This window comes from Agrobacterium leguminum, assembly GCF_015704895.1.
GTDB classification, from domain to species: Bacteria; Pseudomonadota; Alphaproteobacteria; order Rhizobiales; family Rhizobiaceae; genus Agrobacterium; species Agrobacterium leguminum.
In genome coordinates this window covers 281,846-336,654 of sequence record NZ_JADQWB010000001.1, presented here as the reverse complement: position 1 = coordinate 336,654, position 54,809 = coordinate 281,846, and the positions used below count along the sequence as shown (strand labels likewise).

Annotated in this window: 58 protein-coding genes and 1 riboswitch (2 of these 59 running past the window's edge); of the genes, 20 read left to right on the top strand and 38 right to left on the bottom strand. The window is 59.8% G+C overall.

What is annotated here, in order from left to right; genetic code table 11:
• Together I3J13_RS01695 and I3J13_RS01690 are read right to left on the bottom strand one after the other, a co-directional pair.
• Nucleotides 1-622: the 5' portion of a branched-chain amino acid ABC transporter permease gene (locus I3J13_RS01695; RefSeq protein WP_035217353.1), read on the bottom strand. 251 nt of this gene lie to the left of the window's left edge; the window shows 622 of its 873 coding nt (coding positions 1-622); its start codon is at nt 620-622; its stop codon lies beyond the left edge, outside the window.
• Between the two features lie 21 nt (nt 623-643).
• Nucleotides 644-1,834, bottom strand: a complete 1,191-nt coding sequence (locus I3J13_RS01690) for an ABC transporter substrate-binding protein (protein WP_196377808.1) — start codon at nt 1,832-1,834, stop codon at nt 644-646.
• A 298-nt stretch (nt 1,835-2,132) separates the two neighbouring features.
• Here I3J13_RS01690 and I3J13_RS01685 point away from each other — a divergent pair, with 298 nt between their 5' ends.
• Nucleotides 2,133-2,273: a DUF1127 domain-containing protein gene (locus I3J13_RS01685; RefSeq protein WP_080853169.1), complete on the top strand. Its 141-nt coding sequence runs from the start codon at nt 2,133-2,135 to the stop codon at nt 2,271-2,273.
• Nucleotides 2,274-2,421: 148 nt separating this feature from the next.
• A complete protein-coding gene (locus I3J13_RS01680) occupies nt 2,422-2,859 on the top strand; it encodes a GNAT family N-acetyltransferase (protein ID WP_196377807.1) in 438 nt (145 codons plus the stop codon).
• 41 nt (nt 2,860-2,900) lie between these two features.
• Here the strand turns inward: I3J13_RS01680 and I3J13_RS01675 are convergent, their stop codons facing one another.
• Together I3J13_RS01675 and I3J13_RS01670 are read right to left on the bottom strand one after the other, a co-directional pair.
• Nucleotides 2,901-3,551, bottom strand: coding sequence for a glutathione S-transferase family protein (locus tag I3J13_RS01675; RefSeq protein WP_196377806.1), 651 nt, complete (start codon nt 3,549-3,551; stop codon nt 2,901-2,903).
• Nucleotides 3,552-3,657: 106 nt separating this feature from the next.
• Nucleotides 3,658-4,869 (bottom strand): MFS transporter, encoded by a 1,212-nt coding sequence (locus tag I3J13_RS01670; protein WP_196377805.1) that lies wholly within the window; start codon nt 4,867-4,869, stop codon nt 3,658-3,660.
• 245 nt (nt 4,870-5,114) lie between these two features.
• Here I3J13_RS01670 and I3J13_RS01665 point away from each other — a divergent pair, with 245 nt between their 5' ends.
• Nucleotides 5,115-5,771, top strand: coding sequence for a peroxiredoxin (locus I3J13_RS01665; RefSeq protein WP_035217366.1), 657 nt, complete (start codon nt 5,115-5,117; stop codon nt 5,769-5,771).
• 66 nt (nt 5,772-5,837) lie between these two features.
• Here the strand turns inward: I3J13_RS01665 and I3J13_RS01660 are convergent, their stop codons facing one another.
• Together I3J13_RS01660 and I3J13_RS01655 are read right to left on the bottom strand one after the other, a co-directional pair.
• Nucleotides 5,838-6,641, bottom strand: coding sequence for a hypothetical protein (locus I3J13_RS01660; RefSeq protein WP_196377804.1), 804 nt, complete (start codon nt 6,639-6,641; stop codon nt 5,838-5,840).
• 31 nt (nt 6,642-6,672) lie between these two features.
• The gene (locus I3J13_RS01655; protein WP_196377803.1) at nt 6,673-7,125 is read right to left on the bottom strand and encodes a DUF5680 domain-containing protein; all 453 of its coding nucleotides are present in this window, start codon (nt 7,123-7,125) and stop codon (nt 6,673-6,675) included.
• Between the two features lie 166 nt (nt 7,126-7,291).
• Between I3J13_RS01655 and I3J13_RS01650 the strand changes: the two genes are divergently transcribed.
• From I3J13_RS01650 to fghA, 3 genes are read left to right on the top strand one after another with little or no spacing between them, the layout of a single operon-like run.
• Nucleotides 7,292-7,747 (top strand): YaiI/YqxD family protein, encoded by a 456-nt coding sequence (locus tag I3J13_RS01650; protein ID WP_003502698.1) that lies wholly within the window; start codon nt 7,292-7,294, stop codon nt 7,745-7,747.
• Between the two features lie 25 nt (nt 7,748-7,772).
• Entirely contained in the window at nt 7,773-8,432 is a 660-nt protein-coding gene (locus tag I3J13_RS01645; RefSeq protein WP_035264055.1) for a DUF1345 domain-containing protein, read from the top strand.
• 28 nt (nt 8,433-8,460) lie between these two features.
• Nucleotides 8,461-9,294: an S-formylglutathione hydrolase gene (gene fghA / locus I3J13_RS01640; RefSeq protein WP_196377802.1), complete on the top strand. Its 834-nt coding sequence runs from the start codon at nt 8,461-8,463 to the stop codon at nt 9,292-9,294.
• 60 nt (nt 9,295-9,354) lie between these two features.
• Here the strand turns inward: fghA and I3J13_RS01635 are convergent, their stop codons facing one another.
• The 6 genes from I3J13_RS01635 to crcB form a co-directional block, all read right to left on the bottom strand.
• The gene (locus I3J13_RS01635) at nt 9,355-9,744 is read right to left on the bottom strand and encodes a RidA family protein (protein ID WP_080852082.1); all 390 of its coding nucleotides are present in this window, start codon (nt 9,742-9,744) and stop codon (nt 9,355-9,357) included.
• 247 nt (nt 9,745-9,991) lie between these two features.
• Nucleotides 9,992-10,480 carry a hypothetical protein gene (locus I3J13_RS01630; protein WP_059752910.1) on the bottom strand — a complete coding sequence of 163 codons (489 nt, stop codon included), beginning with the start codon at nt 10,478-10,480 and terminating at the stop codon, nt 9,992-9,994.
• A gap of 60 nt (nt 10,481-10,540) precedes the next feature.
• Nucleotides 10,541-11,335 (bottom strand): ATP12 family chaperone protein, encoded by a 795-nt coding sequence (locus I3J13_RS01625; protein ID WP_196377801.1) that lies wholly within the window; start codon nt 11,333-11,335, stop codon nt 10,541-10,543.
• Nucleotides 11,336-11,364: 29 nt separating this feature from the next.
• Nucleotides 11,365-12,033, bottom strand: coding sequence for an HAD family hydrolase (locus I3J13_RS01620; RefSeq protein ID WP_196377800.1), 669 nt, complete (start codon nt 12,031-12,033; stop codon nt 11,365-11,367).
• Nucleotides 12,034-12,039: 6 nt separating this feature from the next.
• Nucleotides 12,040-13,029 carry an RluA family pseudouridine synthase gene (locus I3J13_RS01615; protein ID WP_035264040.1) on the bottom strand — a complete coding sequence of 330 codons (990 nt, stop codon included), beginning with the start codon at nt 13,027-13,029 and terminating at the stop codon, nt 12,040-12,042.
• A gap of 66 nt (nt 13,030-13,095) precedes the next feature.
• Nucleotides 13,096-13,473, bottom strand: coding sequence for a fluoride efflux transporter CrcB (gene crcB, locus I3J13_RS01610; protein ID WP_003523608.1), 378 nt, complete (start codon nt 13,471-13,473; stop codon nt 13,096-13,098).
• 204 nt (nt 13,474-13,677) lie between these two features.
• Between crcB and I3J13_RS01605 the strand changes: the two genes are divergently transcribed.
• On the top strand, nt 13,678-13,980 hold the full coding sequence (locus tag I3J13_RS01605) for a hypothetical protein (RefSeq protein WP_035239747.1): 303 nt from the start codon (nt 13,678-13,680) through the stop codon (nt 13,978-13,980).
• A gap of 239 nt (nt 13,981-14,219) precedes the next feature.
• Here I3J13_RS01605 and I3J13_RS01600 read toward each other — a convergent pair whose 3' ends face one another.
• Together I3J13_RS01600 and I3J13_RS01595 are read right to left on the bottom strand one after the other, a co-directional pair.
• The gene (locus I3J13_RS01600; RefSeq protein ID WP_196377799.1) at nt 14,220-15,191 is read right to left on the bottom strand and encodes a copper chaperone PCu(A)C domain-containing protein; all 972 of its coding nucleotides are present in this window, start codon (nt 15,189-15,191) and stop codon (nt 14,220-14,222) included.
• An 87-nt stretch (nt 15,192-15,278) separates the two neighbouring features.
• Nucleotides 15,279-15,659, bottom strand: coding sequence for a hypothetical protein (locus tag I3J13_RS01595; protein WP_236000793.1), 381 nt, complete (start codon nt 15,657-15,659; stop codon nt 15,279-15,281).
• Between the two features lie 173 nt (nt 15,660-15,832).
• Between I3J13_RS01595 and I3J13_RS01590 the strand changes: the two genes are divergently transcribed.
• The 5 genes from I3J13_RS01590 (at nt 15,833) to I3J13_RS01570 (ending at nt 21,739) form a co-directional block, all read left to right on the top strand.
• Nucleotides 15,833-16,018, top strand: a complete 186-nt coding sequence (locus I3J13_RS01590; RefSeq protein WP_080852088.1) for a DUF3008 family protein — start codon at nt 15,833-15,835, stop codon at nt 16,016-16,018.
• A gap of 124 nt (nt 16,019-16,142) precedes the next feature.
• A riboswitch (glycine riboswitch) is annotated at nt 16,143-16,230 on the top strand.
• A gap of 153 nt (nt 16,231-16,383) precedes the next feature.
• Nucleotides 16,384-17,523: a glycine cleavage system aminomethyltransferase GcvT gene (gcvT, locus tag I3J13_RS01585; RefSeq protein ID WP_196377797.1), complete on the top strand. Its 1,140-nt coding sequence runs from the start codon at nt 16,384-16,386 to the stop codon at nt 17,521-17,523.
• 28 nt (nt 17,524-17,551) lie between these two features.
• Nucleotides 17,552-17,914 (top strand): glycine cleavage system protein GcvH, encoded by a 363-nt coding sequence (gcvH, locus tag I3J13_RS01580; RefSeq protein ID WP_003502678.1) that lies wholly within the window; start codon nt 17,552-17,554, stop codon nt 17,912-17,914.
• The gene (gcvP, locus tag I3J13_RS01575; RefSeq protein WP_196377796.1) at nt 17,914-20,778 is read left to right on the top strand and encodes an aminomethyl-transferring glycine dehydrogenase; all 2,865 of its coding nucleotides are present in this window, start codon (nt 17,914-17,916) and stop codon (nt 20,776-20,778) included. Before gcvH ends, gcvP begins: the two co-directional genes overlap by 1 nt.
• Nucleotides 20,779-20,935: 157 nt before the next feature.
• Nucleotides 20,936-21,739, top strand: coding sequence for an endonuclease/exonuclease/phosphatase family protein (locus tag I3J13_RS01570; RefSeq protein ID WP_196377795.1), 804 nt, complete (start codon nt 20,936-20,938; stop codon nt 21,737-21,739).
• Between the two features lie 37 nt (nt 21,740-21,776).
• On the opposite strand, the gene I3J13_RS01565 is transcribed toward I3J13_RS01570, so the two are convergent.
• Entirely contained in the window at nt 21,777-22,280 is a 504-nt protein-coding gene (locus tag I3J13_RS01565; protein ID WP_196377794.1) for a hypothetical protein, read from the bottom strand.
• Between the two features lie 196 nt (nt 22,281-22,476).
• Between I3J13_RS01565 and I3J13_RS01560 the strand changes: the two genes are divergently transcribed.
• Nucleotides 22,477-23,730 carry an MFS transporter gene (locus tag I3J13_RS01560; protein ID WP_236000792.1) on the top strand — a complete coding sequence of 418 codons (1,254 nt, stop codon included), beginning with the start codon at nt 22,477-22,479 and terminating at the stop codon, nt 23,728-23,730.
• 58 nt (nt 23,731-23,788) lie between these two features.
• Here the strand turns inward: I3J13_RS01560 and I3J13_RS01555 are convergent, their stop codons facing one another.
• From I3J13_RS01555 to cysG, 5 genes are all read right to left on the bottom strand, one after another.
• Nucleotides 23,789-24,601 carry a ferredoxin--NADP reductase gene (locus I3J13_RS01555; RefSeq protein ID WP_035264028.1) on the bottom strand — a complete coding sequence of 271 codons (813 nt, stop codon included), beginning with the start codon at nt 24,599-24,601 and terminating at the stop codon, nt 23,789-23,791.
• A 146-nt stretch (nt 24,602-24,747) separates the two neighbouring features.
• Nucleotides 24,748-25,254 carry a DUF934 domain-containing protein gene (locus I3J13_RS01550; protein ID WP_059752880.1) on the bottom strand — a complete coding sequence of 169 codons (507 nt, stop codon included), beginning with the start codon at nt 25,252-25,254 and terminating at the stop codon, nt 24,748-24,750.
• Between the two features lie 10 nt (nt 25,255-25,264).
• Entirely contained in the window at nt 25,265-26,935 is a 1,671-nt protein-coding gene (locus I3J13_RS01545) for a nitrite/sulfite reductase (RefSeq protein ID WP_003521340.1), read from the bottom strand.
• Nucleotides 26,936-26,943: 8 nt separating this feature from the next.
• A complete protein-coding gene (locus tag I3J13_RS01540) occupies nt 26,944-27,258 on the bottom strand; it encodes a DUF2849 domain-containing protein (RefSeq protein ID WP_003521341.1) in 315 nt (104 codons plus the stop codon).
• Nucleotides 27,251-28,714, bottom strand: a complete 1,464-nt coding sequence (gene cysG, locus I3J13_RS01535; RefSeq protein WP_196377793.1) for a siroheme synthase CysG — start codon at nt 28,712-28,714, stop codon at nt 27,251-27,253. Before cysG ends, I3J13_RS01540 begins: the two co-directional genes overlap by 8 nt.
• A gap of 218 nt (nt 28,715-28,932) precedes the next feature.
• On the opposite strand from cysG, the gene I3J13_RS01530 reads away from it, so the two are divergent.
• Together I3J13_RS01530 and mazG are read left to right on the top strand one after the other, a co-directional pair.
• Nucleotides 28,933-29,565, top strand: a complete 633-nt coding sequence (locus I3J13_RS01530) for a deaminase (RefSeq protein WP_206696062.1) — start codon at nt 28,933-28,935, stop codon at nt 29,563-29,565.
• A 77-nt stretch (nt 29,566-29,642) separates the two neighbouring features.
• On the top strand, nt 29,643-30,488 hold the full coding sequence (gene mazG, locus I3J13_RS01525) for a nucleoside triphosphate pyrophosphohydrolase (protein WP_196377791.1): 846 nt from the start codon (nt 29,643-29,645) through the stop codon (nt 30,486-30,488).
• A gap of 218 nt (nt 30,489-30,706) precedes the next feature.
• Here the strand turns inward: mazG and hflX are convergent, their stop codons facing one another.
• From hflX to dusB, 8 genes are all read right to left on the bottom strand, one after another.
• Nucleotides 30,707-32,143: a GTPase HflX gene (hflX, locus tag I3J13_RS01520; RefSeq protein ID WP_196377790.1), complete on the bottom strand. Its 1,437-nt coding sequence runs from the start codon at nt 32,141-32,143 to the stop codon at nt 30,707-30,709.
• Between the two features lie 92 nt (nt 32,144-32,235).
• Nucleotides 32,236-32,478 carry an RNA chaperone Hfq gene (gene hfq / locus I3J13_RS01515; RefSeq protein WP_003496145.1) on the bottom strand — a complete coding sequence of 81 codons (243 nt, stop codon included), beginning with the start codon at nt 32,476-32,478 and terminating at the stop codon, nt 32,236-32,238.
• A 184-nt stretch (nt 32,479-32,662) separates the two neighbouring features.
• Complete coding sequence (trkA, locus tag I3J13_RS01510) at nt 32,663-34,039, bottom strand: Trk system potassium transporter TrkA (RefSeq protein WP_196377789.1); 1,377 nt, start codon at nt 34,037-34,039, stop codon at nt 32,663-32,665.
• A gap of 48 nt (nt 34,040-34,087) precedes the next feature.
• Nucleotides 34,088-35,452, bottom strand: a complete 1,365-nt coding sequence (gene ntrX, locus I3J13_RS01505; protein ID WP_003521348.1) for a nitrogen assimilation response regulator NtrX — start codon at nt 35,450-35,452, stop codon at nt 34,088-34,090.
• A complete protein-coding gene (locus tag I3J13_RS01500) occupies nt 35,442-37,703 on the bottom strand; it encodes a sensor histidine kinase NtrY-like (RefSeq protein ID WP_196377788.1) in 2,262 nt (753 codons plus the stop codon). The genes ntrX and I3J13_RS01500 overlap by 11 nt, the downstream gene beginning before the upstream one ends.
• A gap of 150 nt (nt 37,704-37,853) precedes the next feature.
• A complete protein-coding gene (ntrC, locus tag I3J13_RS01495; protein WP_003521350.1) occupies nt 37,854-39,305 on the bottom strand; it encodes a nitrogen regulation protein NR(I) in 1,452 nt (483 codons plus the stop codon).
• Nucleotides 39,302-40,450, bottom strand: coding sequence for a two-component system sensor histidine kinase NtrB (locus I3J13_RS01490; protein ID WP_127756073.1), 1,149 nt, complete (start codon nt 40,448-40,450; stop codon nt 39,302-39,304). The genes ntrC and I3J13_RS01490 overlap by 4 nt, the downstream gene beginning before the upstream one ends.
• The gene (gene dusB / locus I3J13_RS01485) at nt 40,447-41,463 is read right to left on the bottom strand and encodes a tRNA dihydrouridine synthase DusB (protein ID WP_196377787.1); all 1,017 of its coding nucleotides are present in this window, start codon (nt 41,461-41,463) and stop codon (nt 40,447-40,449) included. The genes I3J13_RS01490 and dusB overlap by 4 nt, the downstream gene beginning before the upstream one ends.
• Before the next feature lie 276 nt (nt 41,464-41,739).
• Between dusB and I3J13_RS01480 the strand changes: the two genes are divergently transcribed.
• Both I3J13_RS01480 and I3J13_RS01475 read left to right on the top strand, forming a co-directional pair.
• Nucleotides 41,740-42,927, top strand: a complete 1,188-nt coding sequence (locus I3J13_RS01480) for a bifunctional 2-C-methyl-D-erythritol 4-phosphate cytidylyltransferase/2-C-methyl-D-erythritol 2,4-cyclodiphosphate synthase (protein ID WP_196377786.1) — start codon at nt 41,740-41,742, stop codon at nt 42,925-42,927.
• Entirely contained in the window at nt 42,924-43,433 is a 510-nt protein-coding gene (locus tag I3J13_RS01475) for a CinA family protein (protein WP_196377785.1), read from the top strand. Before I3J13_RS01480 ends, I3J13_RS01475 begins: the two co-directional genes overlap by 4 nt.
• On the opposite strand, the gene I3J13_RS01470 is transcribed toward I3J13_RS01475, so the two are convergent.
• Nucleotides 43,415-43,870 carry a type II toxin-antitoxin system RatA family toxin gene (locus I3J13_RS01470; RefSeq protein WP_196377784.1) on the bottom strand — a complete coding sequence of 152 codons (456 nt, stop codon included), beginning with the start codon at nt 43,868-43,870 and terminating at the stop codon, nt 43,415-43,417. The genes I3J13_RS01475 and I3J13_RS01470 overlap by 19 nt on opposite strands.
• A gap of 9 nt (nt 43,871-43,879) precedes the next feature.
• Nucleotides 43,880-44,449: a P-loop NTPase family protein gene (locus I3J13_RS01465; protein ID WP_196377783.1), complete on the bottom strand. Its 570-nt coding sequence runs from the start codon at nt 44,447-44,449 to the stop codon at nt 43,880-43,882.
• Nucleotides 44,450-44,688: 239 nt separating this feature from the next.
• On the opposite strand from I3J13_RS01465, the gene I3J13_RS01460 reads away from it, so the two are divergent.
• From I3J13_RS01460 to I3J13_RS01450, 3 genes are all read left to right on the top strand, one after another.
• On the top strand, nt 44,689-44,865 hold the full coding sequence (locus I3J13_RS01460; protein ID WP_003496171.1) for a hypothetical protein: 177 nt from the start codon (nt 44,689-44,691) through the stop codon (nt 44,863-44,865).
• Nucleotides 44,866-44,992: 127 nt separating this feature from the next.
• Nucleotides 44,993-45,727, top strand: a complete 735-nt coding sequence (locus I3J13_RS01455) for a helix-turn-helix transcriptional regulator (RefSeq protein WP_196377782.1) — start codon at nt 44,993-44,995, stop codon at nt 45,725-45,727.
• Nucleotides 45,728-45,820: 93 nt separating this feature from the next.
• Nucleotides 45,821-46,750, top strand: coding sequence for a DMT family transporter (locus I3J13_RS01450; RefSeq protein WP_196377781.1), 930 nt, complete (start codon nt 45,821-45,823; stop codon nt 46,748-46,750).
• 202 nt (nt 46,751-46,952) lie between these two features.
• On the opposite strand, the gene lipA is transcribed toward I3J13_RS01450, so the two are convergent.
• From lipA to I3J13_RS01410, 8 genes are all read right to left on the bottom strand, one after another.
• On the bottom strand, nt 46,953-47,924 hold the full coding sequence (gene lipA / locus I3J13_RS01445; RefSeq protein ID WP_035217452.1) for a lipoyl synthase: 972 nt from the start codon (nt 47,922-47,924) through the stop codon (nt 46,953-46,955).
• Nucleotides 47,925-48,027: 103 nt separating this feature from the next.
• Complete coding sequence (locus I3J13_RS01440; RefSeq protein WP_003521362.1) at nt 48,028-48,276, bottom strand: GlsB/YeaQ/YmgE family stress response membrane protein; 249 nt, start codon at nt 48,274-48,276, stop codon at nt 48,028-48,030.
• A 99-nt stretch (nt 48,277-48,375) separates the two neighbouring features.
• Nucleotides 48,376-49,821 (bottom strand): dihydrolipoyl dehydrogenase, encoded by a 1,446-nt coding sequence (gene lpdA, locus I3J13_RS01435; RefSeq protein ID WP_196377780.1) that lies wholly within the window; start codon nt 49,819-49,821, stop codon nt 48,376-48,378.
• Nucleotides 49,822-49,881: 60 nt separating this feature from the next.
• Nucleotides 49,882-50,526 (bottom strand): SGNH/GDSL hydrolase family protein, encoded by a 645-nt coding sequence (locus I3J13_RS01430; RefSeq protein WP_196377779.1) that lies wholly within the window; start codon nt 50,524-50,526, stop codon nt 49,882-49,884.
• A 12-nt stretch (nt 50,527-50,538) separates the two neighbouring features.
• Nucleotides 50,539-51,897 (bottom strand): pyruvate dehydrogenase complex dihydrolipoamide acetyltransferase, encoded by a 1,359-nt coding sequence (locus I3J13_RS01425; RefSeq protein ID WP_196377778.1) that lies wholly within the window; start codon nt 51,895-51,897, stop codon nt 50,539-50,541.
• 14 nt (nt 51,898-51,911) lie between these two features.
• Entirely contained in the window at nt 51,912-53,333 is a 1,422-nt protein-coding gene (locus tag I3J13_RS01420) for a pyruvate dehydrogenase complex E1 component subunit beta (RefSeq protein ID WP_035217464.1), read from the bottom strand.
• A gap of 17 nt (nt 53,334-53,350) precedes the next feature.
• Entirely contained in the window at nt 53,351-54,394 is a 1,044-nt protein-coding gene (gene pdhA, locus I3J13_RS01415; RefSeq protein WP_003521366.1) for a pyruvate dehydrogenase (acetyl-transferring) E1 component subunit alpha, read from the bottom strand.
• Nucleotides 54,395-54,547: 153 nt separating this feature from the next.
• Nucleotides 54,548-54,809, bottom strand: the 3' portion of a protein-coding gene (locus I3J13_RS01410; RefSeq protein WP_003502598.1) for an FtsB family cell division protein. 56 nt of this gene lie beyond the right edge of the window; the window shows 262 of its 318 coding nt (coding positions 57-318); its start codon lies beyond the right edge, outside the window; it ends in the stop codon at nt 54,548-54,550.

Sequence of the window (54,809 nt, the reverse complement as noted above, 5' to 3'; positions counted from 1 at the left end):
CTGTCAGCACGCCCGAAAGTGCTGCAAGCGCGGCGCCCAGGATGAAGGTGCGCAATACGACCTGCGAGACATCGATGCCGACCACGCCGCAGCATTCGACATTTTGCGAGACCGCCCGCATCGCCATGCCGAGACGGCTATAGGTCACCATCAGCTCCAGACCGACGAAGACGATCAGACACACGACCAGAATGAGCACGCGCTGCTGCGCCAACGTGAAGCCGAGGATGGAAATCGGCTCGATATAACCGCCGGCGAAAAACTTGTAGCCGCCGCCGAAGACGAAAATGATCGTGTTCTGCAGGATCAGCGCGATGCCGAGGGTGGCGAGAACGCCGGACTCGGCCGGCGCTCCCACCATTCTGCGCATCACGAGCTGGCCGACCACATAGGCCACGACCACGGTGGAAAGAACGCCGACGACGATCGAAGCCTCATAGGAAAGGCCGAGATAATCGATGGCGAACCACGCCCCGAAGGTTCCGAGCATGTAATATTCGCCATGAGCGAAGTTGATGGCTCTCAGCACCCCGAAAATCATGGTCATGCCGACGGCGACGATCGCGTAGACGGAACCGGTGACGATCCCGTTTACGACTTGCTCGAGAATTGTCGAGAACATGGCTGTACCCCTCCCGGTCTGTCAGTTCGCAGGGTACTGGATTTCCGCCGTATAAGCGCCCTTTATGCTCGGCTTGCCGTTCTCGATCTGCAGAAGGATCATCGGAAGGCGCGCCTGATTGTGATCGTCGAAGGTCACTTCGCCGACCGGGCTCTTGTACTTGATCTTGGAGAGCGCTTCGCGGACCGCATTGCGATCAGCGCTTCCGGCTTCCTTGATCGCCTGGGCGAGCAGGTTGACGGTATCCCAATGCACATAGGCGTGATTGTTCGGCGCTTCCTTGTAGGTGGCGGTGAATTTCTCGACGAAGGCCTTGCTGGCCGGACTATCGAACTGCGGCAGCCAGGCTGCGGCCTCAACTGCGCCTTCCATGGCTTTCGGTGCGGATTTGATCGTCTTTTCGGTGTTGAATTCACCGTTGCCGATCAGTGTAACCTTGCCAGCAAGTCCGAGTTCCAGCATCTGACGGGCGACAATCGGCGTCGTGTCGGCGAGACCATACATGATGATTGCCTGCGCGCCGTTATCGCGGATCTTCGCCAGCACGCTGCGGAAATCGACCTCCCCTTCCTTGTAATAATCCTCGCTGAGGATCTCGCCCTTGAAGTCCGGCAGGTATTTCTTAGTGAAGGTGATGGCGGAGCGGCCGTAGTCGCTATCGACCGACAGGACGGCGAATTTGGTGAAACCACGCTGTTCGGCGGCGTATTTCGCCACGACGAAGGCACGGTTCTCATCCGTCGGATAGTTGCGGAATGTCCATTTGAAACCGCCGACGCCCGCCTGATAGGTGATCTTCGGGTTGGAGGACGCGGCGTTCAGCAGCAGAACCTCGGCATCCTCGGCGACGGGCTGCATGGCGAGCGTCACGGAGCTGGAGACGTCGCCGATGACGAAATCCACTTCGTCCTGATCGATCAGGCGGCGGGTGGCCGAAACACCTTCGACCGGCGTGCCCTGGCTGTCGGCATTGAAGAGTTCGATCTGCTGGCCGTTGATGCCGCCGGCCGCGTTGATATCCTTTACCGCGAGTTCCGCGCCATGCATGGAGAAAGCGCCGTAGCGCGCATTCGGGCCGCTCATCGGCGCGACGAGGCCGAGCCTTATCGTGTCGGCCGCATAAGCGGCGGCGGAGAGCGCCGGCGACAGGCTCAGGATCGGAGCGACCGCTGCGGAAACCAGTAGAAGTCTGCGAGTAATACCGTTTTTCATGTTCCCACTCCTTTTCGGATTTATCTGTTCCGGCTTTGGCCGGGCGAGCTTTTGCCGCTTTTGCGGTTCTTGTCGATTAACGTCATGCTAATCTTTCAGGCAGAGTAGGTTCATCGCCGGATATTTTGCCAACACAAGTCCTTTCTGCCGCTATAGCGTTTCCTTATGCCGGCAGTCGTTTCCCCCTATCCAGACGTCGTGTGTCGATTTTTGCATGTCTTCCATGCAGGCAAATGCCTGTATTTTTCGCGTCAGAATGGGCATATTTTATGCAATCTCATCACTGGAAACCATGAAAATGAAACTTCACGAAACCGTTCGAAACTATTTCCGCAACCGTCGCGCCGTGGCCGAACTGAGCGCGCTCGATGACAGAAGCCTTTCCGACATCGGCGTCAGCCGCTCGCATATCCGTTCCGCCGTGGAAGGCCGCCGCTAACAGGCCGAAACGGACGCCTTCATGGGCGTCCGCGCGCAGCACGATCTTCAGGCGCTGAAAATTGCGCCTCAGAATCGGTAAAGCTCCTGTAGAAATCCTCTCCAAATATTGGGCGGCGCTTTCAGAGCGCGGCCGAGAGGAGAGTCGAATGAACCAACCCGATTATTCCCCCGATTATTCCATCATCGCGAGAACCCCATCTGTCGAGGACTATCTGCGCCTTCGCGCCGTGGCCGGGCTAAGCCCCTTTTCACGGGAGGCGGCAGAGAAGGGGTTGCAGGGCACGGTCTTCTCCGTGCTGGTTCTGCATGCGGGTTCCGCCATCGGCATGGGCCGGCTGATCGGCGATGGCGGCTGCTTTTTTCAGATCGTGGACATTGCCGTCGATCCCGCCCATCAGGGTCGGGGCTTGGGCAAGGCGGTCATGGAGGCGCTGATGAGCCATGTGAAGAGCGAGCTTCCCGCTTCGGCCTATGTCAGCCTGATCGCCGATGTGCCGGCAAACAGGCTATACGAAAAATTCGGTTTCAAGGAGACCGCGCCGAGGTCGCTCGGAATGGCCTATCGCGTCAGCACCTTGGCTTGATCGCAGGCAGTCCGCAGTGAGGGGCCTCCCGTCGATGCGGTTCAGCCGTTCGATGCAGCTTTGAAAATCGCCAACTGATCGGCAAAGGCGCGTTTATAGGCGGGACGCGCCTCGCCGCGAGCGACATAGGCTGCGAGATTTGCGTATTCATCGAGAATGCCCGAACTCTTTATCCGTTGCAGCACCGATATCATCAACAGATCGCCGGCGCTGAATGCGCCGTCAAGCCACTCGGCCTTCCCCAGTCGGCTGGACAATTCGCCGAGCCGCTTGCGAATACGTTCATCGACGATCTGCAGGCGCTCGCCGTGCCAGCTTTTGTCCCTTTCGAGAAAGCCGGTGACAAAATGCTCGACAATGGGCGGCTCCATGGTGCTGAGCGCGGCGAACATCCACATGATCGCCCGCGCCCGCGCATCCGCATCCTGTGGCAACAGGCCGGCATGGCGTTCGGCTATATGGAATATGATCGCACCGGATTCGAACAGGACGAGATCGCCCTCCTCATAGGTCGGGATCTGCCCGAAGGGCTGAAGCGCCAGATGCGCCGGTTCCCGCATCGCCTTGAAGGAAAGAAGGCGAACGTCATAGGGCTGGCCTACTTCTTCGAGTGCCCAGCGGACGCGCATGTCGCGGGCGAGACCCTTGCCGCCATCGGGCGAACGTTCAAAAGCGGTAATGGTGACTGTCATTGCTGTTCTCCATCAATCCCCACCCCCGGAATGCTGTCGCCTGACGTTGCGTCACACTATGCGCTGGGATGAGCGAAAACAACGTCGTCGTGTTTTCGGCACAGGCTCAGGCGGCGGCGCGCTTTCGACGGGATACCCAGATCAACACCGGCAATGCGGTAAAAGACAGTGCTGCGCCCGCCAGGAAGGTGCCGAACGAACCATGGAGGTCCCACAGCAAGCCGGCGATGACATTGCCGACCAGCACCGCCAGACCCGTCATCAGATTGAAGACGCCGAAGGCCGTTCCCTTGAGATGTGGCGGCGCCGTTTCCGCAATCAGGGCTGCGAGCAGACCCTGCGACAGGCCCATATGCAGGCCCCACAGAAGAATGCCGAACAGGAACAACGGAATGGAATTGGCAAAAGCGAGCGTGAGATAAGAGGCCACCAGCACGGCCACGCTCGCCGCGATAATCCCTGAGCGGCCGATCCTGTCCGAAAGCCGGCCGGCGGGATAGGCTGTCAGGCCATAGACGGCATGCATGATGACCATCGTGATCGGTATCCATGCCGGCCGGAAGCCCGCCTCTTCGGATTTCAGCAACAGGAATGCTTCGCTGAAACGCGCCAAGGTCAGGAGCGACGCCGCAATGATGACGATCCAGACCGCCTGATTGAGTTTCGCAAAATCGGCGAGCCGGAATGGCTTTTCGGCTTTCGGTCTTGCGGGCGCATCCGGTTCCTTCACACCGGCGATGAGGATGAACACCGCAAGGAAAGCGGGAATGACCGCGATCCAGAAAATGGCGAGCACATTTTCGCTGAGCGCGAACATCAGCCCGATGGCCGCCAGCGGCCCGATGAAGCCGCCGACCGTATCGAGCGACTTTCTGAGCCCGAATGCGGCGCCACGAATTTCCGGCGGTGTCACATCGGCAATAAGGGCGTCGCGCGGCGTTCCGCGAATGCCCTTGCCGACCCGGTCCACCGCCTTGGCGGCGACGATCCAGCCAAGCGAGGTGGCGAAGGGAAAAGCGAGTTTCGAGATTGCGCCGAGACCGTATCCAAGCACGGCGAGCATTTTCCGCCGCCTCGTCCAGTCCGCGATAATCCCGGAAAACAGCTTGGTCGTGGTGGCGATGGCAACCGACATACCCTCGATGAAACCGACAGTGACCGCGGAAGCGCCGAGACCGGAAACGAGATAATAGGGCAGCAGCGTCTGCACCATTTCCGAAGAAATATCCATCAGAAGGCTAACGATGCCGAGCACCCAGACCGTCGCTGGAATGCGTGCCCGAACCGTTGCAGAAACAGGCGCAGAAGAAGTCGTCATGATGGCCCCCCGATCGTCTCTGGAATAATCATGTCCTCCTGAAACAATCAACCGGGCGGATATCGTGCAACCGCGACAAACGGGGAAAATCAGGGTTATCAAATCTCTGTGGGGCTGAAGCAAATACCGCCGAAGCCCGATGAAAGGGCTGGCCATTTCACGCAAAAACTCTAAGCTCCAGCGCCGGACACGGATTGCCGAGAACCATCAGTTTTCAGTTCAAATCATTAGGGAGAAAACATCAGATGAGCCTGCGTATCAACGACATAGCACCCGACTTCACCGCCGAGACCACCCATGGTCCGGTGAGCTTCCACGACTGGATCGGCGACGGCTGGGCGGTCCTGTTTTCGCATCCGAAGAACTTCACCCCCGTCTGCACGACGGAACTCGGCGCGATGGGCGGCCTGCAGCCGGAATTCGAAAAGCGTGGCGTCAAGATCATCGGTATTTCGGTCGATCCGGTCGAAAGCCATGAAAAATGGAAGAACGATATTCGCACCGCGACCGGCTTCAACGTCGATTATCCGCTGATCGGCGACAAGGACCTGAAAGTCGCCAAGCTCTACGACATGCTGCCCGCCGGTGCTGGCGACAGTTCCGAAGGCCGCACGCCTGCCGACAACGCCACCGTGCGCTCCGTCTTCGTCATCGGTCCCGACAAGAAGATCAAGCTGGTCCTCACCTACCCCATGACCACCGGCCGCAACTTCGAGGAAATTCTTCGCGCGATCGATTCCATTCAGCTCACATCCAAACATCAGGTGGCGACCCCGGCCAACTGGAAGCAGGGCGAGGATGTCATCATCACCGCCGCCGTTTCCAACGAGGATGCGATTGCCCGTTTCGGCTCCTACGACACGGTTCTTCCCTATCTGCGCAAGACCAAGCAGCCCGGCTGATTTGAAGCCTGTGATGGGGCGGTGAAACATCATCGTCCCATTCGTCCTCAGGTACGACAGCGCGCTCTAGCCGGCTTCCTGCCTGACGACGCGCAGCATGGGCCGGGCATCGAGTTCGGCGGGCGTGAAACGCGCGAGAAGGTCGAAAGATGTTATGGCTTCGCCGGCAGCGAAGCGTCGCCCGTTGACGACGAGATGCCCGAGGCCGAACAGGGTGAGAAGCGCTTGCGTCGCATCTCCGGCCAGGGTTTCGAAAAGCAGATTCGTCTGGCCGAAATGTTCCAGACCTGTTGTCCAGGCCCTGATCTTTTCCTCCTCCTCCATCACGAAGGTTCCGAAGGCCAGCATCGCCGCCATTTGCTGCGGTTGGTCCAGATGGCTGTTTGCATAGTTCAGATAGTCATCGAGATTAGCGCGGCCAACGATCATGTCGAGATAATGCAATGCAACGGCCTGCATGGGGGCGACCTGATGAATGCCGAGCAGGGCTGAGGCGATCTCGTTATGGGCGATTTCAGGATCGTCCTCATCCGCCATGATGAGGAATCTGAACTCGCACTGATGTGTTGCACGGCTGAAATCGTCATATGCCGCTTTGGCATCGACGCAAAAGATCTTTGACCAGTCGACCCTGGCTTCCGCGACCGCCGGATATTGGGCGGGCGCAACCGGCGCCGCTGCAACCGGCTCGGGAGTGCCGACAAAAACCCTGGTCGAACCGCGCAGACCGTCAAACACGCCCTTTTCGCTCAGCCGCTCACATTCATATCCCTCCTCGCCCCACGCTTGCGTCAGGGTCAAATCCGAGATCGTGGGTTCGCTGTCGAAATAGAGTGTCGCCTTGAAAAATTGAGTGTCGCCATTTGCCATTGCAAATCCCGTCCATGGCATTTCCTGCGCTCTATGGCTTTATGATCCCGCCATGATAGTCAAGCCGGTATGTTTCGACATGGCCCCGGTAAATGCGCTCGATGCCGGTGAAGGACCGGAACTCACCCTCATTCGTATCGACATAGACCAGATTTTCCACCGGGTGGGTGAAGCCGCCAAGGAACCGGCCCTCACGATAGAGCGTGGAAAGCGACCGCTGAATGACACTGCCAGCCGTGGCGCCGTCGATCATGTCGGGCCGGAGGATGCGGCCGTAGTAACTCATCGCCCACACCGCTGTTCCCTCATGCCAGACGACCTCCTGGCCGATGAAATCGGTTCCCCCGAAATAGCTGTCGATATAATGCCAGTCGCCGCTCTGATAACCGAGATCGTGCGATCCCTTGCGCGTGGGCGTCGCCGATTTACTACCGCCGCCGACATAGGTGGCGGACTTGGCCTGCACGATGAACTCTTCCAGCATGGGAAACCTTTCGGGATAAGAACATAAAGTGAACATAAGCGATTTTCAGGACGGTCGCAAGTGCGTCCCCTGCCCGGCATCGAACCCGCATTTCAGCAATGGCGGGCTTGGTAATCGCGGCGTTTGCGCTTAGAAGCGTGGCAGGAATTATCCGAAAAGAGTGCCCATGCCGCAAAACCCGCAAATCTATGTCGATGCCGATGCCTGCCCCGTGAAGCCGGAGATTCTCAAGGTGGCGGAGCGGCATGGGCTGGAAGTGACCTTCGTTGCCAATTCCGGTCTGCGCCCGTCGCGCGATCCCATGGTGAAAAACGTCATCGTATCCGCTGGTTTCGACGCGGCGGACGACTGGATCGCCGATCATGCCGGTGAGAACGATATTGTCATCACCGCAGATGTGCCGCTGGCCGGGCGCTGCGTCGCCAAGGGTGCGTTGGTGACCGGGCCGACGGGCCGCGTTTTTGACCAGTCGAATATCGGGATGGCGACGGCGATGCGCGATCTTGGCGCGCATCTGCGCGAAACCGGTGAAAGCAAGGGATATAATGCGGCTTTCTCACCGCGTGACCGCTCCGCTTTTCTGGAGACGCTTGACCGTTTCTGCCGCCGTGTCAAAAAATGACGGCGCCAACGGAAAGGTGCCGCCCATGACCCCGGCCAATATGAAAAGCAACAGCTATCGCCGCCATCAACCTTTCGTCATTGCCTTTTTGGTCGGTGCCGTGAGTCTTGGCCTGGCGCTGGTTTTTGCGCCGCCGCTGGCGATAGAGATCGCGGCCGTTCTGTTCTTCCTGACCTACCTCATCCTGATTGCCTTTCGCCTGTCGGGCCTGACGGCGCAGCATCTGAAGGCCCATGCCGATAGCGACGATCTGCCTGCGGTCGCCATCATCGCCGTCACGCTGCTTGCCGTTGCCGTCGCGGTGGTATCGCTGTTTCAGGCCCTCAACCATACCGGCGAAACGGTCTGGGCGCTGCTCATCGCCTTCGCCTCGGTGATCTTCGGCTGGCTGACCATCCACACCATGACCGCCCTGCATTACGCCCATCTTTACTGGCGGCCGGCCATGGTGGATGGCAAACGCCAGCATCGCGGCGGCATGGATTTTCCGGGCACGAAGGAACCATGCGGTTACGACTTTCTCTATTTCGCCGTGGTGATCGGCATGACGGCGCAGACGTCGGATGTGGGGATAACCACAACCGCCATGCGCAAGGTCACGCTGCTGCACTCCATCGTTTCTTTCTTCTTCAATACGGTTCTGGTGGCGGCGGCGGTCAATGCAGCCGTCTCGCTTGCGGGCTGAACCGGGAAATTTCACAAGGAATGGCTTCATGAACATTATTTCGCAGAATACGGCCTTTGGCGGCATGCAGGGCGTATTTTCGCACACATCGGAAACCCTGAAATCGGAGATGAGCTTTGCGGTTTATGTGCCGCCGAAGGCGATCCATGAGCCCTGCCCTGTCCTGTGGTATCTTTCCGGCCTCACCTGCACCCATGCCAATGTCATGGAAAAAGGCGAATATCGCCGCATGGCCTCCGAACTCGGGCTGATCGTCGTCTGCCCGGATACCAGCCCGCGCGGCAACGATGTGCCGGATGAGCTGACCAACTGGCAGATGGGCAAGGGCGCCGGATTTTATCTAGACGCCACAGAGGAGCCCTGGTCCGAGCACTACCGGATGTACAGCTATGTGACGGAAGAACTGCCTGCCCTCATCGGCCAGCATTTCCGTGCGGATATGAGCCGCCAGGGCATTTTCGGCCACTCGATGGGCGGCCATGGCGCGATGACCATTGCGCTCAAGAACCCCGAGCGTTTCAAGAGCTGCTCCGCCTTTGCGCCGATTGTGGCTCCCTCTTCGGCCGACTGGTCCGAGCCGGCGCTGGAGAAATATCTCGGTGTGGATAAGGCCGCATGGCGTCAATACGACGCCTGTGCGCTGGTCGAGGACGGCGCGCGTTTTCCCGAGTTCCTGATCGATCAGGGCAAGGCCGATAGTTTTCTCGAAAAGGGCCTGCGCCCCTGGCTGTTCGAAGAAGCGATCAAAGGCACGGATATCGGCCTGACGCTGCGCATGCATGAGCGATACGACCACTCCTACTATTTCATTTCCACCTTCATGGATGACCATTTGAAGTGGCATGCGGAGCGGCTGGGATAAGGATGGAGAAGCAGGCTGGCGGCGCCCTGTAAGCGCCGCCGCTTCAGATTTAACCTGACATCACGGGATGCGGGCAATGACCTTGATCTCGAAATCGAAGCCGGCAAGCCAGTTGACGCCGACAGCCGTCCAGTTCGGGTAAGGCTTTTGGCTGAAAATCTCCTGCTTGACGGTCATGATCGTTCCGAACTGGTTTTGCGGGTCCGTGTGGAACGTCGTTACATCCACAATATTGTCGAAAGTGCAGCCCGCCGCTGCAAGCGTGGCCTTGAGGTTTTCAAAGGCCAGCCGGACCTGACGTTCAAAATCAGGTTCAGGCGTTCCATCGGCACGGCTGCCGACCTGGCCAGAAACGAAAAGAAGGTCACCGGATCGGATAGCTGCGGAATAGCCATGCTCCTCGTAAAGCGCATGCCTGTTAGCGGGGAAAATTGCTTCGCGTGCGGTCATTATGCATCTCTCTTTTGGCTGAGTGGTCATGGACGCGAGAAGCGTTGCTCTTTTTGAAAGAGGCTTCGGACGCCCATTTACATACGTTACGTATGCCAGATAGTTACATACGCGCCGCATGTCAATTCCATATACGCGACGTATGTGAATTTAAGAGCACCGAAGATGCGCCTGATTGAAGCTTGAAATATTTCGGAAGCTGAAATGCGGACGAATAGGCGTCGCGCCCTCGCCTTTTGTGTCCTGCTTATGGAAACAGAGCCGTCGCCAGCGTCGTCGGGCCGGGCCGGCTGAGCCTGAATTCGCGGATCACGCGTTCGGCGACGCCATAGGCAAGTTCCTGCTCTATCGACTGATTGTCGAAGCTGACGACGGTGGCTGTGAATTTGGCCTCTGCGATCACCTCTCCCGTCGCAACGGCGGCGGCGCGGACGATGACCTTGGCTGACGCCCTTTCACCGAACAGGAACGGGCCGCGTGTAACGGATGCGAGGCGGATGGTCAGTACCACGCGCGGCCGGGTTTCTCCACGCGCCGTGGTTTTGATCGCATTCTGCACCTGCGCATGAATGGACTGCATCAGCGCCGGAGCGACATCCGGGCGTGCCGCGACGAATGCGCCGCGCACATCGTAAAGCAGCCGGTCGGTATTGGTCGCCTCCGGTTCCAGCCTGAAAGACATGAGCGTGAAACACGCCAGCACAATGGTGCCAAGGCGTTTCAGCGTGGTATTCATGATTTGCGGCTCCCCTAACGTGAGGTAACCGCATATTCGGTCATCAGGGTTAGAAAAGCGTTAAGAAGCGCTCTTCAGCGACTCCAGAACATTGAGTGCGGCGCGCATATCGACAAGCCTGACGGCGCGGCGTTCCAGCGCTTCCTCGTCCTCGCCCCATTGCTCGGCGGTCCAGTCCTCGTCCAGATGGGCAAGCGCCCAGGCTTCCTCCAGCGTCAATTGCCCTTCCGCCAGCGCCAGCGCCAAAATGGCGGAGCCGGTCAGCGACGTCATGGTGTGAAGAGCGGCAAGCGCGATCGGTGTGTCGTATTTCTTCAGCGTTACCGCGAAAGCCGCGATGGCTTCGCGCGGCTGATCCTGATGCATCACGCCTTCAACGAGAATGAAGCGCGCTCCGAGCACATTGGCCGCCCAGTCCAGAACCGGATCCCAATGGTCCGTCTGGCGCGCAACCAGCGCTTCCGGATCGCCGGCGCGATAGCAGAGGAGATCGGAAGAGGAAAAACGAAGTATGTCCTCAAAAACCGCCTGCGTGTCGTTGGCGACGCCATCAATGGCCGTGTTCACATGCCGAGAGACGGGCATGACCACCGGATTGACCACTTCTTTCTGGGCATCCCATTCATCGCGAAGCAGTTCCGCCAGCGCGCGTGTCGGGACGGTCAGCGGCTTCTTGGCGGGGGTGCGCAGCGGCTTGCCATCGAGAAGAATGGTAAAACCGCCCTCTTCCGTCTCACCGACGGTGACATCCTTGTAGAACCGCTTCGGCAGAGGTTTCTGCATCTGGATCTGCGCGCGCAGGATCGGGTCGGGATGGCTCAGGCCCTCCGAAAGGTCGTTCAGGAGATCACGCATGGCACGTCCTCGTCAGTCGGATAGAAAGGTTATTCAAGAATATCGGCCGGAACATAGGCCGGGATTTCGCGCGGGTGGCTGACAACCGCATCCGCGCCCGCCTTCCAGAGATCGTCGACCGAGGCATAACCCCAGGCGACGCCGATTGCTTTCGCGCCCGCAGCCTTGGCCATTTGCATGTCATAGATCGCATCGCCGATAACGACAGTATCGGCCGGAACCATGCCGGTTTCATGGCAGCATTCCATCACCATGGCCGAATGCGGCTTGGAGGGGCAATCATCCGCCGTGCGCGAAACGATGAAGTGATCGGCAAGGCCGTGGGTCTGCAGGATATGGGTAAGTCCGCGCCGACCCTTGCCTGTCACCGCCCCGATCAGCACATCGTCGCGTTTCGAAAGCGTATCGATCAGCGTGGCGATACCGTCGAAAAGCGGCACGGTCATTTCCGGCCGCTCCCGCAGGGGATGATAGATTTCCCTGTAACGTTCCGTCATCGCCTTCGCTTCGTCATCCACATGCGCCTTGCCGAGCATGCGGGCGATGGCGATATCCAGCGTCAGACCGATGATCGCCTTGGTTTCGGAGATATCGGGGCGCGGCTTGCCGAAATCAGCGAAAGTATCGGACATGACGGCATGGATCAGGCCGGCGCTATCCACCAGCGTTCCGTCGCAATCGAAAAGAACCAGTTTCATGGGCTGTCAGTCTTCCCTATCGCCATCGGCCACGTCGAGACCGAGCAGGTTCCAGGTCTGTACCATATGCGGCGGCAGGGGTGCGCTGACCCGAAGCCGGCCGCCATTCGGATGCGGAATGTCGATATGGCGCGCGTGGAGATGCAGGCGCTTCTGGATGCCGCCCGGGAAATCCCAGTTCGGATCGTCGATATAATATTTCGGATCGCCGATGATCGGGTGGCCCATATGCAGCGCGTGAACGCGCAGCTGATGGGTGCGGCCGGTATAGGGTTCCATCTCCAGCCAGGCGAGGTTCTGCGCGGCGGTATCGATGACGCGGTAATAGGAAACGGCGTGATCGGCCCCCTCCTCGCCATGCTTGGCAATACGCATGCGATCGCCATCCATCGTCTGTTCCTTGACCAGCCAGGTGGAAATCTTGTCCTGATGCTTGCGCGGCACGCCCTTGACCAGCGCCCAATAGGTCTTCTTGGTATCGCGTTCGCGGAAGGCGGCGGTCAGCTTCTGCGCAGCACCGCGGGTGCGGGCAACCACCAGCACGCCCGACGTATCGCGGTCGAGGCGGTGCACCAGACGCGGCTTTTCGCCCTTCTGGTTGGTCCAGGCTTCCAGCAGCCCGTCGATATGGCGGGTGACGCCCGAACCGCCCTGCACGGCAATGCCGGCCGGCTTGTTGAAAACGAAGACCTTGTCGTCCTCATGCAAGAGCATGCGCGCCAGAAGCTCGCCATCTTCGGAATGTTTGAGGTCCTTCGATCCGATCGGGCCGCTCTTGACCTTAAGATCGGAATCGACCGGCGGTACGCGCACCATCTGTCCCGGCTGCACGCGTGCATCCGTCTTCACCCGGCCGCCATCCACGCGCACCTGGCCGGAGCGCAGAAGCTTCTGCAACTGCCCGAAACCAAGTCCCGGATAATGAATCTTGAACCAGCGATCGAGGCGCATACCGGCCTCGTCGGCCCCGACCTTGATATGCTCGATACCTGCCATGAAATTTCCAGTCTTTCTGTCCTGATCGCGCGCCCTATTCGTCGGCGCGCCGTTTGGACCAAGCCTTTAGAACAAACTGCGGCCCAAGGCCAGCCCGGCGAAAACCGCCGCGATGGAAACCGCAAGGCTTGCAAGCACGTAAACGGCCGACAGCCCGAGCGCGCCGCGCTCAAACAGCGCGACCGCATCGAGAGAGAAGGACGAGAATGTGGTGAACCCGCCGAGCACGCCGGTGACGAGAAACAGGCGCATTTCCATCGAAGCGTTTAGCCGCCGCGCCACAAGCTCGACCAGCAGACCGATCAGGAAAGATCCGACCACATTGACAGCAAGGGTTCCCCAGGGAAAATTCGGTCCGGCCAACCGCATGCTCCAGACCCCGACCAGATAACGGAACACGGAACCGATTGCGCCGCCCGCAGCGACAAGGGCGATATTGATCATGGGGAATTGTGTCTCCGGAAGAAATCGTCGGACCGGACGGCCCAGGACATTTTTAGACCATGGGAACCGCCGGCGAAACCCCTTTGCCCGGCGCTTTCGGCTATTAAAATACGATTAAATTGCAGCTGTGCGATTTAGCCTTCCAACAATGGGCAGCTGTTAATCTCCGGTTTTTCAAGGTCGGCGAAGATGGCCGGAGGTTCGATGACACAGGTTCTTTCCGTTTCCGCGAATACAGCGGCCTATGCGCTGGAGGCCATGAAGCCGCCGCAACGCGTGCCGCGCAAGAGCGAGGTTGAAGAGGCCATTCACGAGCTGGCGCGCAAGGCCGAACATGGCGATGACTTCCAGCTCAGGGGCCTGATGACGACGATCAAGCCGCCGGCCCTCACCCTCTATTTCCTGATCGCAAGCAGCCAGCGCCAGGAGCCACAGGCGACACTGGAACAGGCCGTGGAGGCCTACGAGGAGAACAGCTTCACCTCAAAATCTGAAAGTAATTTATAGATCAGTTGGATATATAGATACTTTAATGTCAATTCTTCAGTGGCAAACCATATAGGCGGGATCCCCGCATTCAGCCTGGTGTCAGACTGATCTTCTAGAGATTTGCGACCGAGTTCCGGAAAATCACATGGGCGAATGCCATCCTGCCTTTTCCACCACGGCGCTGAAGAACAAACACGATAGATGAAAATTTGCGGCTACCGGACCTGTCACGCGTTCCGGTAGCCGTTTTTCATCGGTCAATTATGCTGGTGGTCGCCGCCGCCCTTGGCTGCGCCTGCGGACAGCACGATCTCCACCTTGCCGGCCTTTTCGAAGATGAGCGTCACCGGCACCTTGTCGCCTTCGGCAAAGGGCTTCTTCACATCGAAGAACATCATATGCAGGCCGCCGGGCTTCAGCTCCACCGTCTGGCCGGCGGGAATGACGATGCCGTCATCCAGCTTGCGCATTTTCATGACGTCGTTGACCATGGCCATCTCATGGATTTCGGCACGTCCGGCGGACGAAGATTCGACACCGATCAGCTTGTCGTCGCTATCGCCGGTATTCTTGATGGTCACGTATCCACCGCCCACGGGCTGGCCCGGCAGCATGGCCTTGGTCGTTCCGTCCGACACTTCGAGGCTGCCGGCCTTCACGACATTCATATCCATGGCCGAGTGATCATGGCCGCCGGCATGTGCAGACTTTGCGGCGACGCGAATGGTGGGAGCGGGACTTTTCAGGGAATGCGGATCGACGCCGGCCGCCGCCACTTCGTCCCAGGCAACCTTGCCCTTGTCACCGCAGAGCTGCGTTACCTTGAATGGCAGGTCCTGCCCCGCCTCTATACCGGAGATTTTTCCCTGCACGGCGAAGGTGTCGTAGAATTCATCCGGCAGGTTGCCGCCCTTCCAGCGGATTTCGACCGGTCCGCTTTTAATCTCCTTGCCGTGGTTCTTGTAGGCCTTCTGGTAGTCTCCCTTGATGACCTCCAGCTCCCAGCCAGCCTTGGGCTGCGGCTTGGCGGAAATGAATCCTTCCGGCAGCTTGATCTGAACTTCGGTGGTGGCGAGCCCGCCCTCGCAGCCATGCGGCACCTGGAGGGCCGCGACGACAGTGCTTTCCTGTTCGGCCGAACCGTCAACGAATGTGGCGTGGGCGAAAGCCTGCGCGGTCGAAACCGAGGCGACGAAAAGGCTGCAGGTGATGATCTTGGTGGTTTTCATTTGCTTGTCCCTGCGACTGCTACCCCTCTGGGTCCGCGCAGCCGCTCCGTGCCGCCAAAGGCGGCGATGATCCCGTAAAACGAAAAATCAGGCGGACAGGGATGGCGGGCCGCGCGCGGCGGGCTTCTGGATCGTCAGCACGGAGCGGAAGCTCCATTCCGCAGGCAAGCGATTGTCGAGCCAGGCAAATTCAGTCTTCAACCAGCCAGCCGTATCGGGCGTCGGCAGAAGAATGGACGAGGCGAGGAGACAGGCCTCGCAAAACAGGATGGCGTCGCCGGAATGGGCGGGGCCTTCCTTGGTATGGGAAGCACTGACGCCGCTGCCATGGCCAAGGCAGATTTCCGCAAATGTGCCGTCCGGCAACCGGTAGCTCTCATCCAGCGCAACGGCGGGTGCTGCGGCAAGTGCCGGCTTGTGGGCGAAACCGAGGGACAACATCAGGGTCGCGCAGAAAATGCGAAGCATTTTCTCCATCCCCATCGGCCGTCTTTTTCGATTTGCATCCATGTTCTAGGCGATATCCCTGTTTCTCTCCGATTTCAAAGGGGAATTTTGCCGCAGGCCAGACCGTCGCAAGGGAACAATAGATGCCAGGCGGCATTTTCCTGCCGCAACCATCGTTCAAGGGAGGCCCGACAATGCCAGCCAAATCGAAGGCACAGCAGAAAGCAGCGGGCGCCGCACTGGCGGCCAAACGCGGAGAAATGAAGAAATCCAGTTTAAAAGGTGCTTCAAAAAGCATGGAGAAGTCCATGACGGAAAAGGAACTTGAGGATTTCGCATCGACGAAACACAAGGGTCTGCCGGAGAAAAAATCCGACTGAAGGAAGCCGCCGAGACCATCTGTCGCCGCAGATCGCTGCGTCGATGGCGCAGATGGAGCAAGAATCTGTTCAGATGCGTCATTTGGTCCTTGCCAATAATGGGTCTTCGAAGATAATGAGCGTCGCATCATCGTTGGGAGAAACCGCTTCACTGCGGTGCCGAAGGAGCAACCGCCCCGGAAACTCTCAGGCAAAAGGACCAGCGGTGACGACGGAACTCTGGAGAGAAGCCACCTTTCATAAGGACGGCTCGCCGAAGGGATAACAATCTCAGGCGACAAGGACAGAGGGGGCTCTTGAACCCGGCGTGTTTCAGCGCCATGACCTGAGCCCGCGCGATCTTTCGCGCAACCCTGGAGGCGTCCTTGGACGATACCGCCGAGCTTCAAATCACGCCGCTCAATTCCCTGCATCTATCGCTTGGCGCCCGCATGGTGCCTTTCGCCGGTTATGACATGCCGGTGCAATATCCGGCCGGCGTTCTGAAGGAACATCTCCAGACCCGCACCTCCGCCGGCCTCTTCGACGTTTCCCATATGGGCCAGGTGATCGTGAAGGCGAAGTCCGGCAACAATGAAGATGCCGCGCTCGCGCTGGAAAAGCTGGTGCCGGTGGATATTCTCGGCCTGAAGGAAGGCCGGCAGCGTTACGGTTTCTTTACCGACGAAAATGGCGGCATCCTCGACGACCTGATGATCACCAATCGCGGCGATCATCTTTTTGTCGTCGTCAACGCCGCCTGCAAGGATGCCGATGTCGCCCATATGAAGGCGCATCTTTCCGACGCCTGCGAGATAACGCTTCTCGATGACCGGGCGCTCATCGCGCTTCAAGGACCGCGCGCTGAGGCCGTTCTGGCTGAACTCTGGGCCGGCGTCTCGGAAATGAAATTCATGGACGTGCAGGAAGTGCCGCTGCATGACGTGCCCTGCATCGTTTCCCGCTCCGGTTATTCCGGTGAAGACGGCTTTGAAATCTCCGTGCCCGCCGACAAGGCCGAAGAGATTGCCAAAGCCCTGCTCGAGCATCCCGATTGCGATCCGATCGGACTTGGTGCGCGCGACAGCCTGCGCCTCGAAGCCGGCCTTTGTCTTTATGGTAACGATATCGACAGCACGACCTCTCCCATCGAAGCCTCGCTCGAATGGGCGATCCAGAAGGCGCGCCGCGCCGGTGGTGACCGCGAGGGCGGTTTTCCGGGTGCGAAGCGCATTCTCGGCGAACTGAACGACGGTACATCGCGTCGCCGCGTTGGCCTGAAGCCCGAGGGCAAGGCGCCGGTGCGCGGTCATTCGAAGCTCTTTGCGGATGCCGAAGGCAAGACGGAGATCGGTGAAGTGACCTCGGGCGGTTTCGGCCCTTCGGTCGAAGGTCCCGTCGCCATGGGTTACGTGCCTGTTTCCCACGCTGCTCCCGGTACGGCTGTCTTTGCGGAAGTGCGCGGCAAATATCTGCCCGTCACCGTCGCCGCCCTGCCCTTCATCAAGCCCACCTATAAACGATAATCTTCATCCCATCTCCGGAGAGAATACGATGCTGAAATTTACCGCAGAACACGAATGGCTGAAGTTCGAAGGCGATATCGCCACCGTTGGCATCACCAGCCACGCCGCTGAACAGCTTGGCGATCTCGTTTTCGTCGAATTGCCGGAAGTGGGCGCTACCTTCTCCAAGGATGGAGATGCGGCGACCGTCGAATCCGTCAAGGCGGCTTCCGATGTCTATTGTCCGCTGGATGGCGAAGTGGTGGAAATCAACCAAGCCATCGTCGATGACCCCTCGCTGGTCAATTCCGACCCGCAGGGCGCCGGCTGGTTCTTCAAGCTGAAGCTTTCCAACGCCGCAGATGCCGATACGCTGCTCGACGAGGCAGCCTACAAGGAGCTGATCGCGTAATGACGACGCCCACCGAATTCCATTTCACCGACTATCAGCCCTATGACTTCGCCAACCGGCGTCACATCGGGCCGTCACCGTCGGAAATGGCCGAGATGCTGAAGGTCGTTGGCTATAAGAGCCTCGATGCCCTGATCGACGCCACCGTTCCGTCCTCCATCCGCCAGAAGGTGCCGCTGACCTGGGGCGCGGCACTGACCGAACGCGAGGCGCTCGACCGTCTTCGCGAGACGGCCAACAAGAACCAGGTTCTGACCTCGCTGATCGGCCAAGGCTATTACGGCACCATCACGCCGCCGGTCATCCAGCGCAATATTCTGGAAAACCCGGCCTGGTACACGGCCTATACGCCCTACCAGCCGGAAATCAGCCAGGGCCGTCTTGAGGCGCTGCTGAACTACCAGACCATGGTCTGCGATCTCACCGGTCTCGATGTCGCCAACGCATCGCTGCTCGATGAAGCGACGGCGGCTGCCGAAGCCATGGCCATGTGCCAGCGTGTTGCGAAAACCAAGGCGACCGCCTTCTTCGTTGACGCCAATTGCCATCCGCAGACCATCGCGCTGATCGAGACGCGCGCGGCCCCGCTCGGCTGGAAGGTGATCGTCGGCAACCCCTTCACCGATCTCGATCCGGTCGATGTGTTCGGCGCGATCTTCCAGTATCCCGGCACCCACGGCCATGTCAGCGATTTCTCCGGCCTGATTTCCCGCCTGCACCAGACGGGCGCGATTGCCGCGGTCGCCGCCGATCTTCTGGCGCTGACGCTCTTGAAGTCTCCGGGTGAAATGGGTGCGGATATCGCCATCGGCACGTCGCAACGTTTCGGCGTTCCGGTCGGTTACGGCGGTCCGCATGCGGCTTACATGGCCGTCAAGGATGCCCACAAGCGCTCCATGCCCGGCCGTCTGGTCGGCGTTTCGGTCGATGCGCGCGGCAACCGCGCCTATCGCCTGTCGCTGCAGACCCGCGAACAGCATATCCGCCGCGAAAAGGCGACGTCGAACATCTGCACCGCGCAGGTGCTTCTGGCCGTCATGGCCTCGATGTATGGCGTCTTCCATGGCCCGCAGGGCATCAAGGCGATTGCCCAGCAGACCCACCAGAAGGCCGTGCTGATGGCCAAGGGCCTGGAAAAGCTCGGCTACACTATCGAGCCGGAAACCTTCTTCGACACGATCACCGTTGAAGTCGGCCATATGCAGGGTGTCATCCTGCGCTCGGCCGTGGCGGAAGGCGTGAACCTGCGCAAGGTCGGCGCCACCAAGATCGGCATGAGCCTTGACGAGCGCACGCGCCCGGCAACGCTGGAAGCCGTGTGGCGCGCATTCGGCGGCAATTTCTCGATCTCGGATTTCGAGCCGGAATATCGCCTGCCGAAGGAACTGCTGCGCACCAGCCAGTACATGACGCATCCGATCTTCCACATGAACCGTGCCGAAAGTGAGATGACCCGTTACATCCGCCGCCTTTCGGACCGCGATCTGGCGCTCGACCGCTCGATGATCCCGCTCGGTTCCTGCACCATGAAACTGAACGCAACAGCGGAAATGCTGCCTATCACCTGGCCGGAATTTTCCGACATCCATCCCTTCGTGCCGGCCGATCAGGCGCTTGGCTACAAGGAGATGATCGACGATCTCTCCGAAAAGCTGTGCTCGGTCACCGGCTACGACGCTTTCTCCATGCAGCCGAATTCCGGCGCGCAGGGGGAATATGCGGGGCTTCTGACCATCCGCAACTACCACCTTGCCAATGGCGGCACGCATCGCGACGTCTGCCTCATTCCAACCTCGGCGCATGGTACCAATCCTGCCTCGGCGCAGATGGTCGGTATGAAAGTGGTGCCGGTGAAGGTGCGGGATAACGGTGACATCGATATCGATGATTTCCGTGCAAAAGCAGAGCAGTATGCGGAAAACCTCTCGTGCTGCATGATCACCTACCCGTCCACCCACGGCGTGTTCGAGGAGACGGTTCGCGAGATTTGCGAGATCACCCACAAGCATGGTGGACAGGTCTATCTCGACGGCGCCAACATGAACGCCATGGTCGGTCTCGCCCGTCCCGGCGATATCGGTTCTGATGTTTCGCATCTCAACCTGCACAAGACTTTCTGCATTCCGCATGGCGGCGGTGGCCCCGGCATGGGACCGATCGGCGTCAAAGCACATCTTGCTCCTTACCTGCCCGGCCATCCGGCGACGGACGGCCGTGAGGGTGCGGTGTCTGCTGCCCCGTTTGGTTCGCCGTCGATCCTGCCTATCTCCTGGAGCTATTGCCTGATGATGGGCGGCGAAGGGCTGACGCAGGCGACCAAGGTGGCGATCCTCAACGCCAACTACATCGCCGAACGGCTAAAGGGCGCTTATGACGTGCTCTACAAGTCCGAAACCGGACGTGTGGCGCATGAATGCATCATCGATACCCGCCCGCTGGCAGACAGCTGCGGCGTGACGGTGGATGATGTCGCAAAGCGCCTCATCGACTGCGGTTTCCATGCGCCGACCATGAGCTGGCCGGTTGCCGGCACGCTGATGATCGAGCCGACGGAATCCGAAACCAAGGCGGAAATCGACCGTTTCTGCGATGCCATGCTGGCTATCCGTGAGGAAGCCCGCGACATCGAGGAAGGCCGTGCGGACAAGACCAACAACCCGCTGAAGAACGCGCCGCACACCGTGGAAGACCTCGTCGGCGAATGGGATCGTCCCTATAGCCGCGAAAAGGGCTGCTTCCCGCCCGGCGCGTTCCGCATCGACAAATACTGGTCGCCGGTCAACCGCATCGACAATGTTTATGGCGACCGCAACCTCATCTGCACCTGCCCGCCAATGGAGGCTTATGCCGAAGCAGCGGAATAAGGCATCGGTGCGAACCGACATACGAAGGCCCGGAGCGATCCGGGCCTTTTTTCGTTATGGCAAGGTTTTCGTTATCTGGCGATCACGCTTCCGCATGGTTGATCCTGGCATAGTCCGTGTTAAACAGATGACGCTGCGACATGGGGATGGAGTGGGAATGCGTCTGATTTGCCTGAACGGCTGGGGCGGAAAGCTTCATGACGAGCTCGTTCCCTATATTGCCTCGTCCGACCCCGATATCTTATGTCTGCAGGAAGTGGTGCACACACCGGCCGCCACGCAGGACTGGCTGAGTTATCGTGAGCACGGCATTGACTTGCCGCAAAGGGCGAATTTCCTGCGGGATGTCGCGGACGCGCTGCCTGATCACGTAGCAGTGTTCTGCCCCGCGGCGCAGGGCGATCTCTGGCAGGGCGAGACTCGATATCCTTCCCAATGGGGACTGGCGACCTTCGTGCGCAGGTCCATCGCCATCGTTGCGCAGGCGCAGGGTTTCGTGCATGGCGCCTTCTCTGCGGATGGATATGGCGATCACCCACGTTCACGCACGGGCCACGCCATCAGGGTTTTTGACTTCATGACCGGTCAGCCCGCCATCATCGCCCATATGCATGGGCTGCGCGACCTCGACGGCAAGCACGATACCGCCGCCCGCCTGGCGCAGGCAAAACGCCTTGTCCAACTTGTGAAAAACATTGCGGAGGATGGCGACCGGATCGTCGTCTGCGGCGACTTTAATGTTCTGCCTGAGAGCGAAACCTTCGCCGTGTTGAAGGAACTGGATCTCACCGAACTTGTCACCACGCGCGGCTTCACCGACACCCGGACCTCGCATTATGCCAAACCGAACCGCTATGCGGATTACATGCTGGTCAATCCGGCTGTAGAAGTCGATCACTTCGATGTGGTGAGACAGCCTGAGGTCTCGGACCATTGCCCGCTGCTGCTCGAATTCCGCTAAGATTCAACATCCCAACGGCCATTTTCTCATGACTGCCTTAGCGCACAAGCCGGATATCGCTCGTCACCACCGTTTTGCCGGTCCGTGCGTCCTTGTCGGTGGTGCGCAACCGCAGGCCATTATCGCCAACCTTTTCAATGGTCATGGCGGCGACACGGTCACCGTTGATATCGCGATTCCAGCGGACGGTCAGGTTGATCGCATTTCCCTGTCTCGTGCCGGAAAGGGCAGACGGGCGGCCGGAAGGGCCGGTATAGGCGCCGCTATAGCGCCCGCCCTTCGCCGAGAGATCGGCGGCGATTGCGCGCTTTACCACAAGCAGTCCCCGGCAAGTGCCGGACATGTTAAGCGAAGATGCTCCGGTATTGGAGTTGAGCGTACAGTTCACGCTGATCGGCGGCGTGCCAATGCGGGTAATCACGGTTCCCTTGCCCGCCCAGGTGCCTTTCAGCGACGAGAGGAATTCGCGTTCATCCGCATGCGCGGGCTGTGCGCCGAGCAATCCGGCAGAAAATAAAATCGCAAAAGCCTTGGTCTTCATGGCGAGTATCCGTTTTTTCCACGAAGGCTAACTCGCTTGCGCCGACAAACGTTCCTTCGGTCTATTCTGCAACCGTCAAAAATATCGGCGGACCAATATTTCCGTTGTGTCAGTGCAACCAAATGCGGGCACAGATGTTTCTCGCCAGCCTCGATCAATTTCCCATCCTTTCGCGCATATTTTCGGAGCATATTTCATGACGACAATCGGCGTCCCGGCAGCGCGCGGCGGCATTTCAGACCGCACGCTTTTTGCCCTTGCAGCGCTGAACTTTTTCCTCGCCGATGCCCGCGACGGCCTTGGGCCGTTTCTGGATGCCTTTTTAGCGACAAAGGGCTGGTCTTCGCTTTCGCTGGGCATGATTGCCACGGTGGGCGGCCTCGTCGGTCTGCTTGCCACGCCGCTCTGTGGCGCGCTGGTGGATGGCACGACGTGGAAAAGGCTGCTGATCGCCATTCCCGTCATCCTCGTGACCATCGGCGCGCTGATCACGCTGATCTTTCCGGATGCATGGATAGTCTGGACCGGTCAGATCATGACGGCCGTCGTCGGTGCCGTGGTCGGGCCGGCACTTGCTGGCCTCACACTCGGCCTTGTCGGCGAACGCCTGTTCTCCCATCAGATTTCACGCAACGAGTTCTGGAACCACGGCGGCAATTTTGCATCGCTTTTCGCGACCTATGTGGTGGTTACCTTCTTCGGCATGAACGGTATCATCGGCCTCATGCTGCTGACCGCTGCAGGCGCATTGGTCGCGACGGCGGCTATCGACCCTGATCGAATCGACCACAACGTCGCCCGCGGCCTTGCCGAAGACAAGGGAGAACCCGGCCCGTCCGGCATCAAGGTGCTGCTGCAGGAGCGCGGGCTGATCTTTCTCGCCATCATTCTGCTTGTTTTCCACTTCGGCAACGCGCCGATGAGCCGGTTGATCGCACAGGATTTCGCCATCGAACTGCAGACGCCCTTCCGCACCACCGCCATCATTACCGGCGTCGCGCAATTCGCGATGATCTTCGTCGCCGCAATGGCCCCATGGCTGATACGCCGTTTCGGTCTCTCGACCGTTTTCATCATCGCGCTGATCGCGTTGCCGATACGCGGCCTCCTCGCCTCAGCCTTCACGGATTTCTGGGTGATTTTCCCGGTGCAGTTTCTCGATGGCGTTGGCGCCGGCCTGCTTGGCATCGTCACCCCGGTTGCGGTGGAGAGGATTTTGAAGGGCACCGGTCGTTTTAATGTCGGCCTTGCCAGCGTCATGATGGTTCAGGGTATCGGCGCATCGTTCAGCAATGTAGTCGCAGGCTGGCTGGTGACGAAGGGCGGTTATTCGCTGTCGCATCTCGTCGGCGGCGGCATTGCCGCTATCGCCATCGGGCTTTTTCTTCTCTATCGCAACGAGATAGCGCCGAAACAGGATGACGACGACGCCTCTCACCACCGGCACTGAAGGCGCAAACAAAAAGGAGGCCTGACGGCCTCCTGAAATCTCGTAGCTTTTTATGGGATCAACCGACGAAAGCGCGTTCGATCACGAATTCGGCGGGCTTGTTGTTGGCGCCTTCGTTCAGGCCGGCCTTTTCCAGAAGCTCCTTGGTGTCCTTCAGCATCGCCGAGGAGCCGCAGATCATGCCGCGATCGATTTCGGGATCGAGCGCCGGAACGCCGAGATCCGCAAACAGCTTGCCGTTTTCGATCAGCGTGGTGATACGGCCCTTGAAGGGGTAATCTTCGCGGGTGACGGTCGCATAATGCTTCAGCTTGTCGCCGACGATCTCGTTCAGGAATTCGTGGTTGCGGATTTCCTCGACCAGATCGAAGCCGTATTTCAGCTCGGCCACGTCGCGGCAGGTATGGGTGAGGATAACTTCCTCGAACTTCTCATAGGTCTCCGGGTCACGGATCAGGCTCGCGAAAGGCGCGATGCCGGTGCCGGTGGAGAACATGTAAAGCCGTCTGCCGGGCGTCAGCGCATCCAGAACCAGCGTGCCTGTCGGCTTCTTGCGCATCAGCACCGTATCGCCGGGCTTGATCGCCTGGAGATGCGATGTCAGCGGACCGTTCGGAACCTTGATCGAGAAGAATTCCAGTTCCTCGTCCCAGGCGGGGCTGGCGATGGAATAGGCGCGGTAGATCGGCTTGTCGCCAACCATCAGGCCGATCATGGCGAATTCGCCGGAACGGAAACGGAAGCCGGCCGGGCGCGTCATGCGGAAACGGAACAGGTGGTCGGTATAGTGTTCCACCGATAAAACCGTCTCGGCGTAAACACCGTCAGGTATCTTGATCGCGAAATCTTCCGTCTTGGCTGGCGCGTTCATTTCAGGTTCCGTCCATTCTTATTCGATGCGACATTCTCCGACCGGGCAATTATACCATTTTTGCTCCGGTTTGAAGGCATGAGAATGTCAATACTGCCATGTGCGTAGGAAATATGTATCAAAAACTCATATTTCCACGCAACGTGTCATAGAGACGCACGACGACGCCAGCTATAGGCCTCACCGCCGCTCGCAGGCTTGGCTGTCGGCTGGTAATAAACCGGGATTTCCGGCAGGCGATTTTCGGACAGGCGGCGGATGGCCGTGCCGTTCGTTACCGCAAAGCTGGTGAAACCGGTGCGCAACATCAACGGCACCTGATCGATCAGGACGTCGCCAACCGCCCTCACCTCGCCCGCAAAACCGAGACGGCTGCGCAGCAGCGAAGCGTGGCTGAACCCGCGACCGTCATTGAAGGCCGGGAAGCTTACGGCGACAAGGTCGATACGGTCGAGATAAGGTCCGAGCCGCGTCACATCGTCGGCGGGCGTGATCAGAACACCGAGGCCGATATCGTTGCTTTCGGCGGCACGAACCAGAAAATCGGCAAGCGGGAGCACCGGCTTCTGCTCCGCCGTCGCTTTCACTTCTTCCGTTTCGATCACCCAGGGATCGTTTTCCACGAAGCCGTCGCGGTTCCAGATTTTCGTCATGGCATTCTCCTCAGGCGGCTTCTGCAGCGGAACCGTAGAGCGCATCCTTGAACGGTTGCGGTCCAACGCGGCGATAGGCTTCGAGGAAGATTTCTTCCTTCGAAAGGCGAAGCCCGAGATAGGTGTCGACGATGGTTTCGATGGCGTCGGTGACTTTTTCCGGCTCGAAGCCACGGCCGATGATTTCACCGATCGAGGTGTTCTCATCGCCCGATCCGCCAAGCGTGATCTGGTAGAGTTCCGCGCCCTTCTTTTCCACACCCAGCAGGCCGATATGGCCGACATGGTGGTGGCCGCAGGCATTGATGCAGCCGGAAATCTTGATCTTCAGCTCACCGATTTCCGCCTGACGCTCCGGCGAGCCGAAGCGGGTGGAAATTTCCTGCGCCACCGGAATGGAGCGCGCATTGGCGAGCGCGCAATAGTCCAGCCCGGGACAGGCAATGATATCGGTGATGAGCCCGGCATTGGCGGTCGCAAGGCCAGCGCCTACAAGCGCGCGATAAACCGGTTCGAGATCGGCCAGCGCCACATGCGGCAGGATGATGTTCTGCTCATGGCTGATACGGATTTCGTCGAAGGCATATTCCGCGGCGATATCGGCGACGAGTTCCATCTGCTCATCGGTCGCATCGCCCGGAATGCCGCCGATCGGCTTCAGCGAAATCGTCACCATGCCGTAGTCGGGATGCTTGTGCGGCGCGACGTTCTGCTCGACAAAACGGGCAAAGCCTTCATCGGCCCGCTTCCAGCGCGCCAGGCTTTCCCAGCCTTCCGGCCGGTCCTTCAGCGCCGGCGGCGCGAAATAAGCGGTGATTGCCGCAATATCGGCATCCGGAAGCTTCAACTCGGTGTTCTTGAGTTCAGCGAATTCGACCTCGACCTGGCGGGCCAGTTCTTCCGCACCGGTTTCATGCACGAGGATCTTGATGCGCGCCTTGTATTTGTTGTCGCGGCGGCCGTGCAGGTTATAAACGCGCATGATCGCCGTGGTGTAGGACAAAAGGTCCTCTTCCGGCAGGAAGTCGCGGATTTTCTTGGCGATCATCGGCGTGCGGCCCTGCCCGCCGCCGACATAGACGGCGAACCCGATCTCACCCTTGTCGTTCTTTTTCAGATGCAGGCCGATATCGTGCACCTGAATGGCGGCACGGTCGCGCTCGGCGCCGGTGACGGCGATCTTGAACTTGCGCGGCAGGAAAGAGAATTCCGGGTGTACGGAAGACCACTGGCGCAGGATTTCCGCATAGGGACGCGGATCGGCGACCTCATCGGCGGCCGCACCGGCGAAATGATCGGCGGTGACGTTGCGAATGCAGTTACCCGAGGTCTGAAGCGCGTGCATTTCCACGCTCGCCAGTTCGGACAGGATATCCGGCGTATCGGAGAGACGCGGCCAGTTGTACTGGATGTTCTGGCGGGTGGTGAAGTGGCCGTAACCCCGGTCATATTTGCGGGCGATATGGGCCAGCATCCGCATCTGCTTCGAATTCAGCGTGCCGTAAGGAATGGCGACGCGCAGCATATAGGCGTGCAGCTGAAGATAGACGCCGTTCATCAGGCGCAGCGGCTTGAACGCATCCTCGGCCAGTTCGCCGGAAAGGCGGCGCTCGACCTGATCGCGAAACTGCGCCACGCGGCCTTCAACAAATGCGTGATCGAACTCGTCGTAACGGTACATATTCTTCCTCAGACTGCGATGAATGCTGCATCGGCCGGCTTGAAGCCGGTGGCATAGTGCACGGTGGGGCCGGCGGCGCGAATGCGTTCGCGAAGACGCGTCGGCCAAAGCTTGCCGTTCTCCTCAATGACATCGATGACGGCCACATCGACGACCTTGTTGGCGGAAAAATCCCGCTTGCCGATTTCCTCGAACGAGGCGACGGCCTCCGCATGGCGGGCAACGATTGCGCCCTGCAGGTTCTCCGTCCACTCCCCGTTGGCATCGAGCCAGACGGCGATGCCATCGCTCAGGCGGTTGGCGGTCAAAACCTTGTCAGCCATTTACATACTCCCGTTTGAAATCCGCCGGCCGCACTGACGATGCAAGCGCCTCGGACCTGTCAAAATTGGCGCCCGCCACCGCATCGCCGATGATGACCATGACCGGGCCGGTCAGTTCATCGCGATGTTCGAGCTCGGGCAGATCGTTCAGTGTGCCATGCAGCAGGCGGCGATCCGCGCGGCTGGCGTTTTCGATGACGGCGACGGTGGTTTCCACACCCAATCCCGCGTCGATCAGCCGCTTCGCGACCGAAGCAGCAACACTGCGGCCCATATAGACGGCGATGGTGGCGCCGGAAACGGCAAGCCGTGCCCAATCGGGCAGGACATCGCCGGCCAGATCGTGGCCGGTGGTGAAAATCAGCGATGAAGCGACACCGCGCAGCGTCAGCGGCAATTCGAAATCCGCAGCCGCGGCGAAGGCCGACGTGATGCCGGGCACGATCTCATAGGCAATACCAGCCTCGCGCAGCGCCGCCATTTCTTCACCCGCCCGGCCATAGACCAGCGGATCGCCGGATTTAAGGCGCACGACGCGCTTGCCATCTTTGCCGAGGCGCACCAGCAGACGGTTGATCTCATCCTGCGACTTGCTGTGGCAGCCTTTGCGCTTGCCGACGGAGAGCCGCTCGGCATCGCGGCGGCCCATATCGACAATCGCCTGCGGCACAAGCGCGTCGTAAACGATCACATCGGCTTCCATCAGCACGCGCTGCGCGCGCAGCGTCAGCAGATCTTCAGCGCCCGGTCCTGCGCCGACGAGCCAAATACGGCCTTCGCTGCGTTCGGGCGATTGCAGCAGGCGGTCGACGGCCTGACGGGCGGAGAGCGTGTCGCCAACGGCGACGGCATCCGCCACCGCACCTGAAAAGAACCGCCGCCAGAAATTGCGCCGTAAGGCGCCCTTCGGCACGTTCTCCTCGGCTGCGTCACGATACTGCACAGCAAGGCGCGCAAGCTTGCCAAGCGACGGCGAGAGCATCTGATCGATGCGGGCGCGGATCATCTGGGCAAGGACCGGCCCTGCCCCTTCCGTGCCGATAGCCACGGCGACGGGCGCGCGGGCGACGAGCGCCGGAGTGAAAAAATCGCAAAATTCCGGCTGATCCACCGCATTGGCGGGGATTTTCGCGGCGCGCGCGACGGTGACGATCTCACGGTCCAGCGCCTCATCGCCGGTAGCGGCGAAGACCAGCGTGGCGCCTTCGATCAACGCACCGGCGAAAGCCAAAGCCCGATGATCAATGCCGTTTTCGCCGATATAACGGGCAAAATCGGCTTCCGGCTGATCGGCATAGGCAACGATATGCGCGTTGGTGTTGGCGAGAAGCCTTACCTTCGCGAAGGCTTCATCGCCATTTCCGAAAACAGCGACCTGCCGCCCCTCGACCCGGAAGAAAGCGGGGAAGGTTGAAAGGCGGTCGCCAGCAGCGGAAAAATCATGTTCGTTGTGCATTGGACATATATCCCGCATTGCGGTGCAAGATTGAAGAAACAGAAATTCAAGCCTTTCCGGCACCTGGATTTTTATTTCTCGAAGACCCCGGTTTTGGAGGAAAACAAACCGGCGATGCTTTTCCACACCTGCGCAAGCCCTGAGAATCCCCTCGCAATCCCTTGACAAAGCGGGTCCTCGCGCCGAACAAGGAGCGACCATCGACTGCCGATTTCCCCATGCGAAGACCGCTTTTCCTTAAAGCGGCACGAAGGACCAGACCCGTGACCAGCCCCACCCTCGCCGCCCGCCTTCTCGATGTCATCGAACACGATATTCTGCCCTTGACGGCACGTGGCGTCAGCCTTGGCAACAAGGTTTTCGGTGCGGCGATCCTGCGCAAATCGGACCTGTCGCTGGTGATCGCCGAGACCAATAACGAGCTGGAAAATCCGCTCTGGCATGGTGAAGTGCACACGCTGAAGCGGTTTTACGAGCTGGGCGAAAAGCCGAACACGAAGGAGCTGATTTTTCTCTCCACCCACGAACCCTGCACCATGTGCATGTCCGCCATCACCTGGGCCGGCTTCGATAATTTCTACTCCTTCTTCAGCCACGAGGATTCCCGCGACGCTTTCGCGATCCCTCACGACCTGAAAATCCTCAAGGAAGTTTTCGGACTGGAACCGGGCGGCTATCGCCGCAACAATGCCTTCTGGAATTCGTATTTCATCGCCGATCTGGTGGAGGGTGAAGAAGACCCGCTGAAGACCACGTTGAAGGCGCAGACGGCCCGCATCAAGGCCGCTTATGACGATCTTTCCACCAGCTACCAGTCGTCCAAGAGCGGCAACGACATTCCATTGAACTAGAGCATTTCCGCGGGAGGTGCGCGGCGGTTTTCCGTCCGGGCGATGCGCAGAAACAAAGAACGAAGGTTTGAGACACTATGGAAGCCTCGAAGGATATTTCCCGCCTGATCGAGATCATGGAAGCCCTGCGGCAGCCGGAAACCGGTTGCCCTTGGGATGTCGTGCAGACCTTCGAGACGATCAAGCCCTATACCATCGAAGAGGCTTATGAAGTTGCCGACGCCATTGAGCGAAAGGATATGGACGATCTTTGCGAGGAGCTGGGCGACCTTCTGCTACAGGTGGTTTTCCATGCCCGCATTGCCGAAGAGATGGGCGAATTCGCCTTCGGCGATGTGGTGCATGCCGTGACCTCGAAGATGATCCGACGGCATCCCCATGTCTTCGCCGTATCCGACGCCGACACGCCGGACGGCGTCAAACTGCAATGGGATCGCATCAAGGCGGAGGAAAAACGCGAGCGTGCAGAGCGACGCGCGCGACGCGGCATCAACGAGGATTTCAAGGCCGGTTTTCTGGGCGACGTACAGCGCAGCCAGCCGGCGCTGACCGAGGCCCTGAAGCTGCAGGAACAGGCAGCGCGTGCCGGTTTCGACTGGTCGAACCCTGCTCCCATTCTCGACAAGATCGAGGAGGAAATCGCCGAACTGCGTGAGGCGCTGGCGGAAGGAAAACCGGAAAAGGTCTCGGACGAGCTCGGCGATCTGATCTTCGCCCTCGTCAATATCGGCCGGCATGTCAAAGCCGATCCGGAAAATGCGCTGCGCGGTACGAACACGAAATTCCGCAGACGTTTCAACCACATCGAAACGTCGCTCACTCAAAATGGCGAAACGCTGGAAGAAGCGAGCCTCGAGAGAATGGAAGATCTCTGGCAGGCGGCGAAACGCATCGAACGTTCGCTTGATACGGTTTCATCCTGATCGCAGGGATATGCGGTGAATCCGGTAAGGCACGGCACTTCCATTATGACTGCCGAATGCATCTGGCATCCGCAACCGTCACTCCGGATTTAGTCCGAGGTCCAGCGCGATAAAGTCTTTGATCGCAAAAGGCTCTTCTCACGGCGCAGACGCGCCGTGGCTGGATTCCGGCTCAAGGCCGGTATGACGGAGAGAGTTTGGGACAATGCAAGGAGCGCTCAGCGCTCCCAGTCCTCGCGTTCGCGGACAGTCACTTTACCAAGCTTCCGTTCCAGTTCGGCCGCTTGCGCTTCCGAAAGGCGCACATCGAGCGCGACCGATCCGTCCTCATGGTCTTCGCGACCGTCGACGATGGAATTATTGTAAATCCAGGAGATGAGCGGCAATTGCTCGACGGACAGAAGCACCGTCGTTTCCGTCAGAACACCGGAAAGACGCTTTGAAATTTCGTCCATCAGGGCATCGACGCCCTCGCCCGTGATGGCCGAAACGGCGCGGATATCCGAACGACCCTCGGCGCGCTGCATGATGGCGTCATGCGCTTCCGGCTCGAGACGGTCGACCTTGTTCCAGACCTCGATGATGCGCTTTTCCGCTTCCTTCTCGTCAATGCCGAGGTCACCGAGAATACGCAACACATCCGCAGACTGAGCGGCATTGTCCGGATCGGACATATCGCGCACATGCAGAACGAGATCGGCTTCCAGCACCTCTTCCAGAGTGGCGCGGAAAGCGGCGACCAGATGCGTCGGAAGGTCGGAAATGAAACCGACCGTATCGGACAGGATGACGGTGCGGCCATGCGGCAACTTCATACGGCGCAAGGTCGGGTCCAGCGTGGCGAACAGCATATCCTCCGCCAGAACGCCGGCGCCGGTGATGCGGTTGAACAGCGTGGATTTGCCGGCATTGGTGTAACCGACCAGCGCGACGATCGGATGCGGCACCTTGCGGCGCTTCGCGCGGTGAAGCTGGCGCGTGCGCACCACCTGCTCCAGTTCGCGCTCCAGCTTCACGATGCGTTCCTGCAAAAGCCGGCGGTCGGCTTCGATCTGGGTTTCACCCGGACCGCCCATGAAGCCCGCACCGCCGCGCTGGCGTTCAAGGTGGGTCCAGCTTCGGACGAGGCGGCCCTTCTGGTAGTTCAAATGCGCAAGATCGACCTGCAGCGTGCCTTCCTTGGTGGAGGCGCGGCGGCCGAAAATCTCAAGGATCAGACCGGTGCGGTCGATGACCTTGCAATTCCACTGCTTTTCGAGATTGCGCTGTTGCACCGGGGTCAGCGGATGATCGACGATCACCAGGCCGGAATCGGTCTCGTCGAGAAGATGACCGATTTCCTCGATCTTGCCGGTTCCGAACAGCGTGGCGGGGCGCGGCTGGTTCACCGAAACGATGAGACCCTGCGTCACTTCCAGATCGATGGCGAGCGCCAGTCCCTTTGCTTCCTCAAGCTTGGCTTCGACCGAACGGCCGGGGGCAGCCGGGCCGGCAGCCGCATCGCGCGTTTCGCGCTGCTTTAGGACCGGCACGAGGACAACCGCACGCATGTCGTCGCGGCGCTTTTCCTGCTCCGGAATAATCGATTCGTTCGAGGTGTCGCGCGTTGAAATGGGTTCAGCCTTGTCCAGAAAGAGGATTGCGGCCGACCGCATCCGCGCGGGCGGCCATGGGGATTAACCTGACGGCACGGGAAATGTTCCCGGTCCGGGTCAGTCTATGTCGAATATCCGTCGAGGGAGCCCGATCAGGCAGCGCCTTCTTCGCTTTCGAACATCTGCATCGGCTGGCCGGGCATGATGGTGGAGATCGCATGCTTGTAGACAAGCTGCGAATGACCGTCACGGCGCAGAAGCACGCAGAAATTGTCGAAGGAAGTGACAACGCCCGTCAGCTTGACGCCGTTGATCAGGAAAATCGTGAGCGAAATCTTTTGCTTACGAACGGTATTGAGGAAGAGATCCTGAAGGTTTTGAGAACGTTCCGCCATGGCGCCGCTTCTTTCTTTTTTGCCGGCAGGGATACCGGAAAATAATCAATCAATAATAAGCCGGCCGAGTCTTGTCCCCCGCTTGGCCGACCTCAAACTCTGGTATCAAATCGTGTTCCGTTCCGCAACGGTCAAAACAGCCGAATGAGTACGAGTATTGACCCACATTTTCAATTCGGGACAGTCAAAAATATTGTATCGAAACACGGAAAAGTTGTTCCACGTCGCGCACCGCATCGGCGGATGCGAACAGCACGACCCGGTCCTTCGCCTTGATTTTCGTGCTGCCATCCGGGCGGATCACCACGCCGTCGCGATAGATCGCCCCGATGCGCACACCCTCCGGCATATCGATGTCGCGGAAGGACTGGCCGACCAGCGGCGACGTCTCCAGCGCTTCCGCCTCGATCACCTCCGCCGAGCCGCGCTGGACGGCATAGACTGAGCGGATGCGTCCCTTGCGAACGTGCTGAAGCACGCGGGAGATCGTCACGGCCCGCGGGTTGATATAGGCATCGAGCCCCAGAGAGCGGGCGACGTCGTGGAACGACGTACTGTTCAAAAGCGCCAGATTCGATTTGCAGCCGAGCTGCTTGGCAATCACCGCCGCCAGAATATTGGTCTGATCGTTATTGGTGAGCGTCACCATCAGATCGGCATCCTGAATATCGGCCTGCATCAGGATTTTCTGGTCGAGCGCCGAGCCGTGCATGACGATGGTGTGGCTTAACTGTTCGGATGCGGCAACCGCCCTGTCGCGGTCCGCCTCGATGATCTTCACCCGCGTTTTCGGCTGCATTTCCTCGATCTTGCGGGCGACGAAGTGGCCGATATTGCCGGCGCCGGCAATCACGATGCGCTGCGCTTCCTGCTCCTCATGGCCGAAAAGGCTTAGGGTGCGACGGGCGTGCTGGCGCTGGCAGATGACATAGGCAAGGTCGCCCACCCGCAACTGTTCCGAAGAATGCGCTACCTTGAGGATACCATCCCGATACACGCCCACCACCGTGGCGATGAGGTCTGGAAAGAGGCTGGAAAGCTGCTGCAGCGGCGTGTTGATGACCGGGCAATCCTCCATGCATTCGATCGCCAGCATGTAGATCGTGTCGTCGGCGAAACGCACCACATCCGTTGCGCCCGGAAAGGCGATGCGCCGGAGCACCATCTTGCCGACTTCGACTTCCGGCGAAATCGTCACGTCGATGGACATGTTCTCGCGGCTGAAGAGATCGGCATATTCCGGCTTCAGATAGCTCTGGTCGCGGATGCGGGCGATCTTGGTCGGCACGCTGAACAGGGCATGCGCCACCTCGCAGGCGACGATGTTGATCTCGTCATGCAAGGTCACGGCGATGATCATGTCGGCCTGGTCGGCGCCGGCCTTGGCGAGCATGTCGGGATGCGCGCCATGGCCGACATAACCACGCACATCCAGCGTCTCGGTAATGGCGGTGATGAGCGGCGCGGCGGTATCGATGACCGATACTTCATTATCTTCCCGCGACAATTGTTCGGCGATGCCGTAACCCACCTGCCCTGCGCCGCAAATGATGACTTTCATGCTGTCTCTCTGACGGAATAATCGGTTACGGCGAAGCGCCTTCTTTCCTTATACGCCGAGAGATTTCAGTTTGCGATGCAGTGCAGACCGTTCCATGCCGACAAATTCCGCCGTTCGCGAAATATTGCCGCCGAAGCGGTTGATCTGCGCCATCAGATAGTCGCGCTCGAACATTTCACGGGCTTCGCGCAGCGGCAGGGTCATGATGTGCTGATCGCCCTGCGCCGAAATCTTCGGCAGCATGTCGCCAATATCCGACGGCAGCATATCGGCCGAGATTGGCGCTTCACCGCCTTCTGGACGGGCGAGAATCATCAGCCGCTCGATATTGTTGCGCAGCTGGCGGATATTGCCCGGCCAGTCATGTGTCTGGAGAACGGCCATGGCGTCGTCGCCGATCTTGCGCGGGCGGATGCCGGCCTGCTCGGAAATCTGGCGCATGAACATATCGACGAGGAAAGGAATATCCTCGCGCCGTTCGGAAAGCGCTGGCACCTTCACCGGCACGACAGCGAGGCGATGATAGAGATCTTCACGGAACTGGCCTTCGGCAATCAGGCTTTCGAGGTGATGGGCGGTCGAGGAAATGATGCGCACATCCACCTTCACCCGCTTGCCGCCGCCGACGCGCTCGAACTGCTGATCGACCAGCACGCGCAGGATCTTGTTCTGCGTCTCGCGCGGCATTTCGCCGACTTCATCGAGATAAAGCACGCCGCGATGGGCTTCTTCCAGAGCGCCGACCTTGCGCGGCTGCCCAGGCAGGCCTTCCGTGCCGAAAAGCGCGATTTCCATGCGGTCGGGTGTGATCGTCGCGGCATTGAGCGCCACGAAGGGTCCGCTCGCACGCGAGGACTTCTTGTGCACCATGCGCGCCACAAGTTCCTTACCGGAGCCGGAGGGGCCGAGGATCATGATGCGGCTGTTGGTGGGAGCAACCCGGTCGATGGTCTGACGAAGCTGCGACACCGCAAGCGACGCACCGACGAGTTCAACCGCGTCACCGGTACGCTTCTTGAGTTCCTGAACCTCGCGCTTCAGCTTGGAGTTTTCCAGCGCCCGCTCAGCGATCAGAATGAGGCGGTCGGCCTTGAACGGCTTCTCGATGAAATCGAAGGCGCCGCGCTTGATGGCGTTGACGGCGGTTTCGATATTGCCGTGACCGGAAATCATGACCACCGGGATTTCGGGATGGCGGCTCTTGATCTCATCCAGCAGCGCCAGACCGTCGAGCTTCGAACCCTGCATCCAGATGTCGAGAAAGATGAGACGCGGCACGCGCTCCGAAATGGCGGCCAGCGCGCTGTCGCTGTCGAACGCCATGCGGGTCTCGTGGCCCTCGTCGGAAAGAATGCCCGCTACGATTTCGCGAATGTCCGCCTCGTCATCCACGACCAGAATATCAGACGCCATATGCTGCTTCCTTGTTATTTTCGCCGCCGACCGCCTCGATATAGGGCAGCAGCACTCTGATCATGGCGCCGTGGCCGTGATCGAACTCCGGCGGGGCATCGTGGAGTTCCAGATACCCGCCATGCTCTTCGATGATTTTCTTGACGATGGCGAGGCCGAGGCCCGTGCCCTTGTCCCGCATTGTCATATAGGGTTCGAGAATGCGGTGACGGTTCTCGACGGGAAGGCCGCGGCCATTGTCGATGATGTCAGCCACGAAACGCGAATTGGCCTCGTCGAAAGCGGCGCGCACCAGAATCTTACCCGGCCGCTTTTCGCCTTCCACCGCCTCGATGGCTTCCGTCGCATTCTTGATGAGATTGCCGAAGGCCTGACCCAGCATGCGGGCATCGAACATGCCCTCCAGCGGGATATCACCCAGTTCCGTCGTGAACTTCGTGTCGGCGGCGCTGATCTCGCGCAGGAATGCCGCATCCTTCAGGATCGCCCGCAGGTCCGACTTTTCCTTCGTCGGCTTCGGCATGCGCGCAAAAGCGGAGAATTCATCCACCATCCGGCCGATATCGCCGACCTGCCGGACGATGGTGTCCGTACACTGGTCGAAGACGGCGCGGTCGCTCTCGTCGATCTGCTTGCCAAAACGACGCTTGATACGTTCGGCGGAAAGCTGGATCGGCGTCAACGGGTTCTTGATTTCATGCGCTATGCGACGCGCCACATCCGACCATGCGGTCGAACGCTGGGCGATGACGAGATCGGTGATGTCGTCGAGGGTGATGACGTAGCTGTCACGGCTGTCACGGGCGTCCTCACGGGTCACCTGCACATTCAACGTCCGTTCCTTGCCGCGCCGCATGATGTTGATCTGCTTGCGGAAATTGCCGCGTGACCAGGTGTTGGCCTCGTTGACGACCTGCTCGATTTCGGGCGCGATCTCCGACAGTTGCGCGCCGATAAGCTGCTCGGATGTCTGCGCCAGGAATTCCTCGCCCGACGGATTGACGATGGTGATCCTGCGGTTCTCATCGACACCGATGACGGCGGCGGTAACACCTGACAGCACGGCCTCGATGAAGCGGCGGCGGTCGTCGATATCGTCCTTGGCCTCGATGATCTGTTCCTGCTGGCTGCGCAGTTCCGAGACCATCTTGTTGAAGGTGCGCGACAGTCGCCCGACGTCGCCATCGACCGCGCGGACGGGAACCAGCACATGCATGTTGCCGGTGGCGACACTGTCTGCCGCACTGATGAGGAGACGGATCGGCCGCACGATACGGTCGGCCACCGCAATCGCCGTCCAGATGGCGGCGAGAAGCACGATCAGCGCGAAACCGAGATAAAGAATTGCAAAGGCGATCTGCAGCGGCGCGCGGCCCGCCTCCATCGCCTTGTATTCAGCGCGGTTCTCTTCCATCAGCCGCATCGCGCTCATCACCTTGGGATCGACGGCGCGCACCGTGTAAAGGAAGGTGCCGCTGATGCCTTCGAGCTTGATAATGGCGCCGACGAGGTTGGTGATACCGGGCGGTATCAGCGTCGGCTGGCCGGCGGCCGCCTTTTCAAGCGCGTCATGCGGGATGGCGGGAAGCGGTTTTTCGGTCTTGATGTCGGCCTGAGCAACGGCGTCGCCGTCCTCCTGCACCAGAAACGCGCCTAGAAGGCCGCGCCCCTTGGCCTGACGGGTCATCAGGTCGACGAAGCCGGTGCGATCCAGATAAAAAAGCGCACGGTTGCGGTCGAGGTCGGTCGCCATCGACAGGGTCTGACCCTGAAGATAACCGGCATTCTCCATCATATAGGCCTGGGCGATATTGCTCGATGAATCGACGATCGACTGCGTGCGCAGCGAAAACCAGCGGTCGAGGCCTACATTCAACGTGAGGCTGGCGAAGATGGCGACGAGCACCGCAGGCGTAATCGCCACGATGGAGAAAAGCACGACGATCCGCACGTGCAGACGCGCAGCCGCCCTGCCCTTTTTACGCGCTTTCAGCAGCCGGTTGATTTCGCGCCCGATGAGGAAGATCAGGCCGATCACGAAGATCGAATTGATGACGACGGAGGCGATGACGACGTTCGATGTCGGCGCGATTGGCGTGACGCCCAGAAGCACGAACAGGGTGAGGATGGCGCAAACGAGAGCGACGCCGGCGAGCACCAGCCCCGGCAAAGCGAAAGACATCCTGCGATCGGCAACCACCATGCCCGCTGCTTCATCGGCAACGGCGTTTTCGGCGGCGGGTTTCCGCATGCACTACTCCCAATCGCTGGCCAGCCAGCACCACATTTCTGAAGTCAGGCGAGACGCGCCTCAGACCGGCGAATCTCTTTCCTTCCTAGTGTTTTTCAAGCAACACAATGTGGCGAAAGTGCAACGACAAATGCGACCTTGTCAACATTCTCAGGTTGGGCGGGAGCTGCGATAAACGGAAACGCCAAGCTCGCGGATTTTCTTGCGCAGCGTATTGCGGTTCAGGCCGAGAAGATCGGCGGCCTTGATCTGGTTGCCGCGCGTCGCAGTCAGAGCCGCGAGAATCAGCGGATATTCGAGTTCGCGCAGAACGCGGTCGTAAAGGCCGGGCGGCGGCAGGCCATCGCCGAAACTGGCGAAATAATCCCGCATATTTTCTTCCACCGCCTGCGAAATGGTGAGCGAACCGGTGCGAACCGCCATCTTGTCGAGCGGGCTGTCGGGAACATCCGATTGCAGTTCCTGCTCGATGATCTCGCGGGTGATGACTTCCTGCGGATAAAGCGCCATCAGGCGGCGGATCAGGTTTTCCAGCTCGCGCACGTTGCCCGGCCAGGCGTAGGCCTTCATGACCTCCAGCGCCTCGCTCTCGAAACGCTTGCCTTCCAGTCCTTCCTTCTCGCCCTGCTGGATGAAATGGCGCACCAGATCGGGAATATCCTCGGCGCGGTCACGCAGCGGCGGCAGCCGCAGCGGCACGACGTTCAGGCGGTAATAAAGGTCTTCGCGGAAAAGGCCCTGATTGATCGACTGCTTCAGATCCTTGTTGGTGGCGGCGACGATGCGGACATCCGTGCGGATCGGCGTGCGGCCGCCCACTGTCGTATATTCGCCCTGCTGCAACACGCGCAGCAGGCGCGTCTGGGCATCCATCGGCATGTCGCCGATTTCATCGAGGAACAGCGTGCCGCCCTCGGCCTGCTCGAAACGGCCGGTGGAGCGGTTCTGCGCGCCGGTGAAGGCGCCCTTCTCATGGCCGAAGAGTTCGGATTCGATCAGGTCGCGCGGGATAGCTGCCATGTTGATGGCGACGAAGGGACCGTTGCGGCGCTTGCCGTAATCATGCAGCGCACGCGCCACCAGCTCCTTGCCGGTGCCGGATTCACCGGTGATCATCAGCGTCAGGTCGGTCTGCATCAGGCGGGCGAGAACGCGGTAGATTTCCTGCATCGCGGCCGAGCGGCCGACGAGCGGCATGCCGTCCTGCATGTCGTCATCGAGCTTCGCCGGCTTGCGCTTCGGCTCAGACAGGGCGCGGCCGATGATGGCGATCAGCTCCGTCAGATCGAAGGGCTTCGGCAGGTAATCGTAAGCGCCTTTTTCCGAGGCCTTGATGGCCGTCATGAAGGTGTTCTGCGCACTCATGACCAGAACAGGCAGGTCCGGGCGGGCCTTCTTGATACGCGGCAGAAGGTCAAAGGCATTTTCATCCGGCATCACGACATCGGTTACGACAAGATCGCCCTCACCCGCCGAAACCCAGCGCCAGAGCGTGGCGGCATTGGAGGTGATGCGCACGTCGTAACCGGCGCGGCTCAGCGCCTGGTTCAGCACCGTGCGGATTGCGGCATCATCATCGGCGACGAGGATCGTAGCTGTCATTGGTCATTTCCTGTCGTGTTCGGCAAAGAGCGGTCGTCGAGCGCCACTTCCGGCGAGACGGGCATCAATACGCGGAAAGTCGTGCGGTGGTTCTGGCTGTCGCATTCGACAATGCCGCCATGGGCGCCGATCAGCTTGGCGACAAGCGCCAGCCCAAGGCCCGAACCATTCGTCTTGGTGGTGATGAAAGGATCGAAAAGATGCGGCAGCAGATCGGCCGGAACGCCCGGACCGTTGTCATGCACGCAGAATTCAAGCGGCAGCGAGATGCGCTCGCGGCTGCCGGCGACCGAAAGCCGCATGCCGGGGCGATAGGCGGTGGTGAGGATGATCTCGCCGTCCGGCTGGTTGCCCACGGCTTCCGCCGCATTCTTCACCAGATTAAGAAAGACCTGCACCAGCTGATCGCGATTGGCATAAACAGGCGGCAGCGACGGGTCGTAATTCTCCGAAATCTTGATATTGCGGGCAAAGCCGGCCTTGGCGATGGCCTTCACATGATCGAGCACGGAATGGATGTTGACCGGCACGCGATCCACCGGCCGCTCGTCGGAAAACACCTCCATGCGGTCGACCAGCGAGACGATGCGGTCGGTCTCGTCGCAGATCAGTCGCGTCAGTGCCCGGTCTTCATCGGCAACCGAGGTCTCCAGCAACTGGGCAGCGCCGCGAATGCCGGACAGCGGATTCTTGATCTCATGCGCGAGCATGGAGGCAAGGCCTGTGACAGAGCGCGCCGCAGCGCGATGCGTCAGTTGCCGGTCGATCTTGTCGGCCATCGACCTTTCCTGGAAGACGACCACCACCGATCCCGGCTCGCTGACAACGGGCGCGACATAAAGATCGACCAGCTTGTCCTGACCAAGACGCGGCGAACTCAGATCGACGCGATATTCGTTGACCGGCGCGCGGCGCTCCCGCACCTGATCGATCAGTGCGAGCAACGGGCTGCCGAAGGGAATGAAGGTGGAAACGCGGTAGCGCGCGAGATGGGAGGCGCTCGCCCCGAAAAAGGCTTCGGCTTCCCAGTTGGCGAAGGCGATGAAACCTTCGGCATCCACCAGAATAACGGGGTTCTGCACCGCGTTCAGAACCGCCATGGCAAGCGGGTTTCCATCTGCCGGGCTGTGTTTGTCAGCGCTCATGCGGCCTTCCTTGCGGCGTCTTCGCCCGCATTTTCGCTAAGGGCGGAGCGCAGCAGATCCGCCACTTCCGCCGTGTCACGCGATGTCATGATTTCAGCCTTGTCAGTCGTGGCGATCTCCGGCGCGAAACGGTCGAGATACCAGCCGAGATGTTTGCGGGCATGCCGGAGACCGGCTTCCCTTCCGTAAAATTCCAGCATCATCTCGTAATGTTCGATGGCAATGGCGGGAATATCGTCGCGGTGCGGCGCTGAATGTCCGGCAAGCACCGCCGGCAGCCAGGGCTGCCCCTGCGCGCCGCGACCGACCATGACGGCATCCGCACCCGAACGGCGCAGGATTTCGCGTGCATCATCGGCCGTTTCCACATCGCCATTGGCGATCAGAGGCACGGAAATCACCTCGCGCACGGCGTGGATGGCGTCCCAATCCGCACGCCCCTCGTAAAACTGCATACGGGTGCGGCCGTGAATGGTGATGAGCTGGACGCCTGCGGCTTCGGCACGGCGGGCGATCTCCGGCGCATTGATGGTGTTTTCGTCCCAGCCGAGCCGCATCTTCAGCGTCACAGGTACGTCGACTGCATTGACCGTCGCCTCGATCAGCGAGAGTGCATGATCGGGATCGCGCATCAAAGCCGAACCGGAATAACCGCCCGTGACCTTCTTGGCTGGACAGCCCATATTGATATCGATGATTCCAGCGCCGTTATCGGCCGCGATCTTCGCCGCCTCGGCCATGAAATGCGCCTCGCGTCCAGCAAGCTGCACCATATGCGGAACCATGCCGGCATTTTTCAGCCGCGCCCAGGATTCGCCTCGGTTGGCGACGAGCTCACGGCTTGCCACCATTTCCGTGACAACAAGGCCCGCGCCGTAACGCCAGGCGAGCTGCCGGAACGGCAGATCCGTCACGCCCGACATGGGCGCCAGCACGGCACGATTACGGATCGTGACTGAGCCGATGCTGAACGGTTCTGACAACTCCGGAAGATGCAATTGATGATCTTTCATGCAGAAGGGTTATTTGCATTATTTTTAGACAGTGTTTGTGCAGTTGCCAAGCACTTTTAGAGGGTTGCACCTTTTATTTGCTGGGCGACTGCCTGCCTGTTTTGCTGTCGGCAGCAATTTGTGCAGGTTCGAACACGCAATGGTGGCTGATCCTGCGGCATGCAGGGGCGAATGCGCGTCTTATCGGGCTGGCCATCCGGGTTTTGAAACGCTAGAGCAGGACTGTCAACCGCTAAGGGTTGCGCACAAAGCATAAGACCAATGCAGGAAAGTACTATGAAACTCGGCATCGTCATCGTCGCCGCCGGACGCGGAGAAAGAGCGGGCTCCCCCGAGGAAGGGCCGAAACAATATCGCCCTATCGGAGGCAGGGCCGTGATCGAGCATACATTGTCGACCTTCCTCGATTGGGACCAGGCCTCCCCCATCGTGATCGTCAGTCATGCCGACGATGCAGCACTGCTGTCGCCGATCCTCCAGCGGCTTGATACCGGCAAGCGGATCGTTACCGTCACGGGCGGCGCGACACGCCAGCAATCGGTGCTTGCCGGACTGGAAGCGCTCTCTTCGGAAGAGCTGACGCATGTGATGATCCATGATGCCGTGCGGCCTTTCGTTCCCGTGGACATGCTGGAACGGATCGTCGCCCTGCACCGGGCCGGCGCCAGCGGCGTCCTGCCTGCCCTGCCCGTCACTGACACGCTGAAGCGCGGCTCGGATGGTCGCGTCGTAGAGACGGTTTCCCGGCAGGGGCTTTATGCCGCGCAGACACCGCAGAGTTTCGGCTATGGCGATATTCTCGCCGCGCACCGCGCCGCTGCCGCCTCCGGAAAGTCCGATTTTACCGATGATGCTTCGATCGCCGAATGGGCGGGACTGACGGTGAAGCTGACCGAGGGTTCGGTCGACAATGTAAAACTCACTCTCAAGCGGGATATCGCCATGGCCGATGAAAAGCTCTCCCACGGATTGCCGGACGTGCGCACCGGCAATGGTTACGACGTGCACCAGCTGGAGGCCGGCGACGGTGTGACGCTGTGCGGCGTCTTCATCGAACACGACCAGAAACTCAAAGGTCATTCGGATGCGGATGTAGCCTTGCATGCGCTGACGGATGCGCTGCTCGCCACCTGCGGTGCTGGCGATATCGGCGATCACTTCCCGCCTTCCGATCCGCAATGGAAGGGAGCGGCCTCGCGCATCTTCCTCGAACATGCGGCCAAAGTAGTGCGCGACAATGGCGGCACGATCATGAATGCCGATGTCTCGCTGATTGCGGAAGCACCGCGCATCGGCCCGCACCGGCAGGCCATGCGCGAAGCACTGTCGGACATGCTGGGCATCGCGCTGGAGCGCTGCTCGGTAAAGGCGACGACCAATGAGACCATCGGTTTCGTCGGCCGCCGGGAAGGCATCGCTGCAATCGCCACCGCTACCGTCGTCTACAGGGGCAGACCTTTATGAGCCTTTTTCCCGCCGACATAGAAGAGCTGGCGCGACAGATCATTGCCGATTTCACCGCGCATGGCTTCATGGTCTCGACCGCGGAAAGCTGCACTGGCGGCCTGATCGCCGGTGCCCTGACGGAGATTGCCGGCTCCTCCGCTGTCGTCGACCGTGGTTTTGTCACCTATACCAATGAAGCCAAGATGGACATGCTGGGGGTTAGCGTCGAAACGCTGGCGAATTTCGGCGCGGTATCCCGGCAGACGGCGTTGCAGATGGCGCATGGCGCCCTCTTCCGTTCCCGCGCGGATTTCGCCGTGGCGGTAACTGGCATCGCCGGTCCGGGTGGCGGTTCCCCCGACAAGCCGGTGGGGCTGGTGCATCTGGCCGCCAGGGCGTGCAGCGGTAAAATCCTGCATCGGGAAATGCGTTATGGCGAGATCGGCCGCACCGAAATCCGGCTTGCGACGGTGAGGACCGCGCTTGAGATGCTGATAGCCCTCAATCAGGCCGGGTCCGTATAAATTTTATCCGCACGCGTTTCGAAGGCTTCCGCGAACATGCGGAAGGCCCGGTCGAACATCGACCCCATGACCGCGCCGAGCAGACGGTTCTTGAATTCGTAATCGATGAAGAAATGAATGGCTGAGCCGCCCTCGTCCGAGGCCTCGAAACGCCAGCGATTGTCGAGATATTTGAACGGTCCGTCGATATATTTCACGTCGATGGCGCGCTCGACCGGGTTCAGCAGCACCTGCGTGGTGAAGGTTTCGCGAATGGCCTTGTAGCCCACCGTCATATCCGCCACCAGCAGCACCTTGCCATCGCGCTCCTTGCGCGAGCGGATGGTGAGCGCCTCGCAAAGGGGCAGAAACTGCGGATATTTCTCCACATCGGCGACGAGGTCGTACATGCGGTCGGGCGAGTGTTTGACGTGGCGATGCGTTTCGAACTGTGGCATGAGCGGCAGTTAATCCTCGATACGCAGAAGATCAAGAAGGCGGCGAAACTGTTTTCGGCTTTTCAGCTGGAATACCGGCACATCAGGACCATAAAGCGCGAAATTCTGCTCGAAGATCGGCGTATGGCGCCGCTCGAAATTCCAGATATAGCGCAGGAATTCGATGTCTATTCTTTCGGGGCAACCCTCCGCCATTTCCGGGCGGGCCTTGCCATAACCCTTGATCACCCGGCTGACGGCGCCCCACAGGCAGAGCCAGCGCGGCATGCGCACCCACAAAACGATGTGGGATCGCGGCAGCCGTATATCGAAAGACGACGGATTGCTGCCGTCCATGAGCCAGCGCTCCTCGGTAATGATGGTGGCTATCCTCTCTCGCTGCTCGTCGCGCGGACGCGCCTGCCAGCCGGGCAGCCAGAAAACATCTCGATCCATGGAGATGTAGCGAAGTCCGAAATTGCGCGCGAGCTTCTGCGAAAGCGTCGACTTGCCGCCGCCGGAACAGCCCACGACCATGATTCGCTGCGCCCCGGCGATGATCGCAGCAGCATCTTCCACCCTGTGAAGATAGTTTGGCATTTCAGAAACCTCATCTGACTGCTGGATTTTTCTGCCATCGCCCCGCAGCGATATCTTCGCCGCGCATGACAGTTACGGAAAATTGACTATTGTAACCCCGTCGCAGGGATTGCTATTTATTTGCGACTAATATTACACCCATTGGATGCAACGGCGCTGGAAGCTCCCGATTTCACCCAGCGTATTCATCCTTGGGTTCAGACCCGACATATAACCGCTTTGAGCCACTGAGTGAGCCGATGGACGATTTTTCCAACATCATCAACCTTCTCGAATCCGCCAAGCAACTCGCATCGATGAACGGCATGCCGGTGCTTGCCTATCTGATCGACGTCGCGAAATGCGAGGCGAGAGAGAACAAGCCGGTTCTGCGCAAACGCAAACGCGGCGAATCGACCGCCAAGGAAGACTGTTAATTGCCGGCGCGCAGAGCCGACCGATAAAGCCGACTGGCCCAATCTTCAAGACGATGTCATAATCAAACAATGAACTGGCCGCTTTTTCGAGGCGGCCATTTCTTTGCACAATGGAAACGACAGCGTCATGACAGCCGCATCCGCCGATATCAGAACCTACAGGGAAGAAAGACCGAAGGAACGGCATGGCTTCGTTCAGATCGTTCTTCCGGTCTCCGGGCGTCTTCTGATCGATGTGGCCGGACGGCAGGACGAATTGTCGACCGGACGCGGCGTGTTCATCCATCGCGATGCGCCGCATACGCAGGAAGCGACGGCAAGAAACCACTCGCTGGTGGTCGATATCGATGAAGGCGCCCTTCCCGAGCAAACGCTCGAGAAATTCGCCCATTCGCCGTTTCTCGACATAGCGCAGGATACGCGGCAATTGATCGCCTATATGCGCGGCGTCATCGGAACAGAGGGACGACGCGACGATATTGCCGGCCTGTGGGCACCGCTCCTGGTCGACAGCCTTGCCAATGAGAAAGCCGACATTCGCCAACGCCTGCACAGGCTCGTTGCACTTATCAGGGCGGAACCGTTCTTCCCCTGGACCATCGAGATGCTCGCCTCCTGCGTGACGATCAGCGACAGCCGCCTACATGCGCTGTTTCTCGAGGAATTCGGCCTCCCGCCTCACCGCTGGCTGGCCAGGCTGCGCATGGACAAGGTCTGCGCATTGCTCAGCAATTCCACCCTGCCGATTGCCGAGATCGCCTTGCGGGCCGGTTTTTCCGACCAGACTGCACTGACGCGCGCCATGCGCAATGCAGTGGGTGAAACGCCCGCAGCCTACCGTCGGACCTACGGGATTCATTAAAACCGCCAGCATATCCGTCAGGAGTTTTTGTCAAGACAGCCGCAAAGGGCTGTGGCACATCGCAGGCAAATGTGAATGCGGATGTGACATGACATGAACAGAACAGGTCTCGGTGTTTTTTACGGCATGCTGGCGGGTGCGCTCTGGGGTGGGATTTTTCTCGCCCCGAAACTTGTGCCGGATTTTTCGGCCCTGCAACTGTCGACGGCGCGTTATCTCACCTATGGGCTGATTTCCCTCATCATCATCGGGCCGCGCCTGAAACGCGTGTCGGCCCATTTTGGCGCGCGGGAGTGGATAGCGCTCGGCTGGCTGAGCATGATCGGCAACATCGCCTACTACGTCTTCATATCGACCGCAGTGAAATTGAGCGGTGTCGCCTTCACCTCGATCATCATCGGCTTCCTGCCCGTCGCCGTCACCATCATCGGCAGCCGTGATCACGGCGCGGTGTCGCTGAAGCGGCTGTGGCCGTCGCTGGCCTTCGGCGCGATGGGGATTATCGGCATTTCCTGGCAGTCGCTGACGGAAAACGATGCGGGACTCGATGTCTCGCGCGTCATCGGGCTGGCCTGTGCGCTCGGTGCGCTGGCGTCATGGACAGCCTTTGCGGTTGGCAATGCCCGGTGGCTCTCCCGCCTTCACGATGTCAGCGCCGATGACTGGAACATGATGACCGGCGTGGTGACCGGTGGGCTTGCGCTCGCGCTCGCCATCCCGGCCTTTGGCTTTGGCGGCGAAAGCCATAATTCGGGCGACTGGCTGCATTTTGTGGCTGTTGCAGCCGGGCTGGGTTTCACCGCTTCCATTCTCGGCAATGCCTTATGGAACCGCATGAGCCGCCTTCTGCCGCTCACCATGGTCGGGCAGATGATCCTGTTCGAAACGCTGTTTGCGCTGCTTTACGGTTTTCTATGGGAAGGGCGCGGCCCGACACTGATTGAGGTCGTGGCAATATGTTCGGTGGTGCTGAGCGTCGTACTGTGCATGCGGGCGCATCGGCCGGAGAGAATCACGGCATGATTGGATTGAGGGGCGTTACTGGCGGCTGAACCATTTCACAAGCCTCGCCTCCCACTCCCCGTCATCCTCGGGCCTGTCCCGAGGATCCAATCACAGATCGTACAATCGGTAGGTCGTAGATGCTCGGGACAAGCCCGAGCATGACGTGGAAAGAGCGCACATCGCCAGATCCAGCGCCTATATTACTGACCCTTTCCGTTCCTTACTCAGCTGCCGCCAGCAACTTCTTTTCGCGCGCCGCACGCAGGCGTTCGAAATCGTCTCCGGCATGGTGCGAGGAGCGGGTCAGCGGGCTGGAAGACACCATCAGGAAGCCCTTGGTGTAAGCCACCGTCTCGTAGGACTTGAACTCTTCCGGCGTCACGAAGGCCTCGACCTTGTGGTGCTTGCGGGTCGGCTGCAGATATTGGCCGATGGTCAGGAAGTCCACATCGGCGCTGCGCAGGTCGTCCATCAGCTGAAGCACTTCGTTGCGCTCTTCGCCGAGGCCGACCATGATGCCCGACTTGGTGAACATGGTGGGATCGAGTTCCTTCACCCGCTGCAAGAGGCGCACGGAGTGGAAATAGCGCGCACCGGGGCGAACCGTGAGGTAGTTGCCCGGGACGGTTTCCATATTGTGGTTGAAGACATCGGGCTTGGCGGCGACGACCCGTTCCAGCGCGCCGGGTTTCTTCAGGAAGTCGGGGGTGAGGATTTCGATGGTCGTATTGGGCGATGCCGCACGGATCGCCCAGATGACCTTCTCGAAATGTTCAGCGCCGCCATCGGCGAGATCGTCTCGGTCGACCGAAGTGATGACGACGTGGGAAAGGCCCATCTGCTTGACGGCCTTGGCGACGTTCTCGGGCTCGGCCATATCCAGCGGATTGGGCTTGCCGGTCGCGACATTGCAGAAAGCGCAGGCGCGGGTGCAGATTTCACCCATGATCATGAAGGTCGCGTGTTTCTTGTCCCAGCATTCGCCGATATTCGGACAGCCGGCTTCCTCGCACACCGTCACCAGCTTGTGCGAACGCACCAGTTCACGCGTCTCGTGATAGCCCTTGGAGGTCGGCGCCTTGACGCGGATCCATTCCGGCTTGCGCATGACCTCGGTATCGGGCTTATGCGCCTTTTCCGGGTGGCGAATGCGCTTTTCGTCGGACGACGTCCTGTCGAGAATAGTGACCATTAAAAACCTGCTTCCATCGCCCCTGGCGACCTAAACATCTGTTGGCCCGATGCTTTAGAACAATTCCAGAAAAAGCGTAAGCCCCTTCCGGCCACGAAGCCTGTCAGCGCCGTACCAGCTTCGCCAGAAACAGCAACAGGCTGGCGCCGATGAACGACGTGACGAAATAGCCGAGCCTGCTGTCCTGCACGAAAACATCGAAGGTTCGAAGCACCGCAACGGCAACCACCGAACCGACGATGCCGAGGATGATGTTCATAAAAATGCCGAAGCGCATATCCATGAGCTTGCCCGCAAGCCAGCCGGCGAGACCGCCGATGATGATTGCTGCAATCCAGCCTACACTTTCCATTCCCACGCTCCCTGAAAGAACCAGCCCCTTTTAAGGAGCCTGCATCGAGACATATGGGACACCCGGCATGGTTAGACAATGCCGGGTATCACGGAGCACTTATGCGTTCAGCACACGCCCATAGGCGTCGAGCACGCTTTCCTTCATCGACTCCGAAATGGTCGGATGCGGGAAGATCGTGTGCATCAGGTCTTCTTCAGTGGTCTCGAGGTTCATCGCAACAACGAAGCCCTGAATGAGTTCGGTGACTTCCGCACCGACCATATGCGCGCCGAGCAGCTCGCCGGTCTTCTTGTCGAAGATGGTCTTGACCATGCCCTGATCTTCGCCGAGCGCAACCGCCTTGCCGTTCGCCGCAAAGGAGAAGCGTCCGACCCGGATGTCGCGGCCCTGCTCCTTGGCCTTAGCTTCGGTGAGACCCACAGAGGCGACCTGCGGATTGCAATAGGTGCAGCCCGGAATCTTGAGCTTGTCCATCGGATGGACATTCGGCAGACCGGCGATCTTTTCGACGCAGATCACTGCTTCATGCTCGGCCTTGTGGGCGAGCAGCGGCGGGCCGGCAACATCGCCGATGGCATAGATGCCCGGTACGTTGGTCTTGCCGTAACCGTCGATGACGATGAATCCGCGATCGGTCTTCACGCCGGCAGCCTCGAGGCCGATACCTTCGATATTGGCGACGACGCCGACGGCCGAAATCATCCGGTCGGCGGTGATCTTCTCGGAAGAACCGTCCTTCTTCTCCAGCGTCGCGGTGATGGAGTTCGCGCCCTTCTCAACCTTGGAAACCCTGGTTTCAAGGTGAATTTTCATGCCCTGCTTTTCGAGCTGCTTCTTGGCGAAGGTGGAGATTTCCGCATCCTCGACCGGCATGACCTGGCTCATGATCTCGACGACGGTGACGTCGACGCCCATGGTGCGGTAGAAGCTGGCGAATTCGATGCCGATGGCGCCCGACCCCATGACGAGCAGCGACTTCGGCAGTTCTTCCGGCTTCATCGCCTCGAAATAGGTCCAGATCAGCTTGCCATCCGGCTCAATGCCGAGCAGCGCGCGCGGGCGCGCACCTGTGGCGACGATGATGTGCTTGGCGGTATAGGTGCCCTCGCCCAGCGTATTCTTCGGCACGGGACCCTGCGGCTGAACCACCGGCTTGGTGGATTTGCCGACGACGATCTCGCCCGGCTTGGTAATTTTTGCTTCACCCCAGATGATATCGACCTTGTTCTTCTTGAACAGGAAACCGACGCCATTGTTCATGCGCGCAGCAATGCCGCGCGAACGCGCCACGATTGCCTTGACGTCCGGCTTGATCGAGCCTTCCAGCGTCAGGCCGTAATCCTTGGCATGGGTGGCGGTGTGCATGACATCGGCGGTGCGCAGCAGGGCCTTGGTGGGAATGCAGCCCCAGTTGGAGCAAATGCCGGCCAGATGCTCGCGCTCCACGACGGCAACCTTCATGCCGAGCTGGGCTGCGCGGATCGCGGCAATATAACCGCCCGGTCCCGAACCGATGATGATGACGTCATAAGATTGAGCCATTGGAAATCCTGCCTTGTCTTATTCGGAAAACGGCAAACCGCCCCGAAACGAGAATGAGTGTCAAAGTCCGAGCATCATGCGGACGACGGGCTCAAGCCCGCGGCCGATGGCCCGCGTGTTTTCAGCATCGAGATGAACGCCGTCCACCGGCGTCGTGCGGGCAACGGAGCCGGCATCGAAAAAACCGCAATCGAGATCGTCGGCAAGGTCCCGGTAAACCGAAGCCAGCATGGCCGATTCATCGATCGCATCGCGATAGATCGCCCCCATCACCGGGTTTGCCGTTTCGCAAAGCTGCGGCGGCGCGACGATCAGAACATCCGGCGCTTCCCAGTCAGCCACTTGCCAGACGTGATTGCGCGTGAGTTTCACCAATCGCTCGATACCCTTCATGGCGACAATGGCCGATCCGTGGATCGACGGCTTCATGTCGTTGGTGCCGAGCATGATGATGACGAGATCAAGCGGCGCATGGCTGTGCAGCAGCGTCGGCAGAAGCCGCGCGCCATTGCGGTCACAATCGGCCGTCAGATCGTCATAGGCGGTGGTACGGCCGCCCAACCCTTCGTGGATCACGTGCACGTCGGAACCGAGCGCCTTTTGCAAGACGCTCGGCCAAAGATCGTCATGGCTGTGACGGTCACCCGTTTCCGCATTTGATCCCCAGGTCAGGGAATCGCCAAAGCAGAGGACCGATTTCACCATGTCACGCTCCGATCAAACCAGCATGCCCATCGGGTTTTCGATGTAGCGCTTGAAGGCGCCGATCAATTCGGCTCCGAGCGCGCCATCGACGCAGCGGTGGTCGGTGGAGAGCGTAACCGTCATGACGTTGGCGATCTTGATCTCGCCGTTCTTCACGACAGCGCGTTCTTCACCCGCACCGACCGCCAGAATGGTGGCATGCGGCGGGTTGATGACGGCGGAGAAGCTCTTGACGCCCATCATGCCCATGTTGGACACGGCCGTCGTACCGCCCTGATACTCCTCGGGCTTCAGCTTGCGCTCCTTGGCGCGCTTGCCGTAGTCCTTCATCTCGTTGGAGATGGTGGAGAGCGACTTCTCTTCCGCCTTGCGGATGATCGGCGTGATCAGGCCACCCGGAATGGAAACGGCAACGCCGACATCCGAATGCTTGTGCTTGACCATGGCGCTTTCCGTCCAGGAGACGTTGGCGTCAGGCACATCGCGCAGGGCAAGAGCCAGCGCCTTGATGACCATGTCGTTGACCGACAGCTTGTAGGCGGGCTTGCCGTCCTTTTCGGGAGCAGCCGCGTTGAGCTGGGCGCGCAGCGCCAGAAGCGTATCGAGCTCGCAATCCACGGAAACGTAGAAATGCGGAACCGTCTGCTTGGATTCGACCAGACGCTTGGCGATGACCTTGCGCATGCCGTCATGCGGCACCAGCTCGTAAGAGCCCTGTTCGAACAGCTTGAGAACCGCTTCGTCGGAAGGGCCTTTGGCGAGAGCCGGAGCCGGTGCACCTGCGGATGCAGCAGCAGACGGTGCGGCCTTCGCACCGCCGGAAGCGGCAGCCTTTTCCACGTCGGTCTTGACGATACGGCCATGCGGGCCGGAACCGGAAACGGCCGAGAGGTCGAGACCGGCTTCCTTGGCGAGACGGCGGGCAAGCGGCGAAGCGAAGATGCGCTCGCCGGACTTTGCGACCGGAGCCGGCGTTGACGATGTGGCAGCCTGATCGGCGGCCGGCTTTTCAGCCTTGGCCGGGGCAGATTCTTCCTTCGGCGCTTCAGCCTTTGCAGCTTCCTGCTTCGGAGCCTCGGCCTTGGCAGGAGCGGCAGCGCCGCCCTTTGCCGCCTCGGCCACATCCTCGCCATCGGCGGCGAGGATGGCGATCAGGGCGTTGACCTTGACCGCTTCAGTGCCTGCCGGAACAACCAGCTTGGCGACCGTGCCTTCGTCAACGGCTTCCACTTCCATGGTCGCCTTGTCAGTCTCGATCTCGGCGATCACGTCACCGGGTGCGACCTTGTCGCCTTCCTTGACCAACCACTTGGCCAGATTGCCCTCTTCCATCGTCGGAGAAAGGGCAGGCATGGTGATGTTTATCGGCATCGAAACGCCTCCCCTTACTTGTAGCAGACGGTTTTGACGGCCTGAACGACTTCATCGACGTTCGGCAGAGCCAGCTTTTCGAGGTTTGCCGCGTAAGGCATCGGAACATCCTTGCCGGCGATCGTCAGGATCGGCGCATCGAGATAATCGAAAGCGGCGCGCATGACCTGGTTGGCGATGAAGTCACCGACCGATGACTGCGGGAAACCTTCCTCGACCGTGACCAGACGACCGGTCTTCTTGACCGATTCGATGACGGTGGGCAGATCCATCGGGCGGATGGTGCGCAGATCGATCAGTTCGACGTCGATGCCAAGCTTTTCGAGTTCCGCAACCGCCTTGATGGCATAGGTCATGCCGATGCCGAAGGAAACGATGGTCGCATCCTTGCCCTTGCGGTGAATGCGTGCCTTGCCGATCGGCAGCACGAAATCATCGAGCTTCGGAACTTCGAAGCTCTGGCCGTAGAGAATTTCATTCTCAAGGAAGATAACCGGGTTCGGATCGCGGATGGCGGCCTTGAGCAGACCCTTGGCGTCAGCAGCCGTGTAAGGCATGACGACCTTGAGGCCCGGAATATGGCTGTACCATGCGGCGTAACATTGCGAATGCTGTGCACCGACGCGGGCAGCAGCGCCCGAGGGACCGCGGAACACCATCGGAGCGCCCATCTGGCCACCCGACATGTAAAGCGTCTTCGCCGCCGAGTTGACGATCTGGTCGATCGCCTGCATGGCGAAGTTGAAGGTCATGAATTCGACGATGGGCCGCAGGCCCGTCATCGCTGCACCGACGCCGATACCGGCAAAGCCGTGCTCGGTGATCGGGGTATCGATAACGCGACGCTCACCGAACTCCTGCAACAGGCCTTGGGTGATCTTGTAGGCGCCCTGATATTCGGCGACTTCCTCACCCATGACGAAGACTTTTTCGTCGGCGCGCATTTCTTCGGCCATGGCGTCGCGCAGCGCTTCACGCACCGTCGTCATCACCATTTCCGTGCCTGCCGGGATGTCCGGATCGGCTGCGACTTCGATCTTGGGTGCTGCCGGAACCTTGGCGGCTTCCTTGGCAGCGCTCGGCTCCTCGGTCGCTTCGCGGGTCTTGCCGCCAGCCGCATCCGAATCGGAATTTGCGGCTTCGGCCTTCGGCTCTTCTTTCTTCGCGGAGGAAGAAATGTCGTCGGCGCTTTCGCCGTCCTGAAGAAGCACGGCAATAGCCGTGTTGACCTTGACGCCTTCGGTGCCGGCATCGATCAGCAGCTTGCCGATGACGCCTTCATCCACGGCTTCCACTTCCATGGTCGCCTTGTCGGTCTCGATCTCGGCGATCACGTCGCCGGAGGTAACCTTGTCGCCTTCCTTTTTAAGCCATTTGGAAAGCGTGCCTTCCTCCATGGTCGGGGAAAGGGCGGGCATAAGAATTTCTACTGGCATGGGTTTCCCTTTCCCGATCAGAGCAGAATGTCGGTGTAGAGCTCGGATACATCCGGCTCTGGGTCGTTCTGGGCGAAGTCGGCGCTGTCGGCGACGATATCACGGACATCCTTGTCGATGGCCTTGAGTTCGTCTTCGCTTGCCCAGCCCTGCTCCAGAAGCCGTGCCTTGACCTGCTCGATCGGGTCATGTTCGGAGCGCATCTTCTGCACTTCGTCTTTCGAACGGTATTTCGCCGGGTCGGACATGGAGTGACCACGGTAACGGTAGGTCAGCATTTCCAGAATGATCGGACCCTTGCCGGAACGGCAATGTTCCAGCGCCTGATCGGCGGCGGCCTTGACGGCGCGCACGTCCATGCCATCCACCTGGATGCCGGGAATGCCGAAGGACTGGCCGCGCAGCGAGTAGTTCGACTGGGCGGTGGCGCGGGCGGTCGAGGTGCCCATGGCGTAACGGTTGTTCTCGACGATATAGATGATCGGCAGCTTCCAGAGAGCGGCCATGTTGAAGCTCTCGTAGACCTGGCCCTGGTTGGCGGCGCCGTCACCGAAATAGGTCACGGAGACATTGTCGTTGCCGCGATAGCGGTTGGCGAAAGCCAGACCGGTTCCGAGCGAAACCTGCGCGCCGACGATGCCGTGGCCGCCGTAGAAATGTTTCTCCTTGGAGAACATGTGCATCGAGCCGCCCTTGCCTTTCGACAGGCCGCCCCTGCGGCCGGTCAACTCGGCCATGACGCCACGCGCGCTCATGCCGAGCGCCAGCATGTGGCCGTGGTCCCGGTAAGCGGTGATAACCTGATCGCCTTCCTTCTGCGACATCTGCATGCCGACGACGACAGCTTCCTGACCGATATAGAGGTGACAGAAACCACCGATGAAGCCCATGCCATAGAGCTGGCCGGCCTTTTCCTCGAAACGGCGGATGAGCAGCATTTCACGATAAGCGTGAAGCTCTTCTTCCTTCGAGAAGTCCGGGCTGTTCTTGCCGGTGAATTCGGTTGCGGCCTTTGCCGTGGTCTTGCGGCCGGATACGGTCGCTGGTTTTCGCGGCGCCATTCATCCCTCCCTGAGTTGCCGTTTGAATGGATAGAGTGGCGCGTACCATATGCAAGAAAATGCCATGCAGCAATGCTTTAAACGCATGGCACATATTCACGCTAAGATGCTGTGAATAAATCAGAAATGTTAAATTAACTCGATTTCGGTTAATTAGAAATATGTGTTCATGATGACGATTTCGTCCGTGCGGGACATATTCAGCTGGTAACGGGAAATCTCGTCGATCATGTCCCGCTCCAGCGAGCCATCGCTCATCAATTCCACCTGCCGTTCCAGCGCCACACGCGCCTGCGTCAGCTTTGCAAGCTCCGCAGTGCGGGTGATACGCTGCCGCTCCAGCCGCTCCGTCGCCTGCAGGCCGAAGTCGCCATGGATGGAATGATAGCCGAAATAGGAAAGAAAAGCGATCGTG

Excerpts from the sequence above, each read along its gene's own strand:
- lpdA (WP_196377780.1), bottom strand. The coding sequence starts at position 49,821 with ATGGCTCAATCTTATGACGTCATCATCATCGGTTCGGGACCGGGCGGT.
- I3J13_RS01555 (WP_035264028.1), bottom strand. The coding sequence starts at position 24,601 with ATGAACGCGCCAGCCAAGACGGAAGATTTCGCGATCAAGATACCTGAC.
- I3J13_RS01635 (WP_080852082.1), bottom strand. The coding sequence starts at position 9,744 with ATGACCGCACGCGAAGCAATTTTCCCCGCTAACAGGCATGCGCTTTAC.
- gcvH (WP_003502678.1), top strand. The coding sequence starts at position 17,552 with ATGCTGAAATTTACCGCAGAACACGAATGGCTGAAGTTCGAAGGCGAT.
- I3J13_RS01500 (WP_196377788.1), bottom strand. The coding sequence starts at position 37,703 with ATGCGGAAACCCGCCGCCGAAAACGCCGTTGCCGATGAAGCAGCGGGC.
- I3J13_RS01545 (WP_003521340.1), bottom strand. The coding sequence starts at position 26,935 with ATGTACCGTTACGACGAGTTCGATCACGCATTTGTTGAAGGCCGCGTG.
- I3J13_RS01455 (WP_196377782.1), top strand. The coding sequence starts at position 44,993 with ATGACAGCCGCATCCGCCGATATCAGAACCTACAGGGAAGAAAGACCG.
- I3J13_RS01600 (WP_196377799.1), bottom strand. The coding sequence starts at position 15,191 with ATGAAAACCACCAAGATCATCACCTGCAGCCTTTTCGTCGCCTCGGTT.
- I3J13_RS01625 (WP_196377801.1), bottom strand. The coding sequence starts at position 11,335 with ATGCGTGATCTCCTGAACGACCTTTCGGAGGGCCTGAGCCATCCCGAC.
- I3J13_RS01670 (WP_196377805.1), bottom strand. The coding sequence starts at position 4,869 with ATGACGACTTCTTCTGCGCCTGTTTCTGCAACGGTTCGGGCACGCATT.
- I3J13_RS01470 (WP_196377784.1), bottom strand. The coding sequence starts at position 43,870 with ATGCCACAGTTCGAAACGCATCGCCACGTCAAACACTCGCCCGACCGC.
- I3J13_RS01460 (WP_003496171.1), top strand. The coding sequence starts at position 44,689 with ATGGACGATTTTTCCAACATCATCAACCTTCTCGAATCCGCCAAGCAA.
- I3J13_RS01690 (WP_196377808.1), bottom strand. The coding sequence starts at position 1,834 with ATGAAAAACGGTATTACTCGCAGACTTCTACTGGTTTCCGCAGCGGTC.
- I3J13_RS01660 (WP_196377804.1), bottom strand. The coding sequence starts at position 6,641 with ATGGCAAATGGCGACACTCAATTTTTCAAGGCGACACTCTATTTCGAC.
- I3J13_RS01430 (WP_196377779.1), bottom strand. The coding sequence starts at position 50,526 with ATGGTGAAATCGGTCCTCTGCTTTGGCGATTCCCTGACCTGGGGATCA.
- I3J13_RS01530 (WP_206696062.1), top strand. The coding sequence starts at position 28,933 with ATGCGAAGACCGCTTTTCCTTAAAGCGGCACGAAGGACCAGACCCGTG.
- crcB (WP_003523608.1), bottom strand. The coding sequence starts at position 13,473 with ATGATCAATATCGCCCTTGTCGCTGCGGGCGGCGCAATCGGTTCCGTG.
- I3J13_RS01475 (WP_196377785.1), top strand. The coding sequence starts at position 42,924 with ATGAGCCTTTTTCCCGCCGACATAGAAGAGCTGGCGCGACAGATCATT.
- I3J13_RS01685 (WP_080853169.1), top strand. The coding sequence starts at position 2,133 with ATGAAACTTCACGAAACCGTTCGAAACTATTTCCGCAACCGTCGCGCC.
- fghA (WP_196377802.1), top strand. The coding sequence starts at position 8,461 with ATGAACATTATTTCGCAGAATACGGCCTTTGGCGGCATGCAGGGCGTA.
- hfq (WP_003496145.1), bottom strand. The coding sequence starts at position 32,478 with ATGGCGGAACGTTCTCAAAACCTTCAGGATCTCTTCCTCAATACCGTT.
- I3J13_RS01560 (WP_236000792.1), top strand. The coding sequence starts at position 22,477 with ATGACGACAATCGGCGTCCCGGCAGCGCGCGGCGGCATTTCAGACCGC.
- I3J13_RS01450 (WP_196377781.1), top strand. The coding sequence starts at position 45,821 with ATGAACAGAACAGGTCTCGGTGTTTTTTACGGCATGCTGGCGGGTGCG.
- I3J13_RS01565 (WP_196377794.1), bottom strand. The coding sequence starts at position 22,280 with ATGAAGACCAAGGCTTTTGCGATTTTATTTTCTGCCGGATTGCTCGGC.
- lipA (WP_035217452.1), bottom strand. The coding sequence starts at position 47,924 with ATGGTCACTATTCTCGACAGGACGTCGTCCGACGAAAAGCGCATTCGC.
- I3J13_RS01490 (WP_127756073.1), bottom strand. The coding sequence starts at position 40,450 with ATGAGCGCTGACAAACACAGCCCGGCAGATGGAAACCCGCTTGCCATG.
- I3J13_RS01620 (WP_196377800.1), bottom strand. The coding sequence starts at position 12,033 with ATGAAACTGGTTCTTTTCGATTGCGACGGAACGCTGGTGGATAGCGCC.
- I3J13_RS01465 (WP_196377783.1), bottom strand. The coding sequence starts at position 44,449 with ATGCCAAACTATCTTCACAGGGTGGAAGATGCTGCTGCGATCATCGCC.
- gcvP (WP_196377796.1), top strand. The coding sequence starts at position 17,914 with ATGACGACGCCCACCGAATTCCATTTCACCGACTATCAGCCCTATGAC.
- I3J13_RS01540 (WP_003521341.1), bottom strand. The coding sequence starts at position 27,258 with ATGGCTGACAAGGTTTTGACCGCCAACCGCCTGAGCGATGGCATCGCC.
- ntrX (WP_003521348.1), bottom strand. The coding sequence starts at position 35,452 with ATGGCGTCTGATATTCTGGTCGTGGATGACGAGGCGGACATTCGCGAA.
- I3J13_RS01590 (WP_080852088.1), top strand. The coding sequence starts at position 15,833 with ATGCCAGCCAAATCGAAGGCACAGCAGAAAGCAGCGGGCGCCGCACTG.
- I3J13_RS01440 (WP_003521362.1), bottom strand. The coding sequence starts at position 48,276 with ATGGAAAGTGTAGGCTGGATTGCAGCAATCATCATCGGCGGTCTCGCC.
- trkA (WP_196377789.1), bottom strand. The coding sequence starts at position 34,039 with ATGAAAGTCATCATTTGCGGCGCAGGGCAGGTGGGTTACGGCATCGCC.
- I3J13_RS01645 (WP_035264055.1), top strand. The coding sequence starts at position 7,773 with ATGACCCCGGCCAATATGAAAAGCAACAGCTATCGCCGCCATCAACCT.
- I3J13_RS01425 (WP_196377778.1), bottom strand. The coding sequence starts at position 51,897 with ATGCCGATAAACATCACCATGCCTGCCCTTTCTCCGACGATGGAAGAG.
- I3J13_RS01480 (WP_196377786.1), top strand. The coding sequence starts at position 41,740 with ATGAAACTCGGCATCGTCATCGTCGCCGCCGGACGCGGAGAAAGAGCG.
- mazG (WP_196377791.1), top strand. The coding sequence starts at position 29,643 with ATGGAAGCCTCGAAGGATATTTCCCGCCTGATCGAGATCATGGAAGCC.
- I3J13_RS01680 (WP_196377807.1), top strand. The coding sequence starts at position 2,422 with ATGAACCAACCCGATTATTCCCCCGATTATTCCATCATCGCGAGAACC.
- hflX (WP_196377790.1), bottom strand. The coding sequence starts at position 32,143 with ATGCGGTCGGCCGCAATCCTCTTTCTGGACAAGGCTGAACCCATTTCA.
- dusB (WP_196377787.1), bottom strand. The coding sequence starts at position 41,463 with ATGAAAGATCATCAATTGCATCTTCCGGAGTTGTCAGAACCGTTCAGC.
- I3J13_RS01570 (WP_196377795.1), top strand. The coding sequence starts at position 20,936 with ATGCGTCTGATTTGCCTGAACGGCTGGGGCGGAAAGCTTCATGACGAG.
- I3J13_RS01420 (WP_035217464.1), bottom strand. The coding sequence starts at position 53,333 with ATGCCAGTAGAAATTCTTATGCCCGCCCTTTCCCCGACCATGGAGGAA.
- I3J13_RS01675 (WP_196377806.1), bottom strand. The coding sequence starts at position 3,551 with ATGACAGTCACCATTACCGCTTTTGAACGTTCGCCCGATGGCGGCAAG.
- I3J13_RS01655 (WP_196377803.1), bottom strand. The coding sequence starts at position 7,125 with ATGCTGGAAGAGTTCATCGTGCAGGCCAAGTCCGCCACCTATGTCGGC.
- cysG (WP_196377793.1), bottom strand. The coding sequence starts at position 28,714 with ATGCACAACGAACATGATTTTTCCGCTGCTGGCGACCGCCTTTCAACC.
- I3J13_RS01550 (WP_059752880.1), bottom strand. The coding sequence starts at position 25,254 with ATGACGAAAATCTGGAACCGCGACGGCTTCGTGGAAAACGATCCCTGG.
- I3J13_RS01665 (WP_035217366.1), top strand. The coding sequence starts at position 5,115 with ATGAGCCTGCGTATCAACGACATAGCACCCGACTTCACCGCCGAGACC.
- pdhA (WP_003521366.1), bottom strand. The coding sequence starts at position 54,394 with ATGGCGCCGCGAAAACCAGCGACCGTATCCGGCCGCAAGACCACGGCA.
- I3J13_RS01615 (WP_035264040.1), bottom strand. The coding sequence starts at position 13,029 with ATGGCAGGTATCGAGCATATCAAGGTCGGGGCCGACGAGGCCGGTATG.
- I3J13_RS01595 (WP_236000793.1), bottom strand. The coding sequence starts at position 15,659 with ATGCTTCGCATTTTCTGCGCGACCCTGATGTTGTCCCTCGGTTTCGCC.
- I3J13_RS01605 (WP_035239747.1), top strand. The coding sequence starts at position 13,678 with ATGACACAGGTTCTTTCCGTTTCCGCGAATACAGCGGCCTATGCGCTG.
- ntrC (WP_003521350.1), bottom strand. The coding sequence starts at position 39,305 with ATGACAGCTACGATCCTCGTCGCCGATGATGATGCCGCAATCCGCACG.
- I3J13_RS01630 (WP_059752910.1), bottom strand. The coding sequence starts at position 10,480 with ATGAATACCACGCTGAAACGCCTTGGCACCATTGTGCTGGCGTGTTTC.
- I3J13_RS01650 (WP_003502698.1), top strand. The coding sequence starts at position 7,292 with ATGCCGCAAAACCCGCAAATCTATGTCGATGCCGATGCCTGCCCCGTG.